This window comes from Natronobacterium haloterrestre, assembly GCF_900112205.1.
In the GTDB taxonomy this organism is placed as follows: domain Archaea; phylum Halobacteriota; class Halobacteria; order Halobacteriales; family Natrialbaceae; genus Natronobacterium; species Natronobacterium haloterrestre.
Window position 1 is genome coordinate 1 of record NZ_FOKW01000005.1, and the last position, 57671, is coordinate 57671.

At 67.4% G+C, this 57671-nt stretch carries 43 protein-coding genes and 1 pseudogene (1 of these 44 running past the window's edge); 24 read left to right on the forward strand and 20 right to left on the reverse strand.

Going from position 1 to position 57671, the window contains the following annotated elements; translation table 11 throughout:
- Positions 1-541: 541 nt before the first annotated feature.
- Together BM113_RS10770 and BM113_RS10775 are read left to right on the forward strand one after the other, a co-directional pair.
- Positions 542-919, forward strand: a complete 378-nt coding sequence (locus BM113_RS10770) for a winged helix-turn-helix domain-containing protein (protein WP_007141569.1) — start codon at positions 542-544, stop codon at positions 917-919.
- Complete coding sequence (locus BM113_RS10775) at positions 916-1212, forward strand: DUF7521 family protein (RefSeq protein WP_007141568.1); 297 nt, start codon at positions 916-918, stop codon at positions 1210-1212. Before BM113_RS10770 ends, BM113_RS10775 begins: the two co-directional genes overlap by 4 nt.
- Positions 1213-1413: 201 nt before the next feature.
- Here BM113_RS10775 and lpdA read toward each other — a convergent pair whose 3' ends face one another.
- From lpdA to lipA, 5 genes are all read right to left on the reverse strand, one after another.
- Positions 1414-2874 (reverse strand): dihydrolipoyl dehydrogenase, encoded by a 1461-nt coding sequence (gene lpdA, locus BM113_RS10780; RefSeq protein WP_089787892.1) that lies wholly within the window; start codon positions 2872-2874, stop codon positions 1414-1416.
- A gap of 62 nt (positions 2875-2936) precedes the next feature.
- The gene (locus tag BM113_RS10785; RefSeq protein WP_089787894.1) at positions 2937-4547 is read right to left on the reverse strand and encodes a 2-oxo acid dehydrogenase subunit E2; all 1611 of its coding nucleotides are present in this window, start codon (positions 4545-4547) and stop codon (positions 2937-2939) included.
- 1 nt (position 4548) lies between these two features.
- Entirely contained in the window at positions 4549-5592 is a 1044-nt protein-coding gene (locus tag BM113_RS10790; protein ID WP_089787896.1) for an alpha-ketoacid dehydrogenase subunit beta, read from the reverse strand.
- Positions 5593-5595: 3 nt separating this feature from the next.
- Positions 5596-6705, reverse strand: a complete 1110-nt coding sequence (gene pdhA, locus BM113_RS10795; RefSeq protein ID WP_089787898.1) for a pyruvate dehydrogenase (acetyl-transferring) E1 component subunit alpha — start codon at positions 6703-6705, stop codon at positions 5596-5598.
- Between the two features lie 246 nt (positions 6706-6951).
- Entirely contained in the window at positions 6952-7911 is a 960-nt protein-coding gene (lipA, locus tag BM113_RS10800) for a lipoyl synthase (protein WP_089787900.1), read from the reverse strand.
- A gap of 183 nt (positions 7912-8094) precedes the next feature.
- Between lipA and BM113_RS10805 the strand changes: the two genes are divergently transcribed.
- The 14 genes from BM113_RS10805 to BM113_RS10870 all read left to right on the forward strand — a co-directional run bounded on the left by BM113_RS10805 (position 8095) and on the right by BM113_RS10870 (position 31047).
- Positions 8095-9501 (forward strand): MATE family efflux transporter, encoded by a 1407-nt coding sequence (locus BM113_RS10805; protein ID WP_089787901.1) that lies wholly within the window; start codon positions 8095-8097, stop codon positions 9499-9501.
- A gap of 81 nt (positions 9502-9582) precedes the next feature.
- Positions 9583-10116 (forward strand): PH domain-containing protein, encoded by a 534-nt coding sequence (locus BM113_RS10810; protein ID WP_089787903.1) that lies wholly within the window; start codon positions 9583-9585, stop codon positions 10114-10116.
- A 70-nt stretch (positions 10117-10186) separates the two neighbouring features.
- On the forward strand, positions 10187-12559 hold the full coding sequence (locus tag BM113_RS10815) for a DEAD/DEAH box helicase (RefSeq protein ID WP_089787905.1): 2373 nt from the start codon (positions 10187-10189) through the stop codon (positions 12557-12559).
- A 67-nt stretch (positions 12560-12626) separates the two neighbouring features.
- A complete protein-coding gene (locus BM113_RS10820) occupies positions 12627-14312 on the forward strand; it encodes a hypothetical protein (protein WP_089787907.1) in 1686 nt (561 codons plus the stop codon).
- A gap of 109 nt (positions 14313-14421) precedes the next feature.
- Positions 14422-16050, forward strand: coding sequence for an FtsZ/tubulin family protein (locus tag BM113_RS10825; RefSeq protein ID WP_089787909.1), 1629 nt, complete (start codon positions 14422-14424; stop codon positions 16048-16050).
- A gap of 216 nt (positions 16051-16266) precedes the next feature.
- Positions 16267-18294: a hypothetical protein gene (locus BM113_RS10830; RefSeq protein ID WP_089787911.1), complete on the forward strand. Its 2028-nt coding sequence runs from the start codon at positions 16267-16269 to the stop codon at positions 18292-18294.
- A gap of 356 nt (positions 18295-18650) precedes the next feature.
- Positions 18651-19937 carry an FtsZ/tubulin family protein gene (locus tag BM113_RS10835; protein ID WP_089787913.1) on the forward strand — a complete coding sequence of 429 codons (1287 nt, stop codon included), beginning with the start codon at positions 18651-18653 and terminating at the stop codon, positions 19935-19937.
- Complete coding sequence (locus BM113_RS10840) at positions 19934-20218, forward strand: hypothetical protein (protein ID WP_245758026.1); 285 nt, start codon at positions 19934-19936, stop codon at positions 20216-20218. Before BM113_RS10835 ends, BM113_RS10840 begins: the two co-directional genes overlap by 4 nt.
- Positions 20215-21312, forward strand: coding sequence for a hypothetical protein (locus BM113_RS10845; RefSeq protein WP_089787918.1), 1098 nt, complete (start codon positions 20215-20217; stop codon positions 21310-21312). Before BM113_RS10840 ends, BM113_RS10845 begins: the two co-directional genes overlap by 4 nt.
- Positions 21309-23414: a hypothetical protein gene (locus BM113_RS10850; protein WP_089787920.1), complete on the forward strand. Its 2106-nt coding sequence runs from the start codon at positions 21309-21311 to the stop codon at positions 23412-23414. The genes BM113_RS10845 and BM113_RS10850 overlap by 4 nt, the downstream gene beginning before the upstream one ends.
- A complete protein-coding gene (locus tag BM113_RS10855) occupies positions 23415-24641 on the forward strand; it encodes an FtsZ/tubulin family protein (protein ID WP_089787922.1) in 1227 nt (408 codons plus the stop codon).
- Between the two features lie 7 nt (positions 24642-24648).
- Positions 24649-27696 (forward strand): hypothetical protein, encoded by a 3048-nt coding sequence (locus tag BM113_RS10860; RefSeq protein WP_089787924.1) that lies wholly within the window; start codon positions 24649-24651, stop codon positions 27694-27696.
- 2 nt (positions 27697-27698) lie between these two features.
- A complete protein-coding gene (locus tag BM113_RS10865) occupies positions 27699-28730 on the forward strand; it encodes a hypothetical protein (protein WP_245758027.1) in 1032 nt (343 codons plus the stop codon).
- Complete coding sequence (locus tag BM113_RS10870; protein ID WP_245758028.1) at positions 28723-31047, forward strand: tetratricopeptide repeat protein; 2325 nt, start codon at positions 28723-28725, stop codon at positions 31045-31047. Before BM113_RS10865 ends, BM113_RS10870 begins: the two co-directional genes overlap by 8 nt.
- Positions 31048-31278: 231 nt before the next feature.
- On the opposite strand, the gene BM113_RS10875 is transcribed toward BM113_RS10870, so the two are convergent.
- The 7 genes from BM113_RS10875 to BM113_RS10905 form a co-directional block, all read right to left on the reverse strand.
- Positions 31279-34296, reverse strand: a complete 3018-nt coding sequence (locus BM113_RS10875; RefSeq protein WP_089787928.1) for a COG1361 family protein — start codon at positions 34294-34296, stop codon at positions 31279-31281.
- The gene (locus BM113_RS22870) at positions 34286-36139 is read right to left on the reverse strand and encodes an ATP-binding protein (protein ID WP_089787930.1); all 1854 of its coding nucleotides are present in this window, start codon (positions 36137-36139) and stop codon (positions 34286-34288) included. Before BM113_RS22870 ends, BM113_RS10875 begins: the two co-directional genes overlap by 11 nt.
- Positions 36132-36869 carry a hypothetical protein gene (locus tag BM113_RS10885; RefSeq protein WP_089787932.1) on the reverse strand — a complete coding sequence of 246 codons (738 nt, stop codon included), beginning with the start codon at positions 36867-36869 and terminating at the stop codon, positions 36132-36134. Before BM113_RS10885 ends, BM113_RS22870 begins: the two co-directional genes overlap by 8 nt.
- A gap of 1 nt (position 36870) precedes the next feature.
- Positions 36871-37935: a hypothetical protein gene (locus BM113_RS10890; protein WP_089787934.1), complete on the reverse strand. Its 1065-nt coding sequence runs from the start codon at positions 37933-37935 to the stop codon at positions 36871-36873.
- 53 nt (positions 37936-37988) lie between these two features.
- Complete coding sequence (locus tag BM113_RS10895; RefSeq protein ID WP_089787936.1) at positions 37989-39107, reverse strand: hypothetical protein; 1119 nt, start codon at positions 39105-39107, stop codon at positions 37989-37991.
- Between the two features lie 226 nt (positions 39108-39333).
- Positions 39334-39984 (reverse strand): HAD family hydrolase, encoded by a 651-nt coding sequence (locus BM113_RS10900; protein WP_089787938.1) that lies wholly within the window; start codon positions 39982-39984, stop codon positions 39334-39336.
- The gene (locus BM113_RS10905; RefSeq protein ID WP_089787940.1) at positions 39985-40581 is read right to left on the reverse strand and encodes a DJ-1/PfpI family protein; all 597 of its coding nucleotides are present in this window, start codon (positions 40579-40581) and stop codon (positions 39985-39987) included.
- A gap of 222 nt (positions 40582-40803) precedes the next feature.
- On the opposite strand from BM113_RS10905, the gene BM113_RS10910 reads away from it, so the two are divergent.
- Positions 40804-41124: a MazG-like family protein gene (locus tag BM113_RS10910; RefSeq protein ID WP_089787942.1), complete on the forward strand. Its 321-nt coding sequence runs from the start codon at positions 40804-40806 to the stop codon at positions 41122-41124.
- A 12-nt stretch (positions 41125-41136) separates the two neighbouring features.
- Here the strand turns inward: BM113_RS10910 and BM113_RS10915 are convergent, their stop codons facing one another.
- From BM113_RS10915 to phnD, 6 genes and pseudogenes are all read right to left on the reverse strand, one after another.
- The gene (locus BM113_RS10915) at positions 41137-42318 is read right to left on the reverse strand and encodes an HD domain-containing protein (protein ID WP_089787943.1); all 1182 of its coding nucleotides are present in this window, start codon (positions 42316-42318) and stop codon (positions 41137-41139) included.
- Between the two features lie 93 nt (positions 42319-42411).
- Positions 42412-42912 (reverse strand): P-loop nucleotide/nucleoside kinase family protein, encoded by a 501-nt coding sequence (locus BM113_RS10920; RefSeq protein ID WP_089787945.1) that lies wholly within the window; start codon positions 42910-42912, stop codon positions 42412-42414.
- A 260-nt stretch (positions 42913-43172) separates the two neighbouring features.
- A pseudogene (locus BM113_RS10925) lies at positions 43173-43298 on the reverse strand (IS6 family transposase); the annotation flags it as partial.
- A gap of 103 nt (positions 43299-43401) precedes the next feature.
- Positions 43402-44418, reverse strand: coding sequence for a phosphonate ABC transporter, permease protein PhnE (phnE, locus tag BM113_RS10930; protein ID WP_089787947.1), 1017 nt, complete (start codon positions 44416-44418; stop codon positions 43402-43404).
- Positions 44415-45236, reverse strand: coding sequence for a phosphonate ABC transporter ATP-binding protein (locus tag BM113_RS10935; RefSeq protein WP_089787949.1), 822 nt, complete (start codon positions 45234-45236; stop codon positions 44415-44417). The genes phnE and BM113_RS10935 overlap by 4 nt, the downstream gene beginning before the upstream one ends.
- Before the next feature lie 78 nt (positions 45237-45314).
- The gene (gene phnD, locus BM113_RS10940) at positions 45315-46358 is read right to left on the reverse strand and encodes a phosphate/phosphite/phosphonate ABC transporter substrate-binding protein (protein WP_089787951.1); all 1044 of its coding nucleotides are present in this window, start codon (positions 46356-46358) and stop codon (positions 45315-45317) included.
- Between the two features lie 356 nt (positions 46359-46714).
- Between phnD and BM113_RS10945 the strand changes: the two genes are divergently transcribed.
- From BM113_RS10945 to BM113_RS10960, 4 genes are all read left to right on the forward strand, one after another.
- A complete protein-coding gene (locus BM113_RS10945; RefSeq protein ID WP_089788346.1) occupies positions 46715-47488 on the forward strand; it encodes an endonuclease NucS domain-containing protein in 774 nt (257 codons plus the stop codon).
- Positions 47489-47550: 62 nt separating this feature from the next.
- Positions 47551-48657 carry a tRNA-intron lyase gene (endA, locus tag BM113_RS10950; RefSeq protein ID WP_089787953.1) on the forward strand — a complete coding sequence of 369 codons (1107 nt, stop codon included), beginning with the start codon at positions 47551-47553 and terminating at the stop codon, positions 48655-48657.
- Between the two features lie 81 nt (positions 48658-48738).
- Positions 48739-49920 (forward strand): tubulin/FtsZ family protein, encoded by a 1182-nt coding sequence (locus tag BM113_RS10955; RefSeq protein ID WP_089787955.1) that lies wholly within the window; start codon positions 48739-48741, stop codon positions 49918-49920.
- Between the two features lie 135 nt (positions 49921-50055).
- A complete protein-coding gene (locus BM113_RS10960; RefSeq protein ID WP_089787957.1) occupies positions 50056-51663 on the forward strand; it encodes a tryptophan--tRNA ligase in 1608 nt (535 codons plus the stop codon).
- 93 nt (positions 51664-51756) lie between these two features.
- Here BM113_RS10960 and BM113_RS10965 read toward each other — a convergent pair whose 3' ends face one another.
- Positions 51757-52143, reverse strand: coding sequence for a histone acetyltransferase (locus BM113_RS10965; RefSeq protein ID WP_089787959.1), 387 nt, complete (start codon positions 52141-52143; stop codon positions 51757-51759).
- Between the two features lie 102 nt (positions 52144-52245).
- Here BM113_RS10965 and BM113_RS10970 point away from each other — a divergent pair, with 102 nt between their 5' ends.
- The 3 genes from BM113_RS10970 (at position 52246) to pheT (ending at position 57158) form a co-directional block, all read left to right on the forward strand.
- The gene (locus BM113_RS10970) at positions 52246-53595 is read left to right on the forward strand and encodes a hypothetical protein (protein ID WP_089787961.1); all 1350 of its coding nucleotides are present in this window, start codon (positions 52246-52248) and stop codon (positions 53593-53595) included.
- Between the two features lie 339 nt (positions 53596-53934).
- A complete protein-coding gene (gene pheS, locus BM113_RS10975) occupies positions 53935-55449 on the forward strand; it encodes a phenylalanine--tRNA ligase subunit alpha (RefSeq protein ID WP_089787963.1) in 1515 nt (504 codons plus the stop codon).
- On the forward strand, positions 55449-57158 hold the full coding sequence (pheT, locus tag BM113_RS10980) for a phenylalanine--tRNA ligase subunit beta (RefSeq protein WP_089787965.1): 1710 nt from the start codon (positions 55449-55451) through the stop codon (positions 57156-57158). The genes pheS and pheT overlap by 1 nt, the downstream gene beginning before the upstream one ends.
- Positions 57159-57200: 42 nt before the next feature.
- Here the strand turns inward: pheT and BM113_RS10985 are convergent, their stop codons facing one another.
- Positions 57201-57671, reverse strand: partial view of a DUF7260 family protein gene (locus BM113_RS10985; protein WP_089787967.1) — the 3' portion only. Its footprint extends 378 nt past the window's final position; 471 of the gene's 849 nt are visible here — the last part of the coding sequence; its start codon lies beyond the right edge, outside the window; the stop codon is at positions 57201-57203.

Sequence of the window (57671 nt, forward strand, 5' to 3'; positions counted from 1 at the left end):
CTACCTCCGTGCCAAAGGCCGGAGGGAACGTGGCGACCTGCGCCACGTCGTTCGCATTATCACCAAATGCCGGGTGCATATATAAGGCCGTCGAACCAGTTCCGCACCGAAACCCACTACCATGGGACGATTATTCACTTTCGTTGTGCTCGAGTCACACTAATAAACGGCCCAGCGGCTCGAGGCGGGACACGAAAGGGGGTCACGACAGTTCAGCGCAGGCTCGGTCAAAATGTCACGCGGGCGGAGGCCGGCCAGTCATCCCGCCCTGGCAGACTCGGTCGGACCGGATGAGACCCGCGTGTTCGCACACGAGTGCGCGCGTGTAATAAGGAACACGGTACCGGTACCGGGTAACGGTACCGTCCCGTTATCGGATTCGGGTATGAGCGTGCTCGAGACAGGTCACAATTCGAGAGGGTCGGAGACGTTCGAGCGGTGCCGCAGTCGGGCGAACACGTTCGGAGAGCGGCCGAATCAACCGGCGACGGGCAGAACGCATCGATGCCAATAAACCCCGTGGGTCGTAACTGGGGTACGAATGGTCCGGGACCCGATCGCTTCGGAGTCGACGCCGTCAGCGGAAGAGATCTGCGCTGCGCTCGACGACCCCGACTGCCGAGAAATCATCCGGAATCTCGACGAACCTATGACGGCCTCTGAACTCACGAACCGCTGTGAGATCCCGCAGTCGACGCTGTATCGAAAGCTCGAGTTGCTAACCGAGTCGACGCTGCTCGAGGAGACGACGGAGATCCGCCGCGACGGACACCACGCCAGCAAGTACGCCGTTGCTTTCGAGGATATCACGCTCTCTCTGGACGAAAACCGCGAACTGGCTGTCGAGATCGAACGCCCGGCCAGGAGCGCGGACGAGCGACTCGCGGAACTGTGGTCGGAGGTTCGGAAGGAAACATGAGCCCACACGCCACCAGTGGGATGGAAATCGCACTCGCTCTCGCGGCCGTCAAGACGCTGATGCTCGTGACGGGGGGTATCATCACGTACTTCGCCTTCAAGGCCTATCAGCGGACGAGACAGCGGGCCCTGGGGCTGCTCGCGTTCGGGTTCGGGCTCGTCACCTTCGGATTGGTGCTGGCCGGGATGCTCTATGAGGTACTCGAGGTTCCGCTCGCGGCGGGGATTCTGCTCGAGAGTCTGCTCGTTCTCGCGGGCTTTCTCGTGATCGCGTATTCGCTGTACGTGCAGTAAGTGTGGTGTGGTCGTCCCGGCTTCGACGCCGGGTGTGTCGAACCTCTTCTCCTCTGTTTTCGGTCGCCGTTCGGTTTCGCCGTCGCTGTCCTCGTGACTGGCGACGGATAGGACGCGGTCGGGCTATCGGCTACCTGAAGCCGAATGGGCCTCGAGGCACAGCGAGAGAAGACAGACGGGCGGGGAGGGCAGAAGCGAAAGTCAGCGGTTCAGCGTGTGGATCGCGTGGCCCAGCGCGTTCTCCGCGGCCTCCATGACCGACTCGGACAGCGTGGGGTGGGCGTGGACCGTCGAGGCGACGTCCTCGAGGGTCGCGCCGAGTTCGATCGCGAGTCCGAGTTCGGCGATCAGTTCGGAGGCCTCGGGGCCGACGATGCCCGCGCCGAGGACGTACCCCTCCTCGGCCTCGGCGACGATCTTGACGGAGCCGTCGGCGTGGCCGGTCGTCAGCGCCCGACCGCTCGCGTGGAACGGGAACTCGCCGGTGACCGTCTCGAAGCCGGCCTCCTCGGCCTCGGCTTCGGTCATCCCGACCGTCGCGATCTCGGGGTCGGTGAAGACGACTGCGGGCATCGCCTGGTGGTCGATCGCGGCGGGTTCGCCGGCGATCACCTCGGCGGCGACCTCGCCCTCGGCGCTGCCCTTGTGGGCGAGCATCGGTTCCCCGGCAACGTCGCCGACCGCGAAGACGTGGTCGACGTTCGTCCGCGCGCGGTCGTCGGTCTCGATGAAGCCGCGGTCGTCGGTCTCGACGCCCACTTCCTCGAGGTCGAGCGTGTCCGAGACGGGTTCGCGGCCCACGGCGACGAGGACCTTCTCCGCATCGAGTTCGAGCGACTCCGTCTCGACGGCTTCGGCACCGCCGTCGGCGGCGACGTCCTCGGCGGGGTCGGCGACGACGCGGATGCCGTCGCCGGTTTCCTGCCACTCGGAGGCGGTGTAGCCGAACTCGAAGTCGATGCCGAGTTCGTTCGCGCGTTGCTTGACCGGCCGCTTGAGGTCGTCGTCGTAGCCCGGCAGGATCGAGTCGAGCATCTCGATGACCGTGACGTCGGTGCCCAGCTTGGCGAAGACGCTTGCCAGTTCCATCCCGATGTAGCCCGCGCCGACGACGACCAGCGAGTCCGGGACGGAGTCGAGGTCGAGCGCCTGCTTCGAACTCAAAACGGGGTCGTCCCCGTAGGAGAAGTTCGGGATCTCGATCGGACGGGAGCCGGTCGCGACGATCGCGTGTTCGAACTCGAGCGTTTCCGAGCCCTGACCGTCGCCGCTGTGGGAGATCCGGGCGGTGTTCTCGCCGTCGAACTTGGCGGTGCCCTCGAGCAGGTTGACGCCGTTTGCTTTGCACAGCTTTTCGACGCCGCCGGTGAGCTGGTCGACGACGTCGTCCTTCCAGCTCACCATGCCCGCCATGTCGACCGCGGGATCGGCGTGGATCCCCATCTCCTCGGCGTGGCGGGCCTCGTGGGCGACGTCGGTCGCCGTGATTAGCGCCTTCGAGGGGATACAGCCGTAGTTCAGGCAGGTGCCGCCGTAGGCGTCCTTCTCGACGAGCGTCACGTCGAGGTCGAGTTGTCCGGCCCGGATCGCGGCGACGTAGCCGGCCGGTCCGGCCCCGATGACCAGCACGTCCGTGCCGGTGGTGACGTCTCCGACGACCATTTACGATCCCTCCGTCGCGTTCGATGCCACTGTGGTGTTCGGTTCCATTGTCGTACTCATCGTTACTCGAGCAGTAGTAGGTTCGGGTCCTCGAGGTACTCCATGACGGTGTTCGTGAACTCGGCGCCGACCGCGCCGTCGATCAGCCGGTGGTCGAAGGACAGCGACAGCGTCATGACCGAGCGCGGTTCGATCCGTTCTTCGCCGTCTTCCTCGACGACGCGGGGCTTGCGCTTGATCTCGCCGACCGCCAGGATTCCCGACTCGGGGTAGTTCAGGATCGGCGTGGCGTACTCGCCGCCGATACCGCCGATGTTGGTGACGGTGAACGTCGACCCCTGCAGTTCGTCGGGGCTGATCGAGCGCTCGCGGGCGCGCTCGACGAGTTCGTTCATCTCCGAGGAGAGCTGCAGGATGCCCTTGCCGTCGGCGTCCTCGAGGACGGGCACCATCAGCCCGACGTCGGTCGCGGTGGCGATCCCGATGTTGTGGTAGTCCCGGTAGACGATCTCCTCGTTGTCCTCGTCGATCACCGCGTTCATCTCGGGGTACTCTTTCAGCGCCGCGACGACGGCCTTCACGATGAAGGGCATGTAGGTCAGCCGAATCCCCTTCTCCTCGGCGCGGGGCTTGAGCCGTTCGCGGACCTCGACGAGTTCCGTCACGTCGACCTCGTCGTGGTGGGTGACGTGTGGCGCGGTGTACTTCGACTCGACCATCGCGTCGGCGATGCGCTTGCGGACGCCGCCGAAGTCCTCGCGGCGCTCGCGTTCGCCGGGCGCGAACGTCCCCTCGTCGCCGACGGGTTCGCCGGCCGCGACGGCCTCGCGGTCGGCCTCCTGGGCCCGTCGCTGGGCCTGGGCGTACTCGCGGACGTCCTCCGGGGTGACGAACGCCTCGCCGTCGCGCTGCTCGCTTGCGGGGACGGCGTCGAGGTCGACGCCTTCCTCCTCGGCGATGCGGCGGGTCGCGGGCGCGGCGAGGGTCCGGTCGCGGTCGGCGGATTCGACGGACGCGGGGGGCTGCGCTTGCGCCTGTGACGTTCCGGTCGACGAACCACCGACGCTCGAGGTCGCGTCCGCAGTCGCACCGGCACCGGCGGCTTCGCTCGCCGTCTCGTCGGTCGCGGCTGTGGCCTCGGCCTCGGCGTCGCCCGTAGGCTCGGGTGCGGTGCCGGCCGCGGCCTCGACGTCGGCCGCGGTGATCCGACCACCCGGACCGGAGCCCTCGAGGGCGGCGAGGTCGACGCCCTCCTCGCGGGCGAGTCGGCGGACCCGCGGCGGGGCGAAGACGCGGTCGGTTGGGGTGGCGACCTCGTCGGTGTCGCCGCCGGTCGCGCCGGGGCTGCCGGCGGTTTCGGGCTCAGGTTCGGGTTCGGGTTCGGACTCCGCTTCGGCATCGGCTTCCGCAGCCTTGGCTTCGGCCTCGGCCTCGCCCTCCACCTCGAACGTGATGAAGACGTCACCGACCGGAATCACGTCGCCTTCCTCGAAGTGGCGTTCGACAACGGTCCCGTCGACCGGCGCGGGCACGTCCACGAGGGCCTTGTCGGTCTCGACCTCGGCAACCGGCTGGTCCTCGCTGACCGTGTCGCCTTCCTCGACCAGCCACGAGACCAGTTCGCCCTCGGCGACGCCCTCGCCGACGTCCGGCAGTTGGAACTCGCGTACCATGTTAGAACTCCATCGCCTCCCGAATGCCCGTCTCGACGCGAGCCGCTTCGGGCAGGTAGTAGTCCTCGAGCGCGTACAGCGGGAACGGCGTGTCGAAGCCGGTGATGCGCTCGACCGGTGCCTCCTGATACAGCAGCGACTGCTCCTGGATCGTCGCGGCGATCTCGGCGCCGAGCCCGCCCGTCTTGGGGGCCTCGTGGACGACCGCCGCGCGGCCGGTCTTCTCGAAGGATTCGACGATGGCGTCCTCGTCGAGCGGCGACAGCGTCCGCAGGTCGACGACCTCGACGTCGATCTCGCCCTCGAGGTTCTCGGCGGCCTCGAGGGTCGGCCGGGTCATCGCGCCCCAGGTGAACACGGAGATGTCCGAGCCCTCGCGGCGCACGGCGGCCTCGCCGAGGGGGACCTCGTAGGATTCGGTGGGTACCTCCTCGCGGAAGGCCCGGTAGATGAGTTTCGGCTCGAGGAAGAGCACGGGGTCGGGCGAGCGGATCGCGCTCGTCAACAGCCCCTTGGTGTCGTAGGGGGTCGACGGGATGACGACTTTGAGCCCGGGCTGGTGAGCGAACATCGCCTCCGAGGACTCGGAGTGGTGTTCGGGGGCCCGGATACCGCCGCCGTAGGGGGCTCGAATGACCATCGGGCACGTGTATCGACCGCGCGAGCGCGTCCGCAGGCGCGCGGCGTGGGAGACGACCTGGTCGAAACCGGGGTAGATGAACCCGAGGAATTGGATCTCGGGGACAGGGCGCATCCCGTAGGCAGCCATCCCGACCGCGGTGCCGAGGATGCCCGACTCGGCCAGCGGCGTGTCGATGACCCGCTGGTCGCCGAACTCGTCGTACAGCCCCTCGGTGGCGCGGAAGACGCCGCCGTTCTCGCCGACGTCTTCGCCCATGACGACGACGTCGTCGTCGCGTTGCATCTCGGTGTAGAGGCCGTCTCGAACCGCCTGGACGAGCGTCAGGTTCTCCGATTCGACCGCGTCCACGTCCGGTTCGGCCTGTACGTCCGCATCGGTGTCGGAGTCTGCGTGCGTAGCCATGTGTTATCCCTCCAGCAGTGCGTCGTCGCCGTGTTCCTCGCGGATCGATTCGAAGTACTCGAGCTGGCGCTGGAGTCGCTTCGGCATGCCCTCGTAGACGTGGGCGAAGATCTCCTCCGGATCGGGGCGCTCGACGGATTCGGCCGCGTCGATGGCGTCGGCAACCGACTCCTCGATACGGGTCTCGATCGCGTCGACCCGCTCGTCGTCGAGCATCCCGTTGTTCCGCAGGAACGTCTCCATCCGCGGGATGGGATCTTTCTGCTTCCAGCGTTCGACCTCCTCGTCGTCACGGTAGACCGACGGGTCGTCCGCGGTGGTGTGGGCACCGAAACGGTACTGGACGGCCTCGATCAGCGTCGGCCGGAGTTCGTCCTCATCGGGGTTTTTCGCTTTCTCGACGGCGTCGCGGGTGACCTTGTACACCGCCAGGGGGTCCATCCCGTCGACCTGGACGCCCTCGAAGCCGTAGGCCGTCGCTTTCTGGGCCAGCGTTTCACTCGCGGTCTGGCGCTCCCGGGGGACCGAGATCGCCCACTGATTGTTGTTACAGAAGAAGACGTTCGGCGTGTCGAAGACGCCGGCGAAGTTCAGCCCCTCGTGGAAGTCGCCCTCCGAAGTTGCGCCGTCGCCGAAGTAACAGAGGAAGGCTTTGTTCTCGCCTTTGAGCTGTGAGGCCCAGGCGGCACCCGTCGCGTGCGGGATCTGGGTCGCGATCGGCACCGCGACCGTGAAGATGTTGGCGTCCTCGGGGATCTGATTCCCCTCCTCGTGACCCATCCAGTACAGCAGCGTCCGCTTGAGCGACAGCCCCCGAACCAGCCCGGTGCCGTGTTCGCGGTAGCTGGGGAACACCCAGTCCTCGTCGTCCAGGGCGTGGGCGCTCCCGATCTGGGCCCCCTCCTGCCCGGACAGCGGCGGGTACGTTCCCATCCGCCCCTGTCGCTGGAGGCTGACGGCCCGTTCGTCGAAGTGCCGGGCCAGCCGCATCTGTTCGTACATCTCGAGCAACTCCTCTTCCGAGAGGTCAGGTACCTCGGCGTCGTCGAGCACCTGGCCCTCCTCGTCGAGAACCTGTACTCGCTCTCGGGGATCGCGCTGTAGCGTACTCACGGGTAAACCCACCTGCGCATGTTGCAACGATCTATCGCTCACGTTAAAGGATTTTCGTAAATAGTTTACTATCAGTGAGATTCTTGCCCGCGCGGACGGGAGGCGTCCGGGGAATCCCGGGCGGACCGATCAATCGTCCACATCCCTTCGAGAGCGCGTCATCCCCCACGATCGATCGGGTAGGACCGGCCTACCGGCTCTCGAGGTCGAACGGAAAACGAACGCGAGAAAGAACGGGAAATCCAGTTACTCCGCAGTCGAAACGGGCGAGTCGCTCGAGTGCGCGTCGCGTCGCGCCTCCTCGACGCTTTTGCCGTCCCGGAGCACGGCGTCGACGAACAACTCGCCTGCCTTGTACGACGAGCGGACCATCGGGCCACTGGCACAGTAGAGGAATCCTAACTCCTCCTCGGCGACCCGTCGCCAGGTCTCGTACTTGTGCGGGTGGTCGTAGCGCTTGACCTCGAGGTGGTCCCGCGAGGGCCGCAGATACTGCCCGAGGGTGACGACGTCGACGCCCCGCTCACGCAGATCCGCCAGCGTCTGGTAGACCTCGTGGTCGTACTCGCCGTGGCCGAGCATGATCGAGGTTTTCGTGTAGATGTCCGATTCGCGGTCGACCTGCTCGAGGACCGAAAGCGACTGTTCGTACCCGGCGCGGCGGTCCCGGACGGGGAACTGCAGGCGCTCGACGGTCTCGACGTTGTGGGCGATCACGTCCGGATCGGCGTCGATGATCTTCCGCACGAGGTGTTCCTCGCCCTGGAAGTCGGGGATGAGCACCTCGACGAGGATACCCGGGTGTCGGTCCTTGATCTCCCGGATCGTTTCGGCGAAGTGGCCCGCGCCCTGGTCGGGCAGGTCGTCCCGGTCGACCGACGTGAGGACGACGTAGTCCAGCCCGATCTCGGCGACGGCGTCGGCGACGTTCTCCGGCTCGTCGGGGTCGAGCGGTTCCATCCCGCCCGTCTGGACGTCACAGAAGTTACAGGCCCGCGAGCAGCGGTCGCCCATCAGCATGAACGTCGCGGTGCCGCCCTCGTCGCTGCCCTCGCCGCCGGACCAGCACTCCCCGAGGTTCGGACAGTTCGCCTCCTCGCAGACGGTGTGTAGGTTCCGGTCGCGGAGGGATTCCCGGATGTCGGTGAACTCCCGGCCCGACGGCGGCCGCATCTTGAGCCAGTCGGGCTTTCGAGCGCTGCTCATACCCGAGTCCTCGGGCCCCGAGGGAAAAGTGGTTGCGGTCGTCGAACGAGTCGAACGGGCCGGAACGAATCAAACGGACCGGACGAGTCGAAGCGTCGAACGGCCCGAACGATCCCGGCGGCGTCCGCCGGCCGGTCGGCGAGCGAAACTTTTATTTTATTTACTAATAACCAGTGGTGGTAGATGTTCGACATCGGTCGTGAGGAAATCACAAGCGGACCCATCCCGACGACGCTCGCGATCCTGGCGGCACCGCTGCTGGTCCAGAACCTCGTGCAGGTCGCCCAGCAAGTGATCGATACCCTCTGGCTCGGCCGTCTCAGCCTCGAGGCGGTCGCAGCCGTCGGGTTGAACTTCCCGCTTCTGGGCCTGCTTGCTGCCGTCTCCATCGGGACCAGCGTCGGCACGCAGGTGCTGGTCTCCCAGCGGACCGGCGCGGACGAACTCCGGGGCGGCCGCCGGGCCGCGTTCAACGGGGTTCTCCTCGGGTTCGTCGCCGGCGTGGTGGTCGCGGCGCTGGTGTTCGTCTTCGCCCGTGACATCGTCGGCGTCCTCGGGGCCGAAGCGAGCGTCACCGAACTCGCGGCGCTGTACCTGGCGGCGTACGCGGTCGCCTTTCCCCTGATGAGCGCGAGCGAGTCGCTCGAGTCGGGCTTTATCGGCTGGGGCGATACGCGCGCTGCGCTGTACATCAACGTCGTCGCGGTCGCGGTCAACGTCGTCCTCGATCCGTTCCTGATCTTCGGCTGGGGACCGGCACCCGAACTCGGGATCGCCGGTGCCGCGTACGCGACGGCCGCCGCCTACGGCGTTGCCCTGCTGTTCGGGATCACGCTCGCGCTCGTTGGACGCGACGGGTTCGCCCTCACCCGCGAGGTCTGTGCGTTCGACGTCGGTGACTGGCGCGAGATCCTCGACATCGGCTGGCCGACGGCGGGCCAGCACGTCTCGAGCCAGTCGGCACGGGTGGGGATGATCTGGCTCGTCGCCGCCGTCGGCGGCGCGGCAGGGCTCGCGGCGTTTACGGTCGGCGCGCGGGTCGCGACCATCGCCTTCGTCCCGGCGATGGGGCTCCAGCAGGCCGCCCAGAGCATGATCGGCCAGAGTCTGGGCGCGGAACTGCCCGAGCGCGCCCGGCGGACGACGTGGGTCGGCGTCGCCATCGCGGCCGGCGCGCTCTCGGTCGTCGGCGCGATCCAGTGGGCCATCCCCGAGACGCTGTCGGTGCTTTTCGTCCCCGACGCGACGGCCGCCGAGGTCGAGGTCGCGGCGCGGTACCTCGAGATTCTCGCGTACGGCTACTGGGCGATCGGCGCGACCTACCTCCTGCAGGCGGGGTTCAACGGGGCGCGACGCACCCGCACGAGTCTCGTCGCGACCCTCCTGCAGTACTGGATCGTCCGGCTACCGATCGCCGCGGGGGCGGCCCTCCTGCTGGGCTGGGGCGTCGTCGGCGTCTTCTGGTCGGTCACCGCCTCGAACGTCGCCGTCGCGGTCGGTCTGGGCTGCTACTACTGGTACGAGACGAGCAACGGGATGAACGTCCGCGCGGTCGACGTCGCCTCCGGAGAGGCCGACGCGGCCGACTGAGTACGACGCCTCGAGAGCGAGCGGCAGAAACCACTCCCTACCCACGATAGCTTTACGGGAACGAGCGGAATACGCCCCTCCGTGAGCCGTCCGACGCCATCGACCCACCCGGACTGGCTGCATCTCTCCGGCGAGGAGAACGTCGTCTGGGAGAGTCGGCCGCACCCGGTCACGATGGGCGTCAGGGTGCCGATCGGGCTGGCACTCGTCCTCGCGGGGTTTGCCGTGGCCGCCTGGGGCGTCACCGACGGGGGCGTCGGGGGCCTCTCCCTGGTGGGAGTCGCGCTCGTCGTCCTCGGCATCGCGCTCGTGCTCGTCCAGTACGTCGTCTGGACGAACACCCGATACGTGATCACCTCCGAGGAACTGTACAAGAAACGCGGCATCGTCTCCCGGAACGTCACCCAGTTCCGGATCGACCGCGTCCAGAACACCGCCCTCGAGCAGGACGTGCTCGGCCGACTGCTGGGGTACGGCGACCTGACGATCTACACCGCTGGCTCGGGCGACCCCGAACTGACCTTCGAACGGACGCCCGAGCCCGAGCGTGCGAACGGCGCGTTGAACGAACAGTTGGGCGAACTCGTCGATCGGGACCGAAATCAGTCGAGGTAACCCGACGACCCGCGACGGCCCTGACCGGGGAAGGAAACGCCTTTCATCGCCCGCACCCCGTATCCGTCTGATGGAGGTCGCCGAGGTTCTGCCCGAATTCGCCGACGCCTTCGCGTTCGAGGAGTTCAACCGAATGCAACGCGAGGCTCTGCCCGCCTTACTCGAGTCCGAGGCGAACGTCGTCGCGAGCGCGCCGACGGCCTCGGGCAAGACCGCCCTGGCGGAGCTGGCGATCTGCAAGGCGCTCGCCGACGGCGGCACCGCGCTGTTTATCGCCCCGTTGCGGGCGCTGACCAACGAGAAGGAAGACGACTGGAACCGCTTCGAGGATCTCGACTACTCGGTGTACGTCGTCACCGGCGAGCGGGACCTGAACCCGCGTCGTGCGCGCCACGCGGACATCCTCGTGATGACCCCCGAGAAACTCGACTCGGCGACGCGGAAACACGACTCCCGGCGGTACGACTTCGTCACCGACGTCGACGTCTGTGTCATCGACGAGGTCCACCTGCTAGACGCCGACCGGCGCGGGTCGGTGCTCGAGGTCACTATCTCGCGGCTCCGTCGGCTCTGTGATCCGCGCATCGTCGCGCTGTCGGCGACGATGCCCAACGTCGACGACGTGGCCGCCTGGCTCGACGCCCCCGAGGAGACGACCTTCGAGTTCGGCGAGGAGTACCGGCCGGTCGACCTGAACGCGGGGGTGAAGACCTACACCCACGGCGAGAACTCCTTCGCGGACAAGTACCGCCGGCTCTACCGGGCGCTGGACCTCGCGGAGCCACACCTTCGGGAGGACGGCCAGGCGCTCGTGTTCGTCTCCTCGCGCCAGGACACGGTCCGTGCCGCGGAGGCCGCCCGCGACGAGATCGCCGAGCGCGACGTTCCGATGGGTGCCCGCGGCGACTACGACTTCCACACCGAATCGAAGGAACTGGAAAACGATACCCTCCGCAACTCCGTGTTAGACGGCGTGGCCTTCCACCACGCCGGCCTCTCGAAGAACGACCGCGACCTCGTCGAGGAGTGGTTCAAGCAGGGCCACATCGAGTTGCTGTTCTCGACGTCGACGCTGGCCTGGGGCGTCAACCTGCCCGCCCGCTGTGTCGTGATCCGGGACACGAAACTGCACGACCCCCTCGAGGGCGAGGTCGACATGAGCCCGCTCGACGTGCTCCAGATGCTCGGCCGCGCGGGACGGCCAGGGTACGACGACGTCGGCTACGGCTGGGTCGTCTGCGACGGCGCCGACGCCGACAAGTACCGGCGCCTGCTGAACGAGGGCAAGGAGATCGAGTCCAGACTGGCCGACAGCTTAGAGACCCACCTGAACGCCGAGATCGCGATGGGGACCATCACGGACCTCGAGGACGTGATGGACTGGCTCGAGACGACCTTCTACTACGTGCGGGGCCAGTCGAAACCCGAGGCGTACGACTTCCCGAACCTCCGAAAGCGGGTGCGGGACTGCCTCGAGGAACTGGTCGAGCGCGGCTTCGTCGAGACCGGCGAGTCGGGCGACCTCTCGATCGAGGCGACCCCGCGGGGGGTGCTCGCCTCGAAGTACTACCTGCGCCTGGAGACGGCCGCGTCGTTCGCCGCGCTCTGTGACCGGGTCGCGGACGCCGACGGGGAGGACGACGACCTCGAGACCGAGGACGTCCTCGCCGCCGTGGCCGGAGCCGCGGAGTTCGAATCGGTCTCGGCCCGCCAGGACGAGCGCGAGGCCGTCAACGCCGTCCTCGTCGGTCAGGAAACCGAGGACCTCGAGGCCGGCCAGCGGAAGGTGCTGGCGATCCTCCGGTCGGCGGCCAGCGGCACCACCCCCGCGGAACTGCAAAGCGACGCCTGGGTCATCCGGCGGAACGCCACCCGCCTGCTGTCGGCGCTCGGGGCGTTCCTCGACCGGTTCGTCGGCCCGCACGCGGCGAACCTCGCTCGGCGGGTCGAGGCCCGGATCGAGAACGGCGTCGCCGAGGACGCGGTCGGGCTGACCGCCATCGACGGCGTCGGCCCCGGCCGCGCGAGCAAACTCGCGAAGGAGGGATTGTCGACGCCGGGCGACGTGCTCGAGGCCGAGATCGAGGGGCTGATCGACGCCGGCCTCTCGGAGGGGGTCGCCGAGCAGGTCTACGAAGGCGCCCAGTCACTGCCCTCGATCGAGATGGACTGGGGCGCGTTCCCCGAGACGATCGCCACGGGCGAGAACGAGGTCCACGAGGTGACCGTCCGGAACGTCGGCGAACCCGCCCGCGCCGGGATCGAGGTGACCGTAAACGGGACCGAGATGACGAGCACGAACACCTTCCTGCGAGGGTCCGAGACCGTCCCGGTCGGTGTCTTCGGGGCCGACACGGAGGAACTCGAGTTCACCGTCAGCGTCGCGTTCCCGGAGGAACCCCTGTTGCCGGTCGAGCGGCACCGAACCGTTTCCGTCCGCTGACCGGTCGCCGCCCGTACTGGTCGCGAGGCCGATACTTCTTTACCCCTCTACTCGCCAGTTGTGCTACATGCAGATCGACCGTTTGGGGGGAGGACGGTGGCCGTTCGGCGATCCGCCGGCGGTCGCCACCGACCGGGGAGCCGGAACGTCGTTCCCGGAGCTGATCGATCCGGCCGTCGCGTCGCTCGCGCGGGGAGTCGCCGCCCTCGAGCCGGCGGCGGGCGTCGCGGGAGATCTCGGCACCGGGGTCGGCCTCGCGCTCGCGGTCGGCGGGTTACTCGTCCTCGGGGGCGGACTCGCTGCCGTAGTTCGCGCCCGGTCGGGATCGACCGCAACAGCCGCGAACGAAGGGAGAAACGAAAAGGGGACGTCGACTGACTCCGGCATCGACGGCGATTCCGGAACGGACGATAGACCGTCGTCCGCACCGGACGGAGACGAGGACCCGCGAGTCGTGTTCGAGGAACGAATCGGGGACGGGACGCTCGAGCGCCTCGAGCCGATCGCGCCCGCGGCGGTCGACCGGGCCCGGGCGTTCGACCCGGATTCGGCTACGGACCCGAAACGGGAGATCGACCGACTGGAACGCGAGTTGCGCACCGCGCTCGAGGACGCGATCGCCGACGGTCGCCTCGATCCGGGCGTCACCTCCACGTTCGGCGAACCCTACGAGATCGTGAACCTGCCGAGCCAGTACCGCGAGGTCACGCTCCCGCCGTCGGACGGGACGATCCACGTCGCCGACGTCGAATCCGTCGCCGCGGACGTCCTCGAGGAGGAACGACACGTCCGCAACGCAGCACGGACGATCGGGACCCTGTCCGACCACTGCCGCGAGATCGAGACCTACGTCCGCCGCCAGGAGGAGGCGTTTACGGACCGCCGCGAAGCCGTCGAGGGGACGCTCGCGGACGTCCGGGACCTGGCCGACCGGCTCGAGGACGACCTCGGGGACCGCATCGGCGAGTTCGTCGTCGAGGGCCGACACGAATCGATCGACGGCGTCGTCGAGATCGAACGCCTGCTCTCGGACGCGACCCGGGCGCTGCACCGCTGTACGTTCGACGAGGCGATGCGGACGCTGGACCAGGCCCGGGCGAGCAGCGACGAATTGCTGGTGACGGTGGACTTCCTCGGCGGCGTGGTCGGAACGGTCGATCACGGCCGGGGGACGATCGACGTCCCGGAGGAGGTACCGCTGGCGCTCGTCGCCGACGTCGTCCCGCTCGTCACGCGCCGGTACGACGTGGCGGTCGACCTCGATCGGGAGGCGCGGGAAATCGTCCTCGAGAGGGTCGAGAAGGAGAGCGAGAGGGACCGCGATCGCCAGGGCGAAACCGGCCGGAAGGGGATCGATCCCGGCTCCGGTCCCGACTCCGATCCTCCTCCCGCTTCCTCGAGCGATCCGAAGTCGGGAGACAGCCGGGAAACCGATCGAGAACGAGCACGCGAGGCGGTCACCCCCGAATCGGTCGCCGACGAGGTCCTGTACGTCCTGCGGGAACTGGACGGGGTCGGCGACGCCGCGAGCGTCGAGTGCCAGACCGAGCGGCTGCCGGACCCGGTCGCCGAACCGGCCGTCCTCGAGGAACTGGCGCGGTTCTGCCGGCGCCAGACCGACGTCGTCGTCGACGTCGAGCTACAGGAGGGCGCACCGCCGGGCTTCCTCGAGATCCGATTCGACGAGCACACGGGCGTCGACGCCGGTCTCGAGACGCTCCGGGAACGGTTCGCGGACAGGTACGGCGGATGATCCGGCCGACGGGGGCGCCGGCGACCGGAATCGACCCCCGGCGTACGACCGCCGGCGAGACGACCCGAAACCTAAAGCACGATCCGACGAACGAGTACGACATCCGAACATGAGCACTATCTGTAAAATCTGTATGAAACGGGCGGACGAGTGGGACGGCAACTCGCTCGTCGAGCACGTTCGCAACGCACACGGAGACGAACCGGCGTCGGTCGAACAGGTGTATCCGGACCTCGAGGAGGAGGTCTTCGCGGAGCCCGAACCCGACGAACCGGAAGCCGAGGACGGACTGGAATCCGGCGCGGGGCCCGGGTCGGTCGGTTCGGGCGGGAGTCGCGGACCAACCGAGACCCCGAGTGACGACCTGATGGACGACCCCTACGGGAAGAAGTGGTACCTCGTGGGGGTCGGCGGCGCGGGGAACAACATCCTCGATGCGATCCTGCTTCGCCGGGACACCCTCGAGGCGAACAACGAGCGCCGCGCCCGCATCTGGAACGGCGGACTCGCCGGCTACGGGCCGCTGAACACGAACGTCAGCGAACTCGAGCAGACCTACTACGCCCAGGAAGAGAAGGAGTACAGCCGGAACGACCTCCTTCCGAACTGTATCATCGGTTTCGGGAAACACGACTACGCGGGGGCCGGCTACCGCTGGGACATCGGGAAGAAACTCGTCGAAGCCGACTTCGCGGACGACGGCGACCCCTTCCGTGAACGGTGGGACCTGCGGAAAGACCGGATCCAGGACTCCCAGGCGGTCATGTTCGTCCACAGCGTCACGAAGGGGACCGGCTGTGGTTCGACGCCGGTGCTGGCCGAGAAGATCCGCGAGGAGGTCCTCGAGGACGACCTCGTCGTCCCGAAGCCGCTGTTCAGCAGCATCGTCATCCCCTCGAAAGGAACCGAGTACTCGGAGTTCGGCGGCCGTGCGAAGGTCAACGGCGTCGTCGGCCTCGCCCGCGCCTCGCGGACCGTCGACGCGATCATTCCCTTCGACAACAACCGGCTCGAGAACGTCCAGGCCGACATCAGGCCCCGGATCGAGCGCCTCGAGGAGTACAACCCGCCCCAGTATCGGGAGATCAACAAGCCGCTCGTGGCGTTCCTCGAGGCGTTTACCATGTCGTCGGTACCACAGTTCCTCGACCGGGACGCCACCATGTCGATCATGGGCGACGTCTTCGATCCCGCCGACAGCTTCCGGCCGGTCCAGGACAAGTACGAGCGCGACCCCGACAGCGAGTTCACGCCGGCGGTGATCCTCGCGCCCGTCCTCGGCCGCTCGCGGGCGAGTTCGTTCGACCGATCGAAACTCGAGATTCTGGTCCGGAACGCCCTGTTCCAGAACAAACTCGCCGAGTTCGACCCGACGACCGCGTGGGGCGGCACCTTCCTCGTTTACGGCCCCGAAGAGAAGATGGAGGAGGTCACGAAGTTCGTCTCCGACGGCACGCTCGCGAACATCATCGGCGACGAGCAGTTCCTCGATGCGGGGAACGTAAGCGGCATCGAGTCGGTCGATATCCACGTCAAGCAACTCGTCACACCCTATCTGGACGACGTCTTCCTCTGGGGGACGCTGTGGAACCCCGAACTGCCGTCGCTCGAGGAGATGTACGACCACGCCCAGCGACTCAAACAGGAGGGCAACAGCCAGCAGGCCGAGAACGTTCGGGACGCGTGGGAACACGTCGAGGCGCTGTTCTCCTGTCTCGGGCGGGAGAACATGGCCTGACCGTAGTTCGAAGTCGGTCCGACGGCCACGTTCCGTTCCGTTCCGTTCCCGTCGACGTGCGAACTCCGGCCGACCGGAACCGGCATCCGATCGACGGCACCCTCTCTCGCGGATTCGAAATATTCTCGCCCGTTCGAGTTAGTACAGAAAAATATCGTCTGAAACGGACATATCACGGCAGAAGGTTAATCACGGCCTGAGTGCATGGCCTCTGCAATGGCAGGGGACGTCAACAACATCCGGTGGAAGATCGGCTGGTCGCCGTGGAGCGTCATCATCGGCATCACGGTCGTCTTCACGCTGGTCGGTGCGGGGGTCGAAGAGGTCGGGGCCTTCTTCGTCCTCGGAATACTGGCCGGAGTTATCACGTGGTACTGGGGAGTCAGGGAGATCAACGACAAGTATCGACCGTTCGTCAAGAAGTTCATCGGGGAGTCCGAGCGCAACGCGAAACGGGGGATCGACGTGGAGGACGCGAACCTCTACAACCTCACGTACAACTCCGGGAGTTCGCCGCTGCTGGTCGAACCGTCCGATACCTACTACAACACGACTATCGTCGTCACCGAAACCTCGATCAATCTCAACAAGGGGGCCGAGTACGACATGAAGTCCCGGTCGGGCGTCGGCGGCGGGACCAACAAAGAGATTTACTACGATCAGGTGACCGGCGTCCAGTCCCACCAGGACGGCGCGTTCACCGAACTCGAGATCAAGACCTCGGGCGGGGGATCGACCCGAATCAGTTCGAGCGCGACGGATACCGTCGACGAAGTCGTCTCCCAGGTGCGCCAGCGCGTCCGGGAGATCAAGAATCCCGGGAGCAGTCGGCGGAGCCGACGAGAGGGCCGCGGACGCGGGGCCGAAGCAAACCAGCAGGTGGGATCGTCCGCTGAATCGGCCGATCCCGATCCGGATCCCAGTCGCGATGTCAGCGGCGACAGCCAACCCAGCGAGAGCGGCGCGTCCGAATCGACTCCGCACCCGGTGACGACGGTCGCCGACGACGTCGCGTCCCGAACCCGGCCGAGCGACCCGCTTGCCGGCGAACTGTGTCGCGTCCTGTCCGCTTCTTCGCCCGACGAGGGGCGCGTCGAGGACGTTCTCGAGGACGTGGTCGACCGTCTCGAGCGTGCTGGCACGGTAGCCGACGCCGTCGCCGACGTCGACGATGCGACCGACGAACGACGGGTCGAAGCGGCGAAACGGTCGCTTGCCGCCCAGGAGGGACCGATCGCCGACGGCGTCGAACCGGTGTTCGAGCGGGTACTGGAACTCGAAACCGAGGTCGCTGAGGCGAGGTCGGAGCCGGCCTCCGCATCCACGTCCGCGTCCGACGCCCGGCCCGACGAGAACCGACGGGAGGAAATCGCCGAACTCGAGGCCGAACTGGACCGGTACCGGCGAACCTACGACCGGATCGAGGACGCCGCCGGAACCGTCTGCCGGGAGGCCGCCCGGAACGGGGGCCTCACCTTCCGGACCGACGAGGTCGACGATCGGACGGTCGAACTCGCCGACGCCCTCGAGGACGGCGAACTCGTCTTCGATACCCCGGGGACGGACCTGGCACCGATCGTCGACGAGGTCGAGCGAACGGTCCGACCGCAGACGGCACAGTCCCGGGAACTGCTCGAGATACTCGGCGACTCGGGATGGGAAGAGTCGGACGTGTCGGCGGTGCTCGAATCGACGGTCGAGACCGTCGACGAACACGCCGAGTTGCGGGCCGCGGTCGCCGACATCGGAACGAACGACGTTCGACGGCGGCTCGATTCGCTGGACGACGAACTGCAACGCGAGGAGGGCGCGATCTACCGTCACCTCGCCGACCGCGTCCGGGAACTCGAGGCGATGGTCGACCGCGACGGGGTCGACGACGTTCAGTTGTACGCGATCTACCAGGAGTGTACGTTCTACGATCGAACGCTCCTGCCACGGCTCGCCCGGTCCCGGTCCGACCAGGGATCGGCCGACGTCCAGCGACTCGCATCCGACGTCGAGTCCCGGGTCGCGACCATCGAAGACGAGTACGTCAGCGTTCGAGCCGACCACAACCACACCATCCCGAACCACTTCCTGTCGCTGGCCCGTGACCTCCGCCGCGAGGCGGCGACCCTCGAGGAGCGGAATCCGGAGCGGGCCGCCGGGATCCTGTCGGCGACCGACGAACTGCTCGGGCACGTCGAACAGTTGTACGAGCGAAACGAGTACAGCGTCATGCTCCGGCGTCTCCGGGGCTGATCCCCGGCGGAATCCGTTCGTCGCCGGACATCGGGAGTCGACGGCAGTCCACGCCGGCCGTCGAGAACTGCAACCGGGCCGACCAGGCCGACAATGTACTTATATCTGACACTACCTGGACGGCGTCATATCGACTCGTCTTATGGAAATCGAGAGCGGTGTGGTAGTATTCGACATCCAGGATTCTATATATTCACTAATTCGGCCACAAATAACGAGTAGATGGGCGAATAAAACAGGATATCGGCGAGGGCCAGTATCTTTATTACGCGGTACTCGAGTACTAACTACCGTCGGAAAATGTACCGTTTAGCGACTATTTTTCCGTATGAAATAAACAACGGGCTGATATTCACATGACGTACCTGTTCGTAGGGGCGGGACAGGCAGGGGGAGCAATCGTCGACGCGATCTTCGATCACACCGACGACTCGATGCTCGGGCTGTTCGAGTCGACCGACATCTCGACGCTCGGTCGGCCGCTGGTCTTCAACTCGACGATGCGGGACCTCCAGAACCTGTCCAACGTGCCTGTCGAGGATCAGTACGGCGTCGCAGAACAGCACGGCCTGGTGCAGGGAACCGAACCCGGGTTCGAGGAGATGGTCACCGGCGGCTTCGGGCGCAACCCGGCCGCGGCCGACGAGGTGATGAGCGATCACGCCTCGGAGCTACAGACGATCTTCGGGGAGAAGTTCGACGGCGGCTACGAGACGGCCTACGCCGATGACGAGGGCGACGAGGAGGAACCCGCCGTCGATCCCGGCCGATCGGACACGATCCAGTTCGCCTTCCTCTTTCTCGGACTCGGCGGCGGGACCGGCTGCGGGATCGGTCCCCACCTGGCTCGAGAGATCAAGGAGTTCACCGACGGTCGAACCAAGGTCGTCGCGGTCGCCGTTCTCCCGAACACACGGAGTAACGCCGACGACGAGACCAACGCCGGGCGGCAGGCCTGGAACGCCCGCTACGGGCTCGACCGGCTCGAGGACGAGGTCGACGGGATCATCCTCGTGGACAACCAGCGGATCTCCTACCTCAACTCCGCCGGCGGCGAGTTCGGCGAGTACAACGAGTACGTGGCGACGGCGATCCACGACATGGTCGCCGGCCCGATGCTGAGCAGCGTCGACGCCAGCGAGGTCGACGGGGTCGATACCCCGGACATCGACGTTCAGGACATCGTGACGTCGCTGTCGTTCGGCGTCGGTACTGACGAGTCGCGGCCGGGTTACGGCGCGATCGGACGATCGGTGACGATGACCCGATCGCTCTCGGGCTACCTGTTGCCGTTCGTCGGCAAACGGGACGTAGACAGCGCGGCGCTGTCGCGGCTGTCAGCCTCCAAGCAGACGGTCGCGAACGCCGACGTCGAGGACGCACAGAAAGCGATCTCGCTGATCAGGGCACCGAGTTCGAACCTCGGGGCGGGCTCGTACAGCGTCGAGACGGGGACGGTCAAGGAGTTCCTCGAGCGCAGTTGCGGGCTGAACGAAGTGAACCTGGGCGTCGCGCTCAGCGACCGGAACCTCGCGTCGGTGACGACCCTTCTGACCTACCGGCGCGAGGATCTCGACCGACTCGAGGAGATCGAAGCCGCGGCGGACGCCTACGAACGGGAAACGGAGGAGTTGCTCGCATGATGCAGCGCTGGTCCCGAACGGTCACGCGGGCTGCGAGCGCGGCCGCCGCCCTCTGTCTCGGGATCGGTATCGCGGTCGCGACCGCCAGTGGAACCGATGAATCGCCGGTCGAAGCGGCGGCTGACGTGACTGGCAAGGCGATCACCACGGTCGAACTCGAGGAACAGGCCCTCGTGGTCGTCGGCGGTGGACTGCTGATCGGACTCGGCTTCGGCATCGTCGTCGCGAGCGGCCTCACTTACTGGTACAAGAACAGACAGATCGGGGGGAAGCTACGATGACGAGCGGACGAACGCGAGCCTCGATCCTGATCGTTTTGGCAGTGGTGACGGTCGGCATCGTCGCCTTTGGCGGCAGCGCCGCGGCAATCGAGGACCCCTGTGAGGGGTACGAGGCCGACGAGCGGACGGTCGTCGCCGTCGTCGACGGTGACGACGAGCCCGAAGCCGAGGAAGTCACGCTCCACGCCGGATCGACGTTCGACCTCGTCTACTGCGAGGGTGACGAACCGGCGACCGGCGAGTGGCTCAACACGAGCGACACGACCGGTTTCGAGGCCGACCGCGACGCGGGGACGGTCGACGGAAGCTACGGGATCACCGTTACTGCCACCGACGGCACGGAGACCGATCGGGTTGCGTTCCCCGACTACGTCGAGACCGACGAATTCGAGGACCGCCCCGACGGCGTCGAGGTCGGGGTCGCCACGAGCGAGTACGCGACCAACGGAACGCTCGAGGGGGTCGACTGGATCGCAGGAGCCGACGGGCAGTACAGCCTCCACGAGCGGAACTACGTCACGGCAAGCGAGAACCTCACGGCCGCCATCGACGAGTTGAACGAGACGATCGCCGCGATCGAGGACGACGACGAGTTCGATCGCGACGACCTCGAGGAGGCGAACGAGACGCTGCACGAACTCCAGAAGCGACACGGGTATATGATCGATAACGAGACGAAGCTGATCGACCACCTGAGAAACGAGACGACGGACGGGAACGCAACGGGAACGTTCGCCGCCATCGAGGCGATCGAAACCGAACGGGCGGATCGGGAAGCCGCCCTCGAGGCCGCGACCGAGAACTACCGAACCGCCGTCGAGGCGGAACGGGCCGAACCACGGTCGACGGTCAGGCTCTTTCTGTTCGGTTCGCTCGCCGGCGGATTGGTCGTCGGGACGGTCGCCGGGGCGGCAGTACCGCTGATCGCCGCGAGACGCGTCGAAGAGAAGATGAAACTGAGCCGGGACGTCAGCTACGACCGCAAGGCGGCGCTGTTGCCGGTGCTGGTCGGTCTCCTGCTGGCGATCGCCGGTATCGCCGTCTTCCTCGTCGTGGCCGACGGCGGCACGCGAGTTCTGGAGGTGATCGGATGAACGGGAACGTCAAGACCGCCGCGGGAATCGGCTTGCTGGTCGTGCTCGCAGCGGCGATCGGGGCCGGCATCTTCGTCTGGTCCGGCTCCCAGGCCGCGACCTGGTTCGTTCTCGTGGGTATCCCCCTGATCGTCGTGGTGGGTATCACGCTGTACGTTCGCGGCGTCGTCGCCCGAAGCGGCACCAGCGAACAGCAGTTCGTACGCACCCGTGCCCGGTCGGTCGCCGAGGAGTTCCAGGAGTGCGTACGACGGGTAAACGACCTCGAGGCCGCCTATCCGAACTGGAGCCCCGGCGTGGACGCCCGCCTCGAGTCGATCGAGGGCGACTTCCGAACCGAGGGAGTCACCTTCGACCTCGAGTCCGGCGCGTTCGACCTCGGGAAGGGCGTCAAAAGCGCCGACCTCCAGACGTTCGAACAGCTCTCGACGGAGATCGAGAGCGTCGACGCGGAGATCGAATCGTCGTTCCGCGAGTTCGGCGCGGCCGAGCAGGAACGCGTCGACGACGGCCTCGAGCGGCTCGCGGAGGTCGACCTCGCAAGCGCCGATCGCGGCTCGTCTCCCGAACTCGATCCCGAGAAGGGAGCGACCGTGCCGGAGTGTCGAGACGCGATCGACGGCCTGCGGGCGGACGCGACCGACGAGATCGAAGCCGCGATCGGGACGGTCCGCGAGATGGGCCGGGGCGACGTCCGGCCGGACGACGCGGACGCCGTCGAACGCGACCTCGAGGACGCCGAGAGCGCGCTCGAGCGGTACGAGTTCGATACTGCCGTCGACCGGGTTCTCGAGGCCCGCGACCGACTTCGCGACCAGTTCTCGGGCTCCTTCGAGAGCGAGCGGGAGTCGCTGCTGGACCTGATCGACGCCGTCGACCGGGCGGACGTCGACGCCTACGTCGACGCCGAGTACGTCGACGACGTCGATCGCATCGAGTCCGAGGTGGAGTCGCTCGACTCCGCGCTCGACCTCGCAGAACTGAGCCGGCCGCGGGCCGACCTGCGCCGGACCTGTATCGACATGATCGCGACGATGGAACGCGACCTCGAGGACGACGTCCGAACGCTGCGGGAAGCGGACCTCCCGCCGGGGTACTACGCGGAGCCGGACGTGGTCGGCGAACGGTTCGTCGACGAACTCGAGGAGATCGACGACCTCGACGCGTTGGCAGACCGCTGGAGCGAGGTCGCGACCCAGCTCCGGGACGCCCTCGAGACGGCGAATACGAAGGCGGCAGTCGTCGACGCCTACGACGACGTCGCCGACACGATCGAGACGACCCTCGAGCGCGAGGGCGAAGTCACCGGCGACGACCTGCCGATGCGTCACGCCGACCAGTTCCTCGGCCTGTACTTCCGGCGCAACGACGGCGTCGAGTTCGACCCCGACGTTCCCGTGCTCAGGCGCGGCGACGTCGAGACTTCCGAACTCGCGGTCGAGGTGACCTACGAGCGCGGTGGCGACGTCCGGACCGCCACGCTCGAGTTGACCGACGGCTACGCAGCGACCGAGACCGTCGAGACGCGGATCGCCGGCACCGCGACGTTCCCGGACGTGCCGGAGGGGACACACACTCTCGCGGCCGATCCGGGCGACGAGGATTTCGCCCCCGTCGAGCGGGAAATCCGGGTCGACGGCGACACGACGATCGACGTCGAGTTCGCCGAGCGCGGCCTTCGAGAGCAACTCTGTGAGGGCGTCGATGCCGACATGGAGGAGGTCCTGCCGGAGATGCGACCCCGTCTCGAGGACCTGTTCGCCGACGAGGGATACGTTTCGACGGCGATGGACTTGCCCGTTCGGGACAGCCACGCACCGTGTCTCCTGGCAGCGTGGGCCGAGGAGACGGCCTACGACGTCTGTCGGGACGGCGACGACGTCGTCGTCTACGACCGCGAGCAACTCGAGCGGGAACTGACCAACGTCGTCCGGTACAACGTCGAGCCGGGCGACCGGCTGACCTTCGACGAACTCGAGCGGAACTTCCTGTCGGCGCCAGTTCCCGATTCGGTCGTCCGGGATGCGGTCGTGGCCGTCGACGCCGACGCGGACGTGGAGTACAGCGTGACGACCACCGAAACAGCGATCGAGGTACGATAAATGGCACGAACGGACACGTTTACGAGATGGAGCGTCATCGCCTCGGGAGAGGGTGGCGGACGAATCGCGTCGCAGTTTTTCGATCGAAGCGAGAATCCGGGGATCGACGACCGGATCCTGGTCATGAACACCAACCGCGCCGACCTCCGGAACACGATCGACCGGATGCAAGGCGGGATGGGGACCGACCGGGACGAAGACGAGATGATGGAATCCCACGCGCTGGAGTTCGGCTCCCAGCAGGGTGCGGGGAACTTCTTCCCGAACGGGGAGGCCTGCGCCCGCGAGGACCTCGATCGGATCGTCGAGAACATCAAGGAGTTCGGCACGACCGACGCGTTCATGCACGTCGCCACGCTCGGCGGCGGCACCGGGAACGGATCGATTCCCTACGTCGTCGATCAGTTCAAGAACGGCCTCGAGGATCTGAACGATAACGGGGCCTCGGAGCGGTGGATGGACAGCGTGATCCACACGGCCTTCGGCGTCTGGCCCTACTACTACGAGCAGCCCCAGCGGCACTTCAACGCCGTCTGTGGTCTTTCCCGGCTGCTTCGAACCGGCGAGGGCGAGCAGAACGGCGACATGGTCCTGCTGGCGGCGAACTCCCACCTGGACGAGGAGGAGAACGGCAACGGCCGCCACTACGACTCCATCAACGACGCGATCATCACTGCGATCGACCTGATGATCGGCGCGGGCCGGGAGACACGCAGCGTCATCGACGTGAAAGACTACGTCACGATCCCGTCCCAGATGGACGCCTACCACTTCACGCCGGCCGTCGCGACCGAACTCAACGGGAACGTCTACGAACTCGAGTACATGCTCGATCAGGCTGCCGAGAACACCTACGTCCCGATGGACGTCGGCACGACCCAGGCGGCCTACGCGATCGTCCGTGCGCCCGAGAGTATGATCGACAACGGCGAGATCACCGAGCCGGACGTCTACGGCGCGTTCCGCGACTGGACGGGGAAACACGACATCAACGTCGCCGGCCAGGCCAGTCTCACCCCCAAGCGAGGCCGGGGAAGCGACATCGACGTCCTGTTGTTGCTCGGCGGGTTCGACCTGAACCCGCTGCTCGAGCACTCCTGGGACGAGTTCGAGATGCTGGGGGACAGCCTCGCCGGCCAGGGTCGCGGCGAGGGCGACCTCTCGCGGGCGGAACTGGATCGCATCGTCGACAACCTCGAGTCGTACGTGGAGCGGAACGCGGAGTGATGCAGACATGGTAGGATACGAACGCAATCGACGCCGGGACTCCCCGCCCGACGGTCGCGCCACGACCGTGAGACGGGTCCTCGTCGCACTCGCGCTCGTCGCGGCACTCGCGCTCGGCGGTGCGGTCGTCGCGGACGTCGCGGCGGCCGACGAAGACGGGAACGAGAACGAAAACGAGGACGGCGAGGCCGCCCTCGAGGTCGACCTCGAGCGTGAGGGTCACGACCTCATCGTGACCCTGTCCGAGTCCGGGGTCGACTCCCTCGAAGAGGTCCGCATCGACGTAGAGGACGCCGACGTCGCGTACGCGGAAGAGGTCGGCGAAAACGAAAGTCGAACCGAGTTCGCGTTCGACGTCACCGATCCCGACGAGGGGGACGCCGCCGGGGTCTCGTTGACGAACGCGAACGTCACCGTCTCGGTCACCGGTGACGGCGAGACGGCGTCGGCCGACCACGAAGGAGTCCCGCTTCACGCCGTGACCGTCTCGGACGATCTACCCGTGTGGACCGACGCGACCGACGACGAAGACGAAGACGAAGACGAAAACGAAAGCGAGAGCGACAAACTCCGCGTGCCGCTGAACGCCTCGGCGACGACCGGCGTCGCCGCCGGCGACACGGTCGCCGTCAGCGGAGAGAGCGGATCCGAGAGCGACTCGTTCCAGGGAACGATCCGCGGAAACGGCAGCCAACTCGAACTCGAGCGCGAAGGCGTCGCCGCGCTGGGTGCCGGCGAGCCGATCGAACTCGCGGTGCTGGCCGAGTCCGACGGGCCGGCTGTTTTCGAAGCTCCCGACGAGCCGATCGTCCTCGAGCCGGAACTCCGGTCGATCGACGACCGTCTCTCGCTGTGGTATCCCGGGCTCGAGACGGATCAGGAGTACGACGTGGTCGCGGAAGGGAGCGACGGACGGTACGTCGCTACCGTGGAACCGAACCGACCCGGCGTCCTCGGACTCTCCTCGCTGTCACCGCAGGGGAGTATCGACGTCGAGGTCGTCGCCGCGAACGACGCCGGTGACCTCGAGATCGACGAGTCACTCGAGTACGACGGGCCGTTCGGCCTTACGGCGGTGGCGGACGGTTCGACGCTCTCGTTCGACGAAGCGGCGGCCGACCTCGAGGTTACCGGTGCCGTCCTCGAACCGAACGACAGCACGGCCCACACGGTCGGGGTCGACGGCATGGACGAGGAAGGGACGCTCGAACTCGACCTCGAGTCCGCTGGGATCGACTCCATCGGCGAGGACGACACCGTGCTCGTTCAGACCGTCGCCGGAACGGCGACGGTCGAACTCGTCGAACCGGACACCGCGGACACCGACGAGGCAGGGATGGTCACGCAGGCGATCGTCGTCGGAACGATCGGGTCGCCGGTGGTGCTATCGCTCGTCCTCGGACTCGGAATCGGCATAGCAGGGGTCCGCATCGGCGGGCAACCGACGACGGCGAAGGTCGCCCTCTCGGCGCTGACCACGTTCTGTCTGGCGCTCGCGGGGACCATCGGCGTGCTCTACGTCACCGGGAACGTCTTTCCGATCGATCCGGTCATCCACGGCGTCGGGGCAGGCGGCGTCCTCCTCGGAACCGCCGTCGCGCCGCTTTCGTATGCTCTGCTTGGCAACCGCTCGAGCGGAGCCGACGTGACTCCCGGCTTCACGGCCGATGTGACGATCAGTGACGGCAGCGGGAAACTCTCCGGACAGGCGACCGTCCACTACCGCGAGGCGGGCGACGGCGACCGGAACGGCTCCTCGACCATCGTCGGCGGCAGCGGCACCCTCTCCCTGCCCGATCGGGGCACGTGGGAACTGGTCGCCAAGTACGGTTCCGACACGTCGGACGTCGAAACGGTCAGCCGACGTAATTCGAGTGCGGTGCTGACCGTCACCTCCGAGACGACGCTCACCGTCGTCGATGCTTCGGATCGCGACCCAGTTCCCGGGGCGACAGTCCGCACGGCCGACGGCGCGTCGAAGACGACCGGCAAGCGGGGCACGGTGACGATCGAGCCGCCAAACGACGGCTCGAGTTCCGGGGTCGAAGTCGAGATCGGCCACGAGGCGGACAAGTACGAGAGTCGGACGAAGACCGTCCGGTTCGGTCGCAACGACGACCGCACGGTCGAACTCGAGCCTCGAACCGGCCGGGTGAAGATCGTCTCTCGGATCGACGGCGTCGCGACCGAGTCGATGGCGCTTCGGGTTACGCCCGAAGACGGCGAGCGGTTCCTCCAGCAACGCTCGAAGGGCTTCCGGACGACGACCGGGCGCGACGGAACCGCGACCCGCGACGACGTGATGGTCGGTCGGTACCGCGTCGAGATCCCCTCGCCCGGCAACCGTTCGGACCTCTTTGCCGGCGGCGAAGCCGACCTCGTCGTCCGCGAGAACGGAACGGCAACGGCCGAGGTCGACGCCCGCTTCACCTGGTCGCTCTCCCAGGGCCAGCGCGACCGGATCGCCGACGTCCGGCGCGACCTCGAGTCGCTCGCGACCCAGTCGGGCCGGGATACGTCGATCCCCGAGTACTACGCGTCGGTCGTCGAGTCGATGCTCGAGAGCGTCGAGTCGATGCCCGAGGCCGGTCACCTGTTCGTCGGCGGCGACCACGATCCCGACGCGGTCGCGGACGCGATCCTCGAGGCCGCGGCGGAGACGACCGAGGCGATCAACGACGCGATGACGACCAAGCGCAACGTCGACCTCTTCGCCGCCTGCGCTGATATGCCGGACGCCGGCGTCCGGTGGCGCGGCGAGTACGACCTCGCCGAGTTGCTCGATCGCCTCAGTGACGATCCGACGAGCCAGCGGAACCAACTCAAACAGCGCTACGAGGACGTCGCCGGGCAGATCGAGGACGCCCGGCGGGACGTCTCCGAGATCGCGCCGGCCCGAGAGATGCACAACCGCGCCTGGGACCTGGTCGGCGACGCCGATCGGGGAGATCAGGCGATCGTCACCGCCTACGCGTCCCTGCTCGTGCTCGATGCGGTCGAACAGTTGCTAGAGCACGACTCCCTCCGCGAACGACTGTCACGGACGGTGTTCTAGAGATGAGATCGAGACCGACACTGACGACGACAACACCGGGCGCCGACGCTCGAGCGGTGATCCTCGTCGCGATCGTCGCCGTTTCGGCGGTCGCGGCCGCGCCGCTTTTCGCGGGGACCGCCGCGGCGGACGAGCCCGAAACGGCCGACGACTACTTCGAGGAGTTCCGGGCGATGGAGGGTACCGAGGCCTACGAGGAGTACGACGAGTTCGAGACGATCCGGACCTTCGCCGTGACCCAGGTACAGGAGACCGGCACCCTCGACGACGACGAGCGCGCGCAACTCGAGGCCGCGCGCGCCGCGATGGTAGCGTTCGATCAGGCGTACCGCCACGCCGAGAACGGCGACTACGAGGAGAGTCTGGAGTACGCGGAGGAGACCGACGCACACATCGCCGAACTCGAGGAGTACGAACAGACCCAGGCGACGCTCGCCGACCTCGCGGTAACGCGGTTCTACGAGGGGCTTGCCGACGGTCTCTACGACGAGGCCGAGGCGGCCGAGCGGACCCCCGACCGGCTGGAGTTGCTCTCGCTGACCGCGACGGCCTACGAACGGGCGAACATGCCGGACGAGGCCGCGGAGTTCAACCTCCAGGTCCAGCAAGAGACTGCGGCCTACGAGGCCGCGCTCGCGGAGATGGACGACGCCGAAGCCGACGCCGAGGCGTTCTTCGACGACTGCGAGGACTGCAACGACGTCGGCAGCGCTGTCGCCGGCGCGCCGAACGTCCTCGGGACGTTCGAGCAGTACCAGGAGGTGCGAACGGTCGACGACGCGGTGGCCGACGCTCGAGCGGAGGCGACGTTCCACGGACTCGAGGACCGCGAGGAGGCGCTCGCGACGCTCGACGACGAAACGAGTGACGCTCGCCTGTCGCTGGCGATTGCTTCGGCGTCGGTGCTCGTGGGGTATGGCGTGATCGTCGGACTGTTCGGGACGGTCCTGCTGGGGCGGATCTTCGCCTGGCAGCGGACCTACGAACGAGCGCAGGTCGGGTCCGTCGTGACGGTGGGTGATGGCGATGTCTAGGCGCAGTGTGGCACTGCTTGTGCTCGCGGTAGTGGTCGGGTTGACGATGGTGCCGGCCGCGCAGGCGGCATCCGTCAGCAGCGCGAGCGCCGACGACGTGGAGGTGATGGCCGGAGAAACGGGCGAGACCACGGTCACGGTCTGGACGAGTGGGACCGAAGAGGAACAGGACGTCGACGCGACGATCTCGGTCGACGACGGCGGACAGCCGTTCGACGTCGAGGAGACGACAGTGACGATCCCGCCGGGCGATTCCGAGAGCGTCGATCTCGACGTCGACGTCGACGACGACGCCGACCCCGGCACGTACACAGTCTACGGTGATGCAAACGGTGTATCGTTCGACTTCACCGTCACCGTCGAAGCCCAGCCACCGACTCCGGATTTCGAGGACGATCCCCTGGACGCCGGCGACCTGCTCGTCGGCGAAACCGCGAGCGGAGAACTCGTCATCGAGGAAGTCGGCGGCGACACCGGCCTCGAGGGCGTCGAGTGGCGGATCGTGGACGACGATCCGGACGCCACGCTCGAGTTGAACGACATGGACGGCAGTGGCTGGGGCGAAGGCAGCGTCCAGACCGGTCCGGGCGGCGAGGATACCGCCGAGTGGCAGATCACGGTCGACGAGGACGTCGATCAACACGAGTCGCTGTCCTGGACCGTCGAACTCGAGGATGCACGATACGAGTACGACGAGACCCGCGAAGTCGACGTCGAGGCTCGAGTCATCTACCCCGGCTACTTCGGCGAACTCGAGTTCGACGATCCGATGGTGTTCGACGAGCCACGGGACGAAACCGACGAGATCACCGAGACGATCGAACTCGAGGTGCCAAACGACGGCGACCAGCCGCTCGACGTCAGCAGCGTCTCCGCTTCGGCCTCGAGCTGGGACATCTCGGTCGACACCCAGAGCGTTCCGGACGAGATCGACGCCCGGTCGACCGAGACGGTCGACGTCGTCGTCACGGCGAGTACCGGCCTCTCCGAGGGCGACTACGACTTCTCGGCGACCGCGAGCGCGTCCGATTACTCGGTCGAAAGCGGGAGCTACGACGGGGACCTCGAGATCGTCCACGACACGCGGATTGCGGTCGAAAGCGTCTCGCTCGGCGACGTACCGATCGGCGAGGGTGAGCGAGTCACCGCCACCGTCGAAGAGGAACTCGGCTACAACGACATCTACGACCTCGAGATGACGCTCGAGGAGGGCCCGGACGACTGGCTCACCGTCCAGAGCGCGCCGGGCGGTCTCCTCGCGGGCGAGTCGGATACGGTCAGGTTCGCACTCGAGTTCGACACCGACGCGGAACTCGGGACGAACTACGAGTGGACCTACGAATTCGACAGCGAGGACGCCGAGAGCGAACGTATGACTATCGTCGCCGCCCCCGTCCCGCTCGACCTCGATCCGATCCGGGACGATCTCTCCGGACACGACGGCCCCGTCGCCGACGGGACGCTCGAGATGGTCGAGACGATGGATTCCCAGATGCGAGCCGGGGAAGCCGACGGCGACGACGTCTCGACGATCCTGACCTTCGGCAGCGCGTCGACGCTGTACCTCGATGCATCCGAGGAAGCGACGGACCTGCTCGATGACGGCCAGTACGACGAGGCCCAGGCCGAGATCGTACAGGCCTCGGCCGCGTACAACACGATGACGCTGTACGCGGAGCGTCTCGAAGGTGACGAACTCCGGGCCGACAGCGACGAGGTCCTCGCGACCGCGGAGAACGACCTGGCAGGGTTGATCGACGAACAGGAGGCCTACTACGAGCAACAACTCGAGTCGGGCGATCTCTCCCTGCTCGAGGAAGCGACGATCCAGCGGAACCTCGCGCGAGTCGTCCTGCTACAGGGCGACGAAGAGCGGGCGGCCGAACTCGAGAGCGACGCCGAGGCCGCGTTCGAAGACTACTCCGAGGCAGTCGCCACGGGCGAGAGCGCCGCCCAGGAGGCCGACGAGGTCTGGGAGTCGATGGAGTCCGAGCAGTTCGTTACCGTCCTCGGGCAACCGCTGCTCCTGAATCCGGCCGAGTACGACACCGTCACGGACAGGACCGCGGCGCTGCACGAGTCGTACGACGAGTCGGTCGCCGCGTTCGAGGACGCGGGCGAGTCGAGTCGTGCCGAAGCGGTGGCCACCGAACACGAGACCCGTGCCAGCGCGCTCGAGACGGCCCGACTCTCGCTGTTCCTCGCGATCGGGGTCTACGGGCTGGTCGCGGCGGCGATCGTCACGCGAACCGCTCGACGGATGTACTGGTACCTCCAGGACGCCCGCGAGTCGGTGACCGGCGATTTCCTCGTGTAGCACCGGCGTCCCGACCCTTCGATTCTCGAACGTTCTACCCGTTGCTCGTTTAGCTTCCGTTACTCCTGTAGAGAAGGGGTTGCCACGTCCACGTCCGCGTCAACGTCCACGTCCACGTCCACGTCCACGTCCACGTCCGCGTCGATGTCGTTGGCGCGCTCGAGGTCGACGAACCGGGCGACAAGAGGGAGAGAGTCACACCGCGGGACCGTATCGGGAGTCGGTCTCGGGTCAGGTATCGCGGCGAAGCGGTGTCGACAGCGACGACGGGAGTTCGGGGACCGACGGCGTCCCCCCCGAATCGGGAGTCGACGACTCCGTGTTCTCGAGTCGTTCGACCGACCACGCCTCGAGGTGGTCGTCGGTCCAGGCGTCCTCGTCGGCGACGGCCGGACCCGACGCCCGGACCGTGTACTCCCGTTCGGCACCGTCGACGGCGTAGCTCACCACAGCCTCGAAGGTGGGTTCCTCGATGCCGGCCTCGAGATCGACGAAGTGTTCGATCCAGTCGCCGGCAGCGAGTCGCTCGCGGCGGGCTTCCGAGTAGAACATCTCGTTGATCGGATCGCCCCCGGCCGAGACGGAGACGTCCGACAGCGCGCGATCGCTCTCGTTCTCGAAGACGAGGACGACCGAGCCGTACTCGCCCGCAGCCTGGGTCTCCGGGCCGATTTCGACGGCGAGCGGCCGTTCGTCGGGGAGATCGTCCCCGCTCTCGCCACCGGCGGCCGCGCCGCCAGCAGCGCCCTCGAGCGAGGCAACCGTCGCCAGCGCGTCGATCGTCTCTTCTTCCCCGTCGGCGTACCGGACGGCGATCGAGAGAGGGGCGGCCCCGCCCTCTCCCAACGCTGCTAACTGCCCGTCGGGGGAGACGGAGGCCGTCACAGTGGTCGTCTCGCCGGCCTCGAGTCGCTCGCCAAGCGATTCCGGGCGGGCTGCGTCGGCGAGTTCGAGCCCCAGCACCCGACAGTCCCGGTCGTCGCGGTTCACCAGGTCGGCAGCCACCGTCCCGTCGTCCGGGTCCACCGCGGCCTTGACGGCGATACCTCCCACGGACGCCTCGAGACGGCGGTCGGGGAGACGGTCGACGACCACGTCCCCCACCTCGATCTCCACCGACGGCAGCACGACGCCGTCCGGCGAAACGACGCCCACCGCCCGCTCGAGGGGGACCGTCTCGCCGGCGGGGACGGTACCGACCCGGCGTCGATCGTCACCGACTGCAACGACGACGTCTTCGGCTGGACCGTCGCCGTCGTTTCGCAGGACGATCCGATCGCGGACCGCGTGGCCGATCGCTGGCTCGGCATCGGGTACGCGACGCGTCGCCGCGAGAGTCGGTGATCCGGTCGTGTCGGAAGCCGAGCGGTCGTCGTCGTCGGCCGCCGGAATCGATCCGTCGTCGGCCGGGGAACCCGTGTGCTCGTCCCGCGTTCGTGATCCCGTTTCTGACGGTTCCGTGCGAGCGGAGTCGTCGGTCGTCTCGCTGCGGGGCCGGGAATCGGATCGGGACTGGGTTCCACTGTCGGTGCCGGATCGGGATCGGGATCGAGATCGAGATCGGGATTGGGACTCCGAACTTGAACGCGACTGGGACCCCGCTCCCGACACCGACCGGCTACTCGAGCGCGACGGCGTCGAGAACGGTCCCGAATCCGACAGCCGGATCCGCTCGTCGATCCCGAGCGCGTCGAAGCCGATGCGGGCCGTCCCCTCCTCGTACTGGGGGACGACCAGCAGCAGTTCGTCGCCGTCGATCGTCACCGGCGATCGGACGCGTCCGGCTCCGGGCATCTCGATGACCAGGCGATCGGATAGGGTCACGTCCCCCTCGAGTCCGACGGTCGCCCGGAGTGCGTCCCGACCCGATTCCAGATCGATCGTCGGAGCGGACGGCAGCGTACACGTCGGCGCGTACTCCCGCCGTCGATCCCCCCGAGCGACCTCGAGCCCGACCGAGACGCGGCGCTCGGGCTCGTAGGGGCGAGTCACGGACCCCGTCCAGGTCTCGCCGGCCGGGAGTTCGCCCGTTCCGGCCTCCGTCTCGAGCAACGTAACGCTATCGAGCGAAACCCCGCCGACGTTCTCGACTGCGACCTCGAGTTCGGCGACGCCGTCCTCGATCGTTCGCGTCTCGAGGGCCGTTTCGACGGCGATGCCGCCGCTGGCGGCGTCCTCGACGGTGATCGACGCCTCGTGAGCGACGGAGCCATCGACCGCGATCGCCAGGTCCGCCTCCCCCTCCGCGCGGACCGACGACACCGGAAAGTCGACGATTTCGGTTCCTCCGGGGTCGACGGTGACGGTTCGGTCGCTCGGTGAGAGCGAACAGCCCGTAACGTCGACGGCGATCGAGGCGGTTCGCTCCCGATCGGTTTGGTTCGTCACCTCGACGGCGATCGTTCCGCCGACGCCGACCGAGTCGGTCGCGACGGCAAGCGCTAGCTGATCGCCCGCGTGGACGTGCGTCGAGACCGTCCCCTCGCGTACGGAGCAGACGATTCCCCCGTCCGGCGTCGCGTACGGCGCGCCGTTCGGGAGGTCACCGACGGGTTCGGTCGCCCCGTCAGCACCGACTGCGCGCGTGCCCGCGGCCGTTCCGACGAGCACGGATCCCTCGCCGACCGGGGCGACGTGGGTCGCCTCGAGTTCCGTCCGCCAGCGGAGTTCCCCGGTTCCGGCCTGGAGTCCCACGAGCTGGTCGCTTTGCAAGGCGGCGACGATGACGTCGTCACAGCGGCCGACGCTGCGGATCACCGCCGAGAGGTCGCGGTCGAAGTCGACCTCGCCCTCGAGGTCGACGTGCGTGAGGAACGACCAGGTGGCGATCAGGAAGCCGGTCGGCACTGCGAGCAATTCGTCGTCGCGGCCGCCGGGGCGGGTTCGGTCGGCGTCGAACTGCTCCCGTCCGGTCGCGATCTCGATGGCGCGGAGGCGATTCGGTCCGAGCACCCCGCAGATCCCGGCGTCGGGAACGGCGGCGATCGCGTGTGCGTCGCCGACTCCCTGGCTCCAGAGCCGGTCGCCGTCCCGGGAGTAGGTCGTCAGGTCCCCGGACGAGAGGACGACCACCCGATCGGCGACGGCGACGTCGTCGATCCGGTCGCCGTGGTCGATCGCGGTCGACCGGCTCCCCTCGACGACCTCGACGCGAGTGCCGATCCCGACGGCGATCGCTCCGCGACCGACCCCGACTGCGTCGACCCGACCGCTCTCGAAGGAGCCGACCTGACGGTAGCTATCGGCCATCGGAGCCACCTCCGTCGTCGCCGGTATCGCCGTCGGCGCCGAACTCGAACACCCCGTCGTCCGCAGTGCCCGACTCGTCGGTGCCGCCGTCGGCGCCGACGGCCGAACTCGAGTCTCCGTCCCGGCTTTCGTCACTGTCACCGCCGTCACTATCACCGCCGTCACTATCACCCCCGTCACCGTCGCCGCCGTCACCATCACCATCACCATCACCACCCGCGTTCGACCCCGAAGCGTTCACCCCCGCCTCGAGCAACGTCTCGAGCGAGGACGGCCCCGATCCCGATCCCGATCCCGGTCCCAGTCTCATTCCCAGACGCTCGGCCTGCTCCTCGACGTACCGGCGCAGTTCCGGATACCCCTCGAGGTCGTCGATCTGGGTCCGGACGCTGGCGACGTATTGGCGGATCGTCTTCGGGTCGGTCCCCTCGAGACGCTCGAGGAAGTAGTCAGTATTCGGCTCGATCGGCTCCCTGTCCGGCTGGTAGACGCTCTCGACGAACTCCCGCTGCAGTTCGCTGCCGAGGACGCGGTCGGCGATCTCTGCCGGCGTGTACCCCTTCGAGGCTTCGCCGAGGCGGTCGTAATCGATCCCCTCGGTGCCGGACATCGCGGAGAGGTGTTTGCGCCACACCTCGGCCATCACCTCCTCGTTGGGCTGGGGAATGAACTGCTGGATCGGGAACCGGCGAGTGGCGGCCGGATCGATGGTGAAGGGCATGTTGGTCGCCCCGATCACGAGCAGGTTGTCCTCGATCTCGTTCATCTCCTGGAGGAAGGCGTTGGTCAGCGACCGCTCGTGGCGTTGCAGGGAGTCGTCACCCCGATCCGGAATGAGGGTGTCGACCTCGTCGAAGAAGAGGACCGCGAACCCCTCCTGGGCGATCCCGTGGGCCTTCTCGAAGATCGCCTCGACGCGTTTCTCGGACTCGCCGGAGTACTTCGAGAGGACGTCACTGCCCTTGATCTCGAGGAACTTCACCTCACCGTAGCTGTCCTCGATGTTCGAGTTGTACTTCGCCTCGTAGGCGATCGCCTCCGAGATGAGGGTCTTCCCACAGCCCGGCGGCCCGTACAGCAGCATGCTGTTCCCGCGGGAGGCGAACTCGTCACCGTACCGCTCGACGACCTCGTCTCGAACGTCCGGATCGAACAGCGCGAGCAGGTTCTCCGCCGTCCGCTTGACCTCCGGGAGCCCGGCGACGTCCTCCTCGAAACTGACGGTCGGTTTCTTCGGCTCGAGCGACACCTGAACCTCCTCCTCGTCCCCGGCCGCCTCCTCCGGGCCGCCGGGTCCCGGCGCGCCGGGGCCGTGGCTCGCCGCGTTTCGCGTCGCTCGCAGTTCCCGCAGTTCGCCGGCGTCGATGAACTCGAGGTCGGTGTTGTGGGTCACACGGAGCGTGTTGTACCCCGTCGGCTCCATCGCGGCGACCTCGAAGGTCGCAAGTTCGTCGCTGTTGGCCTTGGGGACGACCTCCTCCATGGGGTGCAGCAGGTAGTCGTTCTCCCGGAGGAACGGCTCGAGCTCCTCGGGCGGCACCTCGCTGGTGTGGATCTTCGCGGACGAACACTCGACGACGTCGCGTTTCGCCGCGTCGGGGTCGACGAGGAAGTCCTTCCCCCGGTCGATCCCCCCGAACACCGTCTTGACGTTCTGGTGCATCCGGACCTTGTTACCGATCCCGTCGACGATCGAGTCGTCGACGGGGTCGACGTAGAAGAACGCCCGCCTGTCGTTGTGGCGAATCTCGACGATGTCCGTGTTCGGTCCGACCTTCTTGGCTCCGATCTTGATGCGTGACGTCGGCTGGTCTCGTTTCAGTATTGGTGTCAGGTTAAGCATTGTCGTCACTCCGTGTACGGGACCGAGTCCGTTGCTGTGGTCGCAGTTGCGTCGCGGCTCGTTCGACCGTCGCAAGCAGTTCGCCCTGGCGGTGGTCGGTCCGCTCACGGACGTACCGTGCATCCGCGTCGGCCCGTCGTACGACCAGCGCGAGCGTCTCGAGCATCTCGACGACCGCCTCGCAGCCGGTCACGAGCGTCCCGTTCCCACCCGCTGCCCGCACCCGGCGTACGATCCGCCTGAAGTCCTCGAGAGCGTCCTCGACGCGTTCGATCAGGGCCTCGATGACCGGCCGCCAGTTACGGGCGTACGGGACGACCGACGAGAGCGGCACGACCACGCGGGAACCGACCGTCTCGAACCGGCTCGCGTCCGCGATGCGGTCGGCGACGGAGGGTTCGAAGGCCTCGAGTGTCACCTCGTCGTGCTCGTCGCCGACCTCGAGGACGCGCCGAACGAGCGCGTCCTCGGTTCCGGTGTCGTCGGGAGACGACTCCCGGGAGCCGCCGTCCGGGCGGGGAACCCTCGAGTCGTTGCCGCGGCCGGCAACCTCGGGTCGTGGGGGAAACGGCGCACCGGCGCGCAGCAGTTCCGCGAGATCGACGAGCGCGCCCATCGCGACGTCGACCCGTCGCGACGGGTCGGGCCCCGACAGCGTCCGCAAGGAGAGCAGGTGCTCTCCCTGTTCGGCGACCCGGCCGACCCCTCGAAGCAACGAATCGGCGTGCATCCTACGACATCTCGAGTTCGCTCGTTTCCGTCTCCGCGGCCCCGTCGGCTTCGGTGACCTCCTCGCCGGCCGTCTGCTGGGCGGTCTCGCCGACGCTCTCGATGTTGCCGAGCACGTCGTCGACGACGCTGCCGACCTCGTGGTCCGGGGTCTCCTCGATCGCTTCCTCGATGCCGCCGACGCCGGCCAACTGGGTCGTCAGTTCGCCCATGTTGTCGACGATGTTCATCGCCTCGTCGGGGAACGTCTGCTTCTTCAGCGCCTGCGTGCGGACCTGTTCGCGCTTGTTCGCGAGCGTGCTCTTCGCGGACTCGAGCATCTCGATGTTGTCGGCCAGCCGAGCCGTGCCGCTCTCGACTTTCTCGGCCAGGTTCTCCTGGTCGGCCTCCTTCATCTTCTTGTGGTAGATCAGCTTCCGCTTGAGCTGCTGGAAGCGTTCCCGCTCTTCGGCCGGCAGCGTCGACGGATCCTCCGGAACGCCCGCCCCGTCGCCGAGGCTCCGGAGCTCCTGTGCGGTCTCCTCGAGGTGTTCGTCGATCTTGCCCGAGTCCTGGTCGATGTCGTCCATCCGGTTCTCGAGTTTCTGCTTTGCGCTGTCGACCCGGTCGATCGTCTCGGTGATCTTCTCGACGCAGGCGTCGATCGCCGCGGCCCAGTTGAGGATCATCCGACCGTTGATCTCGTCCGGGTTGTCGCTCGGATTGCGGAGCATGACGACCTGGCCGCCCTGGAGCTCGAGGATGTCCTCGTCTGCGAAGAACTCGAGGAGCGCTTCGGCCTGCTGTTCGCTGGTGACGATGTCACCTTCCTCGTCGCTGGCCGACGCGAGCGTCTCGATGGCACGGCGGCGGTCGATCCGGCCGTTGCCCTCCTTGAGCTCCATCGAACCGAGCAGGTCGGTCTTGATGATCGCCCGGACGGCCCGCTCCCACTCACCCTCGACGTCGTCGCCCTCGATCCAGCGGGCGTCGAGACGCACGGGGTCGTCAGTCTGGTTTACCGGGTCGGCGATCACGTACTCCTGTCCGTCGCTTTCGATCCGTTCGAATTCGTACTTTTGTGGCATAGTGGTAGTCGATGAGGTGTGTCAGATCCGATTCGCAGTTGGTCGTGTCAGTGTCACGCCGCCATCCCGCCGAACTCTTCTTCGTTGACCAGTGCCCGATACCGCTCCCGGACGGCGTCCCGGACGTGCTCGTTGACAGCCGTCGTCGAACTCACCTGTAGTTCCGTGAAGTGTTCCTCGGCGAGTTCGATCCACTCGGGGAGTGTGCCGGGAAGCTGATCCTGTTCGGCCTTCAGGTCGGTGAGAATCCGCCTGGCGTGATCCTCGGCGACGTCCTCGAAGGGGTCGGTTGCCTCGACCATCTCGCGCCCCTCCTCGAGGCCGAGCCGGTCGACGAGCGTGGCCCGTGTCTCCTCGAGGATCTCGCCGCGGACGCTGCGGGCCTGCGAGAGGACGTCGAACCGGCTCTCGATTTCGTTTTCGACGACCTGGTCGAACTCGCCGACCCGGAGGACGTAGCTCGACTCCTCGAACTCGTTCTCGACTGCCTCCTCGATCTCCTCGGCGAGGTAGCGACCGTACTCGTCGATGGCCTCCTCGACCAGGTACTCCCCGTCGAGGTCGACGATGTACCCCTCGCGGTCGAGGTAACGGATCACGTCCGAGGTCGCGTCGACGTCGATGACGCTCTCGAGGTCGCTGTGTGCGATCTTGCCGTTCGAGGCCTCCCGCTCGAGCCGGGAGTCGAGGCCTACGTCGTCGGCGTGTTCCTTGAGTTGCGGGCCGATGGTGTAGTAGTCGCGTTTCCCAGCGGTGATCCGGCGGAGGTAGTTCCGGTCCGCGAGTTCGTCGGCGAAGAATTCCATGTCGTCGATCGCCAGCGAGAACCGGGAGCGCAGCGTCTCGCCCGTCACGACGAGGCGTTGACCGAACAGGTTGGTCAGCTCTCGGGTGATGTTCATGTTCCCCTTCACGCCGAACGGGTCGACGTAAAAGACGCCGTCCCTGAGCTGTTCGAGATCGACGAACTCGTCGGCGGCCATCTCGGTCAGCGCCTTGCGCATGTCGCTCGAGGACAGCGAGCGCGCGTTCACCAGCCCCACGTCCGCGCTCTCGTAGGCGGACTTGATCTCCCCTTTCTGGTCGGAGACGTAGATAAATCCGTAGTTGTCCTGGGCGATGTCACGACAGACGTCTTCCAGGACGTCGGTATCGACCGGTAAGAGTGTCATTGTAGAGTGAGTTACATTCTCGCATACTAAACCTTGCGCCCGCGATATTCGTTTCTCGGTTCTCAGACCCTATTTCAACCGCTGGTCGGAGAGTTACTGGCCTCGAGTCATCTATCAGAAATAGTTCATTCCGCGCTTCGGTCGCGTCGGGGATCGGTCGTTGCCGTTCGCCCGTAGTCTTTGGTCGCGTCGTGGATCCGTCGCTGCCGTTCGCCCGAGTCTCCGGTCACTCGATTCGCTCGAGGACGCCCTCCCGAAGTGCGGCCGGCGAGTCGACGACGGTGTCGGCCGGCGACCGGTCGATGTCGCCGTGGGCGTCGATCCGGTAGGCGACGACGGACGCGCCCGCTCGCGCACCCGCTGCGATCCCGTTCTCGGAGTCCTCCACGACGACGCAGTCCTCCGCGGCGACCCCGAGTTCGTCGGCCGCGAACTCGAAGACGTCCGGCGCGGGCTTGCTCGCCGCGTCGATGTCGTCGGCGCTGATCACGCGGTCGAACTCGCCCTCGAGGTCGAACCGCTCGAGGACGACGCCGATCCAGTCGTGAGGGGAGGAGGAGACCAGCGCCGTCGACGCGTCGCGGTCGTCCAGTTCCCCGAGCAGGTCGCCGAGGCCGTCCAGCAGCGTGACCCGCTCGCCGTAGATCTCCTCGGCCGTCGCGGCGAACCGGTCGACGAACTCCTCGCGGGTGATCTCGGTCCCGTACTCGTCCTCGAGGTAGTCGTAGATCTCGCGGTAGTTCATCCCGCTGATCTCGGCGAGGTCGACGTCGGCGTGGGGAACGGCGGCGGGGAGGATCTCCTCGCGCTCGAAGCGAACCCAGTAGTCCTCGCTGTCGACGAGGACGCCGTCCATGTCGAACAGTACCGCCCGCATCTACCCGAACACCTCCCCGCGGCGCTCGTGGGCCATCCGTTCGCCGACGGCCTCGGCGACGTCTTCGCCGAACTCCCGTTCGACGATCCACAGCGCGAGGTCGATCCCCGAGGTGACCCCGCCCGCCGAGAGCACGTCGCCGTCGTCGACGACCCGCTCGTCGAGCACGGTGGCGTCGGTCGCCGCGAGGTCGTCGACCGCAACCGGGTGGGTGGCGGCCGGTCGCCCCTCGAGCAGCCCAGCCTCGGAGAGGATCATCGCGCCGGTACAGACCGACGCGACCGTCGCGCCAGCGGTGTACCGTTCGTCGACCGCGTCCGGGAGCGAGCCGTCCTCGACGACCGCCCGGACCCCGCCCTCGCCGGTCCAGCCGCCGCCGGGGACGACGAGGAGGTCCGGTTCGCCGAGCGTTCCCTGTGATTCGACGCCCAACCCGTGGCTCGCGGCCACGATGTCGTCGTCCCCCTCGAGCGTCACGAGTCGGGTCTCGAGATCGGCCCCGAGGTCGGCAGCGTTCTCGAAGACCTCGTAGGGGCCGATCGCGTCGAGTTCGTCGAACCCGTCGAACAGTACGATCTCGGCGGTCGTCTCGCTCATGGTGAACCGATCGCCGGCGGCCGGGAAACGCCTTGCGCCTACGGCAGACGGCGGCCGGCCGACGTTCGGTCGTCGCTCCCCATGGTCCGCCCGGTGCCAGAGCGCGAGGCCTCGAGCCGTCTCGAGGACGGCACGGTTCGCCCGTCGGCCGCCGCCCACGGTCCGGGATGCTCGGAGCGCAAACCCCCACCGTTCATACACGTTCCCCGTCTCGAGCGACGTATGGACGTCGACGACGCCCAACGACAGGTAGCGGAGTTCGTCCAGGAGCACGACCTCGAGACGCCCCCCGAGTTCCGACTGCTCGATCTCGTCTCCGAGATGGGCGAACTCGCCAAGGACGCCAACACGTCGACCGATTACGGCGACGCTCCCGCCGATCTCGACCTCGCCGCCGACGAGGTCGGCGACGCGCTGTTCGCCCTGCTGGCGCTCGCCGACGCCCTCGAGATCGACGCCGAGGCGGCGCTCGCGGAAGCGCTCGAGAAGTACGAGGCGCGGATGGCGACCGGCGCCGAGGAGTCGCCGGGCTCCGGAGAGTAGCGAGGAGGAGCGTCAGGGACGGACGTTCGCGCCGTCCTCGAGATCGAGCACCGTCGCCGCCGCCTCGCCGACCGGCTCGAGGACCGATTCCGGCGCGTAGACGCCGAGCCGCCAGATCTCCCGCGCGCAGGCGTCCAGTCCCGCCACGAGCGACGAACGTTCCTCGAGCCGGCGGAGATCGCCGTCGACGACGATCCGTGCCCGCGATTCCGGCGAACTCGGCTCGCCGGGGCTGTCCAGGACGACCGCCTCGGGATCGACGCCCGCGATCTCGGCGATCTCCCGCTCGAGGGCGCGCGTGCGGTCGTAGTCGAGCCCCCGGAACCCGGCGGGCACCGCGTCGCGGCGCGCCCAGATCGCCCGCTTGTAGAGGTCGCGGTCGCGGATGCGGTCGGCGAACGCGGCCGTCCCGTCGTACTCCGCGAGCGTCGCCAGCAGGTCGGCGTCGGTCAGGCGCGCGAACGACTCGGGATCGACGACGCCGTCGGCGAGGAGTCGCTCGCTCGCCCGGTCGAGCATCGCCCCAGCGATCCGGGAGACGTGGTGCCGGTAGACCGTCGCGTTCATCAGCGTCCGGGCGATCAGCGCGCTCTCGGCCGTCGCGACGTTGCCCTCCTCGAGGGCCAGTTCGCCGTCGACGACCTCGAGGGCGTACAGCAGCCGCGCGTGATCGATCGTCCCGTAGGGAACGCCCGTGTGGTGGGCGTCCCGCACCAGGTAGTCCATCCGATCGACGTCCAGCGTGCCGGCGACGAGTTCCCCCAGCGGGCCGCGGCCGTCGACCGTCGCGGCGACGGCCCCGGGCTCGAGCCCGTGGTCCTCGAGGACGCGCCCGAGGTCCGTCGACTCGAGCAGCCACTCGATCTCGTCGTGGTGACGGCCGAGATGGCGCTCGATGGCGGCCTCGGTCTGGTGACCGAACGGGCCGTGGCCGACGTCGTGGACGAGCGCGGCGATCCGGAGCCGGCGGTCGATGTCGTCCTCGATCGGCAGCCGCTCGACGGCCTCCGAGGCGAGGTGATAGACGCCGAGACTGTGCTCGAACCGGGTGTGGTTCGCGGAGGGATAGACGAGCTGGACCGTACTCAACTGGCGGACGTACCGGAGCCGCTGCATCGGCGCGGTATCGAGCAGCGCCTCCGCGGCTGGCTCGAGTTCGATGTAGTCGTGGACGCTGTCCTTGATGACGGTCATTGCGGCACACTCGTCGCGGAGGTCGTATAGACGCGGTGGTTCCCGATCGGTCCCGTCGGGGCCGGAACGGAGCGAGGTGGGATCGACGCGCCGCTACAGTACCGCCCGATCGATCTGGCGATACGTCTCCTCGAGCGACCCCGAGTTGTCGATCTCGACGTGGTCGCGCTCGAGCGGATCGAACGTCTCGCGCAACTGGAGGTGTTGCTCGAACTGGGCGTCACTGACGGCGTTCGTGCGGTCCTCGAGCCGTTCCCGGACGACCTCGAGATCGCACGTCACCCGGACGAAGGCCCGAGCGGCCTCGACCGTCCGCGCGATCTCGGCCGCGCGGTCGCGGTACGGCCTCGACTGGAACGTCGCATCGAGGACGACGTTGCGGCCCGACTCGAGGTCCGAACGGGCACGCTCGAGGAGTTCGGCATAGGTGGCGTCCGTCTCCTCGGAGGAGTAACTCGGTTCCGGGAACAGTTCCTTTCGGACCTCGTCGCTCCGGTAGCGGTTGGCCGGGAGCCGCTCGGCGGTGTAGGCCGAGGCAGCCGATTTACCCACGCCCGGCAGCCCGCAGTAGACGATCAGCGATGGACGGGACACAGGGTCCTATCGACGGTACTGGTACTAAATCCGAACGGATTCCGACGCCCGGTATCGGCTCCGTTCCAATCGAATTCTCGAGAGACGAAGCCCGGCGGACGAGTCTGTAACGACGACGCGACGGGGGAGCGAACACGGATCGGTTTCGGTCGTCCGCCGATCGGACGCGTTCGGGGATGTCGTCGGTCTCGGATAGAGGAGACATAGAGAATACGTTCGTCACCTAATGTAACAATCGGAAGAATACGGCTACATAACACAAACTTCCCAATTTCATTAGCAGTGTTCGAAAGGAATAGTTCAGCAAGATGCAGTCGAATACCGAGGCCCATCAGCTCCCTCGGTGTCCGTTCGCGCTCCACAAAACTCGACCCAATACTGCCGATACAGTCACTGAAGCGGCCGGTTTCGGCATGAACCGGCCGAAGTTCCTCCCGCCTCACTTTTCAGTCTTCCCTAAACGCGATCGATCGAGGGGCGAGTTGTAGGCTAGTCCCGTTTCTTCGTCGTCAGACCGAGCCACTTGTTCGGGTCGAAGAGGTCGCGGACGGCCTCCGTGAAGCTCTTCCCGGAGTGCTCGCCGGGGCGGAGCCGGGCGCGAATCCGCGACGACACGAGTTCGATGCCGAGCACGACGATGAAGACCATAATGAGGCCGGCCGCGGTCTGCCGGAACTGGAAGAGGTCCTGACTGTTCCGGATCATATATCCGAGGCCGCCGGCGCCAACGACGCCCAGGGAGATGGCGATCCTGGTATTGATCTCGAGGATGTACAGCGTCCACGCGATGAACGACCGCGAGACCTGACTGAGCATCCCGAAGCTGACCGTCTGCGTGCCCGAGGCGCCGGTCGACCGGATCGCCTCGATCGGGCCTTCCTCGATCTCCTCGAGGTCGTCGGTGAACAGGCGGCCGAGGTTTCCGATGCTGTCGGTTGCGATCGCCAGCACCGCGGTGACCTGACCGGGCGGGCCGATGGGGATGTACAGGAAGATCCAGACGATCGCGGGGATCGCGCGGATGGCGCTTAGGGTGCCGCGGAAGATGAAATTGAACGGGAACGGCATGACGCGCTCGCTGCCGAGCACGCCGAGAACGAGCGCGAACGGGAACGCCATCACGGTCCCCATGAAGCCGAGTAGCAGCGTCACGAGGCTGGCCTTCACGAGCGACTGCCGGGACGAACCGAGGCTGTCGATGATCGGCTGCCCGAAGTCGCGGAAGCTCGCCGGAATCGCTCGCAGGCCCGTGATTTCGTTGTCCTTCGTGTAAACGGTGAAGTTCTGGAAGTCCGGTGGGAAGAACCCCTCCCGGATGAAATCGTACATCTTGGGGAACCGCCGCGCGACGACTTCCGCCTGGAACCCGATGAAGCCCAGCCCCCAGTAGGTGACACCGAGGACGGCGGCGACGAGCGTCACCCAGAGCACGTACTTCAGGTGGCGGACGCGCCGCAGTTCTTGGAGTTTCTCGCGAACCTCGGGGCCGGTCGACTCCTGAGTCACGCGCCGTCACCTCCGCCCGCCGCTGCGCTCGCGTCAGCGGCCCCGGACTGTACGGTGTCCGTACCGGTCGGGTCCGTCGAGAGGTTGTCGCCGGTGGCGTCCTCGCCGTAGTAGATTTCGTCCATCCGCTCCATCGTGAGGTCGTCGGCGTCGCCGTCGAAGATGACTTCGCCGTCGCGGATGCCGAGGAATCGGTCGCCGAACTCGCGGGCGATGTTTACCTGGTGGAGGCTCGTGACCGTGGTGAGGTCCTGTTTGTCGGCGGCCTTCTTCAGGTAGCGCATTACGTCGCGGGCGGCCTTCGGGTCGAGGCTGGCGACGGGTTCGTCCGCGAGCAGAATCCCGGGTTCCTGGACGAGCGCGCGAGCGATGCCGACGCGCTGCTTCTGGCCGCCGCTCATGGACTCGGCGCGCTGCCCGGCCTCTTCCAGGAGGCCGACGGTCTGGAGGGCTTCCAGCGCGTTTTTCTTGTCGTACTCGGAGTGGAGGCCGAGCGCGCTCCGCAGCAGGCCGTTCCGGGAGAGCGCGCCGGAGAGGGCGTTCCCGAACGCGGTCTTGCTCTCCAGGAGGTAATGCTCCTGGAACACCATGCCGACGTCGCTCCGGTTGCCCTTGATCTCGTCGCCGCCGATAGTGACCGTTCCCTCACTCGGCTGCGTGAGCCCGTTCAGCACGCGCAGCATCGTGGACTTGCCGGCACCCGACGGCCCCAGTAGGATGACGAACTCCCCTTCCGGAATCGTAAACGACACGTCGTCGAGTGCGACCGTGTCCTCGTCGTATATCTTGCTGACGTTTTCGAACTCGATCTTTGGCATGAGTTGGGTCCTTGGATAGATAGGGATTCAGCCGCCGGAAAAGCGGCCCGAACTGTCGTCACAGGCGTCGTGACCGCCTCACTCGAAGATGTCAGTCCCGACGCCGAGTTCGTCAGCGACGTCGATGACGGACTGGTACTCTTCCTGGCCGGCTTCGCGGACGTCAGAGAACCAGAGGTCGTCGTCGGTGCCTTCCTCGCCGTCCTGGCCGTGGTAGATGCTGTCCGGGCCCTCGAGGAACGCGTTCTGGATCGCGGTCTTCTCCTCCTCGCTGAGCTCAGGGGAGACCACGATAGGCGCGCGCGGCAGGCCAGTGTCCTCGTGAAGCGTCGTCGCGACCTCCTGGAACTCATCGGGGGACGGGCCGGTGCTCGTGTCACGCACGAACCCGCCCATCGCGGCGGCGTCGACCTGGCCCTGTTCGAGGAGCGTGTACGAACTGACGTGCCCGCCGGCGAAGCGCGCGTCGAACTCCGCCTGCGATCCGTTGCCGTCGGGGAGTTCGCCGATGTCGAGGCCGCCATCCGCGGACATGCTGTACAGCGGGTAGAGCGCGCCACTGGTGGACAGCTGGTCGGAGAACGCGACTGTCTTCCCGGAGAGGTCCGAGAGTTCCGTGATGTCGCTGTCGTTGGACACGGCGATGATGCTGCTGTACTCCCAGCTTCCGTAGCCGTACCGCTGGAGGATGATTTCGGCGTTGCCGGTCATGACGCCGAGGCCGGCCGCGAACGGCCCGGTCTCGGCAACGTCCGTCGTCCCCTGGCCGAGGGACTGGATGACGGCGCTGTAGTTGCTGCCGATGTTCCCGGAGACCTCGAGACCGTCGGAGGTCTCGTAGTTCTCCGTGGCGTAGGTGCCGATATGGTCGAGCAGGGGAGCGTACTGGACTTCGAGGTCTTCCTGAGGGACGGACGGCGAGATACCGACGTCTATGGTTCCGTCGCCGCCGAACGCCAGTTCGTCGGCGGAATCGGTGGTCTGGTCGCCGGAATCCGTCATATCGTCCCCGTCGGACTCCGTCGTCTCGTCACCGTCTTCGTCGCCGCCGCCGGTGCAGCCGGCGAGGCCTGCGATACTTGTCGCACCTGCGAGCGTGAGGAATTTGCGTCGTCCCGCCATGAGGAATTCGTTTGTGAATACGAGAGATAGTTGAAAAGTGTTCCCATTCAACTATATAGAGCAGTACACAGGTCTACGGAATGAACCGACGAGGACCCGATGGGACTCTGGGAGCTCATCACCGGCATCCCCCAGCCCCTCGTCGAGTCGCCGTCGAAGTAGTCGGTCGCCACGACCGATCCGACTATCTCCGATTTTCCGGTTCCGTACCGATCAGCCGACTAGCAGTCCGTCGCCGAGTTCGTCGGAGTCGGACGGAGTCCGGACGGGCGATGGAATCAGCGAAAGCCGACCGCGACGCGATGTCGCCCGCGTCCGACCGCGAGTTTAAATACGAACCCGCGGCCACCGATCCTATGATCGACGACGCGATCCGCGTCCTCGCGGGCGACTGTACCGTCATCACGGAAGGCACCGACCGCCAGGAGTACCGCGGCCGCATGACGACGGTCGTCAAGCCCGACAACACCGTGCTGGTCCACGACATCGACGGCTACCAGCCCGTCGCGTGGCTGACCCGCGCCGACAGCGTCTCGAGCGACCGCGCGGACGGCTTCACCCTCGTCGCGAAGAAGGACACGCAGACGCTCCGGATCGCGGCCCACGATCAGGACGGATTCGCCCACTATCCCGCCTCGGTTGCGGGCCCGGTCGTAGGCACCTGCCCCGACTGCGGGGGCGCACTCGTCCGCTCGAACGGCGTCCACTGCGTCGACTGCGGCGATCACTACGGCGTGCCCACGGACGCGACGATCCGGGGGGACGCGAGCAACTGCGACTGCGGGCTCCCGCGGATGCGCGTCGAACGGGGGCTCGCGTTCGACGTCTGTCTCGACCGGGACTGCGAGTCGCTGGACGAGGCGGTCTCCGAAGCGTTCGACCGCGAGTGGAACTGCCCCGAGCCCGACTGTGACGGTGACCTCCGGATCCTCCGACGCGGCGGACTCATCGCCGGCTGCGAGCACTACCCCGACTGCGACACCGGGTTCGCGATGCCCGCGGGCGTGATCGACGGACAGTGTCGCTGTGGCCTGCCGACCTTCGATACGGGCAGCGGGACGCGGTGTCTCGACGCCACCTGCGATCCGATCGGGGAGCGGTCGCCCGAGCAGGCGACCGGGGACGATTGACCGGCGGCGGCCGCGAGCGAGCGATCCACAGCCACTTAGTGTCCGACGGCCAACGCCCGGACATGGAACTCGAGGGGCGGTTCGACGAGGCCGCGGGCGTCGTCACCGTGGGGAGCGACGCACGCCAACGGTATCACGACTCGCGGGGGTACGGGTATCCACTCCCCGACGGGAACGGAAGCAACGAGATCGCCCTCTCGCCGGTCGAGGCGGCACACCTCCTCTATCGGGGCGACCTCGCGGCCGTCGTCCACGAGGAGACGGGCGAACGGCTCGACTTCCAGGCGTTCGTCGCCCGCGAACCGGGCGACGACTTCGGCGTGCGCTTCCTGGTCTACGCCGACCTCCGCGAACGAGGGTTTTACCTCTCGCCCGCCGCGGAGCCGTGGATCGACGACCCGCCCGCCGGCCCGGTCGACTTCGCGGTCTTCCCCCGCGGCAAGGGCCCCGGCGACGGCGAGATCGCCTACGCGCTGCGGGTGATCGGCGAGCGGACCGACGTGCCCGCGGGCGACCTCGCGCCGGGCGTCCTCGCGGTCGTCGACGAGGAGAGCGAGATCACGTACTTCGACGTCGATCGCCGGGACCCGACCGGGGGTTCCGACTCGGCGGACGTCCTCCCCGACAGTCCCTGCGAGGCCGACCTGCTCGAGGACCGAGTCGTCGTCTGGGACCCCCCGGTCGACCTCTACGAGCGGGCGTTCTACGGCCAGCCACTCGAGGGCCGGGAGTACGACGAGCCGACCCTGCAGTGCTCGCTGCTCGAGGCGGCCGCCCTCGCCGAGCGGGGGGCGATCGACCTCGAGCCGTCGACGGTCCGCGGGCGGGGACGTGAGGTCGAGGGCGAGCGGTTCGACCGCCGGCTGGCGGTCTACACGGCCCTGCGGGAGCGAGGCGTCGTCCCGAAGACCGGCTACAAGTTCGGCGCGGACTTCCGAACCTACGCGGACGTGGAGTCGGTCGACGACCTGGGTCACTCCGAGTTGCTGATCCGGGTTCATCCCGCCGACTACGTCTTCGAGCCCCGTGACCTGGCGCTCGACGTCCGACTCGCCCACGGGGTTCGCAAGACGATGGTGTTCGCGCTGGTCGACGACGAGGGCGACGACGCCGACGACGCCGACGACGCCGACGTCGAGTGGTGGTCCCTCGAGCGATTAACACCGTAACGCGACCGACGGTCTCGAGGTCGACACCGTCGGCGGCCGCGAACGGAACTGTGAAACCCTCCCCATGTGATAGGTCCGGATATGCAACTCGAGGTGATCGGCGTCGGCGGCGCGGGGTGTCGGATCGCCGACGCGATTCTGGCGGCCGAGCCGGCGGATCACCGGTTCGTGGGCGACGCGTTCGCGTTCGACACCGATACGGACGGGCTGGCGGCGCTCGAGGCGATTCCCGAGTCGAACCGGCACCGGTACGGCGAGACGATCCGGAACGGGCTCAACGGGAACCTCCAGCGCGGGTTCGAAGTGGGTGACGCGTCGGTCGACGAACTCAGTCGGCACTTAGACGACGGACGGCCCTCGATCGCGGACGCCTTCCTCGTGGTCCTGGGACTCGGAGGCGCGACCGGCGGGGGAACGGCGCCGGAACTCGTCGCGACGCTCCGGGCGGTGTACGACAAGCCGGTCTACGTCCTCGCGACGGTACCGGCCGAGCGCGAACTCGAGCCGCCGGAGGATCCCCTGGTCGAGGGGGTCGTACCGGAGTCCGAGGCGGGGACCGAAGATGCGGACGAGCCCGAGGACACGGACGACCACACCCGCCCGCTCGCGGAAGAAAACGCCGCCCGAACGCTCGAACGGCTCGACGGCCTCGCGAGCGCGGTGCTGTGTTTCGACAACGAGGCCTGGCTCCGCACCGGCGAGCGTCTTGCGGAGGGGCGCGACCGGCTCAACCGCGACCTCGCGACCCGGGTCGCGGCGTTTTTCTCCGCCGGAGCCGCGAGCGAGAGCGACGGCGAGGTCGCCGAAACCGTGATCGACGCAAGCGACGTGGCACGGGTCCTCGACGGGGGCGAGGACACCCTCGTCGCGACGCTTGGGTACGGCGAACAGGAGGTCGAGTCCGACGACGGCGGCTCCCGGTTCGGGCTCGGCCTGTTCTCGACGGAGTCGAACGTCGACACCGCATCGGCGGTCAGCGCCGTGGAAACGACGATCAGCAAGGCGCTCAACGGGAAGCTTACCCTCGAGTGCGACCGCGAGAACGCCGACGCCACGATGGTGATCGTCGGCGGGCCGCCAGCCTGGCTCAACCGGACGGCGATCTCCGACGGCCGACGAACGGTGCAGTCGAGGACCGGGTCGCGGGAGTTGCTCGGCGGCGACGCACCGCGGCCGAACGGTGACCGCGTGTTCGCGACGATCCTGTTTGCCGGCGTCGAACCGGTCGAGCGCCTCGAGGCGATCCGGGAGACGGCCCGGTAACGGCACGGGTTTCGGGACGGTATTCTTCCCTTTCGTGCTCGAGCAGCCGCCGATTCGGCAGGTCGGGCGCGCGGTGGACGGGAAGCCGGCCCGAAGGCGAAGGCTTTTGCGCGCCGGAGCGCCAAACCGAGGATAATGAGCGGAGACGATCCACGCGAGGAGGCCCCGGAAACCGCCGGGATCACTGGAAGCGAATCGGGTGAACCGTTGCCGGACGGCGGCGCTGCTGGAGCCGACGACGTCGCGCTCGACCCGTGGGGTTCCTCGACCGTCTCCGACTACCGCAAACTGTTCGAGGAGTTCGGCATCGAGGAGTTCGACGAGATCTTAGAGGAGGTACCCAACCCCCACTACCTGATGCGACGGGGAGTCATCTTCGGCCACCGCGACTACCGGCCCGTGGCCGAGGCGATGCAAAACGACGAACCTGCGGCCGTCCTCTCCGGGTTCATGCCGACCGGCGACCCGCACATCGGCCACAAACTCGTCTTCGACGAGATCATCTGGCACCAGCAGCAGGGGGCCGACGCCTACGCGCTGATCGCGGACCTCGAGGCCAACGCGGCCCGCGGGATGACCTGGGAAGAGATCGACGAACACGCCCGTGACTACCTCCTCTCGCTGCTGGCGCTCGGCTTCGACCCCGAGGAGGGAACCCTCTACCGGCAGTCCGCGAACCGCGAACTGCAGGACCTGGCCTTCGACCTCGGCGCGGAGGCGAACTTCTCTGAGTTCCAGTCGATCTACGGCTTCGACGGCGAGACCGACGTCTCGCACATGCAGTCGGTCGTCACCCAGATGGCCGACATCCTCTACCCGCAACTCGAGGAGCCCAAGCCGACGGTGATCCCGGTCGGGCCCGATCAGGACCCCCACGTCCGGCTCGCCCGGGACCTCGCCGAGCGGATGCGCTTTTTCAAGGTCTCGGAGGCCTACGCCAGCTTCGAACTCGAGCCCGAGGAACGGGACCTCGTCGCCGACTTCCACGAGCGGCTCGATCCCGCGGACTTCGACGACGACACCCTGCGATGTACGCACGTCGCCGAGGCCCTCGAAGAGACGCCCCTCGAGGACCTCGCCGTCGACGCGGCCACCCTCGACTCGGTGCTGACGAAACTCGAGGAGGGTGGGATGGAGCCGCTTCGGCCGCGCACTCGCTTTTTCGACCGGCGCGCGACCGAGGAGGCCTTCGAGGCGCTGATCGACGCGATCGACGGCGAGAAGCGGGTCTACGAGAACCACGTCGACGCCTTCGAGATCGACCGTGACGAGGCCGAGGAACTGGCCCGCGAGGTCGAGGTCGAGAACGGCGGCTACGGCTTCCGGCCGCCGTCCTCGATCTATCACCGGTTCATGACGGGGCTGACCGGCGGCAAGATGTCCTCCTCCGTCCCCGCCTCACACATCTCCCTGCTCGACGACCCCGAAGACGGCTACAGCAAGGTGAAGGCCGCGACCACGGGCGGCCGCGAGACCGCCGAGAAACAGCGCGAGAAGGGCGGCCGCGCGGACGAGTGTCCAGTCTACGAGCTGTACGCCTACCTGCTGTCCGGCGACGACGACGAGTTCGCCAAGCGCGTCTACGACGAGTGCGTCGGCGGCGAGCGACTCTGTGGCGACTGCAAGGAGCAGGCGGCACAGCTGATGAAGGAATTCCTCGAGGAACACCAGGAGAAACGCGAGGAGGTCGAGGAACTGCTCGAGGAAACCGACATCGAACTCGAGTCGCCCCGGCGTCGCTGACCGGTTCATACGGACTGCTGTACGTCAGTTCCGACGCGGCCGTGACCCGTCCCGTCCTGCGGTCGCGCCGGTACATCGGGACAGGGATCCGTATCAGCCGTCGTCACCGACTCGCTGACACCGCTCGACCCATAGTTCTCGATACGCCCGGGGACCGACGACCCGGCCGTGGAGGTCGTCGACCGTCTCGACTCCTGCATCGCGACACCACTCGATACACCGCCGGTACACCTCGAAGTCGTACGTCTCGCGGACCGACGGGTCGCGTTCGACCCGGATCGCGTCCGCGCCCGCGAGCGAAGCCGCGAACGCTCGGGTGTGTCCGTCCGCGAGATACCACTCGCCACCGTGTTCGAAGGCCGGGAGCGGCTCGTACTCCGGCTCGTCGAACTCGAACCACTCGAGCACGCCGGCGAGTTTCTCGCTCGAGAGATACAGCTGGGTGGGGCGAACCTCGGCACGGGGCAGGCACCGCGTCATGGGCGTTCCGAATCGGCTCCGGAGACGTCATAAAGCTACGGTCGGATTCGCGACCCAGCGTCTGACGAACTTATATTGGACGGGTCGTGGTTGTCCAGGGTGATGGCTGGCCCTCCTTCCGACGACGACGGCGACGCCACCGCCGACGACCTCCTCGCGGCCGACGTGCTCGGCGCGTTCGGCGTCAGGCCCGCCGACGTCGAGCGTCGTGCAGGCAACGGAACCGGCGAACCCGGAACGGCCGACTCCCTCGAGGCCGCCCTCGCCGACGTCCTCTCGGACGGCCGTGACCGCACGGCCGTCCTGCGGGAGGTTATCGCACGCAGCGCCCGCGGAATCAACTGCTCGGCGCGGTACCCCCGCGAGACGCTCGCGGCCGAGTTGACCCGCGTCTTCGAATCGATCGGCTGGTCGTTCGACTTAGAGCGGGCGATCACGGCCGGCCCGCGGGTGCGCCTGGAACTGCGGGCGGCCGACCTCGACGGCCGCCGGCGAGAGGCCTCCTTCGAGTACCCGGACACGCCCCTGGGGACGGACAACCTGCCCGCCGTCCTGTGGGCGATCGAGGAATCGCTGCTGGCCGGCACCGACGCACGGTTCGTCCTGCTCTCCGACGGCGTCGACCGCTGGCGGGCCGCGCTGGTCGACGGCCGCGAACTCGAGTCCCTCCGGGAGCGGTACGGCCCGCGGATCGAACCGTTCGACCGGCCGTTGCTCCCGGAGGACGGTCTTCGACTCGAGGCCTACGTTCCCGACGCCGGGGACGAATCGGCGGAGGGCGCGAGCGTGAACGCGAACGGTGACGGCCCCTGGCCCGGCTGGGCCGCCGACCGCGAACGGAACGCGAGCACGCCACCGACCGAGGACGGGACGTCGTTGATCGAGGAGGCCGAAGCCGGGTCGACCCGGACCCAGAACCGGAGCACGGAGGACTCGGACGCGACCTCGAGGGGGACCGACGGGTTCGAACTGCGCGGGTCGCCCTCCGTCTCGCGCGTGAGCGGGGACGACGGAAGCGACGACGAGGCCCGGTGCGAGGGCGGAGTCGAGGGGGCGGATCGGGAATCGGAGGCCGCCCGGGATAGCGAGGAAGGTGAAGCCGACTCGAGCGAAGGGAACCCCGAATTCGGCTCGCTCTCCGGAACCGTCGATACCGCGCGGGTCTCGAACGACGCCTTCGGCAGCGACGTCGAGTGGGAGACGGAGAACGACCGTTATCGGGCGCTCGGGGCCGCGCTGGGCGCCGGCGGCGACGTCTCCGTGCGGGGGCTGCTCGAGGACGACGACTTCCTCCCGGAACTCCCGGCCGCCGAACCGGACGAGACCCGCATCGAGTTCGCCGAGGAGTTCGACCCCGGTGCGGTTCGCCGGGCCGAAGCCGCCGCCGAACAGTCCGGTTTCGTCTGGGTCGATTCGGGCTCGCTCGAGACGACGCGGCTGTCGAACGGATAGTGCGGGTCCGACGCCGGGGCTACGGACCGTGCCACCGTCCCGCAACGTTTTTGCCCTCGGTCCCGAATCGAACGTGTATGGCACCCGAATCCCTCGCTCGTGCCGGTGTCGCCACCGCCAGCCAGCCACAGCGCACGCAGTCGGGATTCGGTTTCGGCTTCTTCTGACGGACTCGAGACGGTGGACCCGCGGCGTCCCTACCGGGTCGCCGCGGCGAAACCGTCCGTCGCGGATCGGGGCCGCACGATCGGGCGCGACCGCCTGACTCGCCGCCAGAACTCGTCCCCGACGCGAGTCGGAACCGCTAACTGACCGCCACGCAGCCATCTAACCAAGCGAATGCAACTCCCAGAATCACAGGTCGCGGTCTTGGAGGCCGCGAGCGCGGACGAGGCAACGTCCGTCGACGCCCTCGCCGAGGCGACAGACCTCCCGCCGGAGACCGTCACCGGGGCGGCCTTCGAACTCGAGGCGGAAGGACTCGTCACGGTCGAGGAGCGCGTCGACGAATCGATCGAACTCACCGAGGAGGGCCAGGAGTACGCTGCCGACGAACTGCCGGAAGTACGTCTCTACGAGGCCGCCCTCGAGGCCGGTGCCGACGAGGATTCGGTCTCGATGGGCCAGGTCATCGGCCGATCGGGCCTCGAGGGCAACGCGGTCGACATCGCGCTCTCGAACTACGCCCGGAAGGGGTACGGCGTCATCGACAGCGGCGAGATCACCGCCGACCCCGACGCCGAACCCGCGGCCGACGCGGAGGCGACGGCGCTCGAGGGACTCGCCGCCGAGGACGCCGACACCGACGTCGACGAGAACACCCTCGAGTCCCTCGAGCGGCGCGGCCTCGTCGAGGTCGTCGAGACGACCGCCCGCGAGGTGACGCTGACCGACGACGGCGTCACCGAACTGATGGCCGGCGTCGAGACCGCCGAGACGGTCGGACAGGTCACCCCCGAACTGCTCACGAGCGGCGAGTGGGAAGACGTCGAGTTCGCCGACTACAACGTCGAGGCCGACGCCGAGCGCGTCGACGGCGGCAACGTCCACATCCTGCGCCAGACCGCCGAACGCGTCAAGGACGTCCTCGTCGGCATGGGCTTCCAGGAGATGCAGGGGCCCCACGTCGACGCGGACTTCTGGATCAACGACTGCCTGTTCATGCCCCAGGACCACCCCGCCCGCACCCACTGGGATCGGTTCGCCCTCGAGGAGCCGACCCACATCGACGACCTCCCAGAGCAACTCGTCGAGGACGTCGAGCGCGCCCACCGGGAGGGCGTCGGCGAGGACGGCGAGGGGTACCACTCGCCGTGGGACGAGGACTTCGCGCGGGCGCTCGCCCTGCGCGGGCACACGACCTCGCTGTCGACGCGGTACCTGTCGGGGGAGGAGATCGGCGAGATCGAACCGCCCGCGCGGTTCTTCAGCGTCGAGAAGGTCTACCGCAACGACACGCTGGACCCGACCCACCTGCTCGAGTTCTTCCAGATCGAGGGGTGGGTGATGGCCGAGGACCTCTCCGTGCGGGACCTGATGGGCACCTTCGAGGAGTTCTACGCCCAGTTCGGCATCGAGGACATCCGGTTCAAACCCCACTACAACCCCTACACGGAGCCGTCGTTCGAACTGTTCGGCACCCACCCGACGACCGGCGAACTCGTCGAGATCGGCAACTCGGGCATCTTCCGCGAGGAGATGTTAGCGCCCCTCGGGGTGGAGTGCGACGTGATGGCCTGGGGGCTGGCCCTCGAGCGACTGCTGATGCTGATGTACGGCTTCGAAGACATCCGCGACATCCACGGGACGCTGTGTGACCTCGAACTGCTGCGGAACACGGAGGTGACCTACTGATGCCCACGGTCGACATCGACCCCGACGAACTGCGCGACCTGACCGGCAAGGAGGAGAAAGCCGACGAGGAACTCAAGGAGGACCTGTTCGGCCTCGGCCTCGAGTTCGAGGGCCGCACCGAGGACGGCGAGTTCGAACTCGAGTTCGCCCCGGACCGCCTCGACCGGCTCTCGGTCGAGGGGGTCGCCCGCTCGCTGCGCTACCAGTACGGCGACGCCCGCGGGGTGCACGTCCCCTCGACCAACTCCGCGGAGTGGACCATCGAGGTCGACGAGTCGGTGCCCGAGGAACGGCCCTACGTTACGGGCGCGGTGATCCGCGACGTCGACCTGGACGAGGACGGCCTCGACTCGCTGATCCAGCTTCAGGAGAAGCTCCACGCGACGATGGGTCGCAAGCGCGCGAAGGGCGCGATCGGGATCCACGATCTGACGATGTTAAAAGGCAGCCCCGCCACGGAGGGGACCCCGACGATCGAGTACGTCGGCCTCGAACCCGACGAGGACACGTTCGTCCCCCTCGATTCGGACCGCGAGATGACGCCCGCGGACGTCCTCGAGGACCACCCGACCGGCGAGACGTACGCCGATCTGGTCAGCGAGTACGAGCGGTATCCGGCGATCTACGACGACCTCGGGCTGTTCTCGTTCCCGCCGGTGATCAACGGCCGGCGCACCGAAGTCTCGACCGACTCGCGGGACCTGTTCGTCGAGATGACCGGCACGGACCAGTGGACGATCGACAAGATGCTCAACATCGTCTGCTACGCGCTGGCCGCCCGGGGAGCCACCCTCGAGGAGGTGCGAGTCGAGTACCCGGATCACGAGGTCGTCCGCCCCGACCTCTCGACGAAGACCAAGACGGTCGCTCACGACCGGATCGAGACCATCCTCGGGATCGACCTCGACCCCGAAGAAGTGATCGACCTCGCCGAGCGGTCGGGACTCGAGGCCGGGAAGGACGAGGACGACGGCAATCTGGTCTACGAGGTCACGATCCCGCCGTACCGCGTCGACGTCCTCCACCCGCTGGACGTCATCGACGACCTCGGCCGGGCCTACGGCTTCAACGACCTCGAGCCGAAGTACCCCGACGTCGGGACCGTCGGCGGCCGCCACGAGCGCTCCCGCCTCGAGCGATCGGTCCGCGAGCAACTCGTCGGGCTGGGCTTCGAGGACCTGCTGAACTTCCACATGATCAGCGAGGAAGAGAACTACGAGCGCCTCGACGTTGAGCCGGGCGAGGACGTCTACGGCGCCGGGGAGCCGGCGACGATCAAGGGTCCATACAGCGAGGACTTCACCATGCTGCGGACGTGGGTCACGCCCTCGCTGCTGATGGTCTTGGAGCGCAACACTCACCGCGCGTACCCGCAGGACTTAGCGGAGATCGGCTTCACCGCGGAGGTCGACGAGAGCGAAAATACGGGCGTCGCCGAACGGCGCCGCGTCGGGGCCGTCCTCGCGAGCCACGAGGCCGGCTACGAGGACGCCAAGGCGCGACTGCAGGCGCTTTGCCGGAAGTTCGACGTCGATCTGGAGACGCCGCCGACGGACCACCCGACCTTCATTTCGGGTCGAACGGCGAGCGTCGTCATCGACGGCGAGGAGGTCGGCGTCATCGGCGAGGTACATCCGAAGGTGCTCGTCGAGCACGACCTCGAGGTGCCGGTGGCCGGCTTCGAGTTCGACCTCGCGGCGCTCCGGTAGCGGGGCGGTAGGTAGGCAACCACGGATCGACGGATCGCCGACTCAAACCCGGCGGGTGAGGTGATCCCGGACGACCCGCTGACACTCCCGGCACCGCTCGAGCAGTCGAACCACCGTCGACAGGACCGGGTACGCCGACGGGAGTTCGCGATAGAGATAGGTCACCAGCGAGCGATGGACCAGGCCCGCCGTAGCGCCGGATGCCGCCGTTTCTCCAAGGACCGACTGCCGACGCTCGAGGAGACGTCGGCACGTCGCCCGGTGCTCCGCGAGCCGGTCGTGACGTCGGCACAGTGCCTCGAACCCCAGGTCCGAAAGCGGGGTCTCGTCGGCCTCGAGGAGCCACGCGCAGATCTCGGCGACCGCGTCGGCGCTCGAGCGGAGCGATTCGGCCTCGGTGTCGAGGGCGCGTTCCATCGCCTCGAGTTCGGCGCGGCGTCGACGAGTCGCCGAGAGGACGACCTGCTTCAGGTCGGACGTGAACCGGCGGTCGGTCGAGGGGGCGAGTGCGAC

Bases quoted from the DNA above. Each gene is read 5' to 3' on its own strand.
- BM113_RS10770 (WP_007141569.1), top strand. From the start codon at position 542: ATGGTCCGGGACCCGATCGCTTCGGAGTCGACGCCGTCAGCGGAAGAG.
- BM113_RS10775 (WP_007141568.1), top strand. From the start codon at position 916: ATGAGCCCACACGCCACCAGTGGGATGGAAATCGCACTCGCTCTCGCG.
- lpdA (WP_089787892.1), bottom strand. From the start codon at position 2,874: ATGGTCGTCGGAGACGTCACCACCGGCACGGACGTGCTGGTCATCGGG.
- BM113_RS10785 (WP_089787894.1), bottom strand. From the start codon at position 4,547: ATGGTACGCGAGTTCCAACTGCCGGACGTCGGCGAGGGCGTCGCCGAG.
- BM113_RS10790 (WP_089787896.1), bottom strand. From the start codon at position 5,592: ATGGCTACGCACGCAGACTCCGACACCGATGCGGACGTACAGGCCGAA.
- lipA (WP_089787900.1), bottom strand. From the start codon at position 7,911: ATGAGCAGCGCTCGAAAGCCCGACTGGCTCAAGATGCGGCCGCCGTCG.
- BM113_RS10805 (WP_089787901.1), top strand. From the start codon at position 8,095: ATGTTCGACATCGGTCGTGAGGAAATCACAAGCGGACCCATCCCGACG.
- BM113_RS10815 (WP_089787905.1), top strand. From the start codon at position 10,187: ATGGAGGTCGCCGAGGTTCTGCCCGAATTCGCCGACGCCTTCGCGTTC.
- BM113_RS10820 (WP_089787907.1), top strand. From the start codon at position 12,627: ATGCAGATCGACCGTTTGGGGGGAGGACGGTGGCCGTTCGGCGATCCG.
- BM113_RS10825 (WP_089787909.1), top strand. From the start codon at position 14,422: ATGAGCACTATCTGTAAAATCTGTATGAAACGGGCGGACGAGTGGGAC.
- BM113_RS10830 (WP_089787911.1), top strand. From the start codon at position 16,267: ATGGCAGGGGACGTCAACAACATCCGGTGGAAGATCGGCTGGTCGCCG.
- BM113_RS10835 (WP_089787913.1), top strand. From the start codon at position 18,651: ATGACGTACCTGTTCGTAGGGGCGGGACAGGCAGGGGGAGCAATCGTC.
- BM113_RS10840 (WP_245758026.1), top strand. From the start codon at position 19,934: ATGATGCAGCGCTGGTCCCGAACGGTCACGCGGGCTGCGAGCGCGGCC.
- BM113_RS10845 (WP_089787918.1), top strand. From the start codon at position 20,215: ATGACGAGCGGACGAACGCGAGCCTCGATCCTGATCGTTTTGGCAGTG.
- BM113_RS10850 (WP_089787920.1), top strand. From the start codon at position 21,309: ATGAACGGGAACGTCAAGACCGCCGCGGGAATCGGCTTGCTGGTCGTG.
- BM113_RS10855 (WP_089787922.1), top strand. From the start codon at position 23,415: ATGGCACGAACGGACACGTTTACGAGATGGAGCGTCATCGCCTCGGGA.
- BM113_RS10860 (WP_089787924.1), top strand. From the start codon at position 24,649: ATGGTAGGATACGAACGCAATCGACGCCGGGACTCCCCGCCCGACGGT.
- BM113_RS10865 (WP_245758027.1), top strand. From the start codon at position 27,699: ATGAGATCGAGACCGACACTGACGACGACAACACCGGGCGCCGACGCT.
- BM113_RS10870 (WP_245758028.1), top strand. From the start codon at position 28,723: ATGTCTAGGCGCAGTGTGGCACTGCTTGTGCTCGCGGTAGTGGTCGGG.
- BM113_RS10875 (WP_089787928.1), bottom strand. From the start codon at position 34,296: ATGGCCGATAGCTACCGTCAGGTCGGCTCCTTCGAGAGCGGTCGGGTC.
- BM113_RS22870 (WP_089787930.1), bottom strand. From the start codon at position 36,139: ATGCTTAACCTGACACCAATACTGAAACGAGACCAGCCGACGTCACGC.
- BM113_RS10885 (WP_089787932.1), bottom strand. From the start codon at position 36,869: ATGCACGCCGATTCGTTGCTTCGAGGGGTCGGCCGGGTCGCCGAACAG.
- BM113_RS10890 (WP_089787934.1), bottom strand. From the start codon at position 37,935: ATGCCACAAAAGTACGAATTCGAACGGATCGAAAGCGACGGACAGGAG.
- BM113_RS10895 (WP_089787936.1), bottom strand. From the start codon at position 39,107: ATGACACTCTTACCGGTCGATACCGACGTCCTGGAAGACGTCTGTCGT.
- BM113_RS10900 (WP_089787938.1), bottom strand. From the start codon at position 39,984: ATGCGGGCGGTACTGTTCGACATGGACGGCGTCCTCGTCGACAGCGAG.
- BM113_RS10905 (WP_089787940.1), bottom strand. From the start codon at position 40,581: ATGAGCGAGACGACCGCCGAGATCGTACTGTTCGACGGGTTCGACGAA.
- BM113_RS10910 (WP_089787942.1), top strand. From the start codon at position 40,804: ATGGACGTCGACGACGCCCAACGACAGGTAGCGGAGTTCGTCCAGGAG.
- BM113_RS10915 (WP_089787943.1), bottom strand. From the start codon at position 42,318: ATGACCGTCATCAAGGACAGCGTCCACGACTACATCGAACTCGAGCCA.
- BM113_RS10935 (WP_089787949.1), bottom strand. From the start codon at position 45,236: ATGCCAAAGATCGAGTTCGAAAACGTCAGCAAGATATACGACGAGGAC.
- phnD (WP_089787951.1), bottom strand. From the start codon at position 46,358: ATGGCGGGACGACGCAAATTCCTCACGCTCGCAGGTGCGACAAGTATC.
- BM113_RS10945 (WP_089788346.1), top strand. From the start codon at position 46,715: ATGATCGACGACGCGATCCGCGTCCTCGCGGGCGACTGTACCGTCATC.
- endA (WP_089787953.1), top strand. From the start codon at position 47,551: ATGGAACTCGAGGGGCGGTTCGACGAGGCCGCGGGCGTCGTCACCGTG.
- BM113_RS10955 (WP_089787955.1), top strand. From the start codon at position 48,739: ATGCAACTCGAGGTGATCGGCGTCGGCGGCGCGGGGTGTCGGATCGCC.
- BM113_RS10960 (WP_089787957.1), top strand. From the start codon at position 50,056: ATGAGCGGAGACGATCCACGCGAGGAGGCCCCGGAAACCGCCGGGATC.
- BM113_RS10965 (WP_089787959.1), bottom strand. From the start codon at position 52,143: ATGACGCGGTGCCTGCCCCGTGCCGAGGTTCGCCCCACCCAGCTGTAT.
- BM113_RS10970 (WP_089787961.1), top strand. From the start codon at position 52,246: ATGGCTGGCCCTCCTTCCGACGACGACGGCGACGCCACCGCCGACGAC.
- pheS (WP_089787963.1), top strand. From the start codon at position 53,935: ATGCAACTCCCAGAATCACAGGTCGCGGTCTTGGAGGCCGCGAGCGCG.
- pheT (WP_089787965.1), top strand. From the start codon at position 55,449: ATGCCCACGGTCGACATCGACCCCGACGAACTGCGCGACCTGACCGGC.